We start from the raw sequence: 57,671 nt of genomic DNA, 5'->3' as shown, positions 1-57,671 counted from the left end.
TGAATGGGAGCTTGGCCGACGCGATGAGCGAAGCCGTCGAAACAGCCCGGTTGATGGACGCCGTCTATCGCCACCAGCGCCACGTCTACGACCTGACCCGCAAATACTACCTGCTCGGCCGGGATCACCTGATCGAGCAGCTGGCGCCGCCTGCGGGCGGAACGGTGCTGGAGCTCGGCTGCGGCACGGGCCGCAACCTGATTGCCGCGGCCAAACGCTATCCGCAAGCCCGGTTCTACGGTCTCGATATCTCCCGGCACATGCTGGACACCGCCGCCGGAAACATCGCAAAAGCCGGTCTCGGCAATCGGATCGACCTGATCGAGGGCGATGCCGCCGATCCGGCGGCAATCGACGCCCTCGGCGTTCAGGCCTTCGACCGCGTGTTTTATTCCTACACCCTCTCGATGATCCCCATCTGGCGCGGGGCCCTTTCCGCGGGAGCTGCACGGCTTGGCGAGGGCGGCCGGATCCACGTGGTCGATTTCGGCCAGCAGGAGAGGCTGCCCGCCTGGTTCAAAAAGCTCCTGCTTGCGTGGCTGAAGTCCTTCCATGTGACACCGCGCGCGGATCTTGAACAGGAACTGCGGGGCCTTGCCGGACGCTTGGGCGCGGACCTGCGCTTCAGGCCTCTTTACCGTGGCTATGCGGCCTATGCCGAGCTTCAGAACGCCGTGCTGCGGGAGGAAGCGTCCCTGTCGGGTGAGGGTCTGCAAGGCGAATTCCGGGAAAATCGGCTAGACTGAGACGGAACGGCACAGCACATCCTTTATCACGGTCGGTTCCGACTGTTTCTTGCTTGTCGTTCGGGTCGCGGCCCGGGATCCACACCGGCCGTTGCGGTTGGTATTAGGCTCGGCCGCAATCTCCACACGTTCGAGCCCCTGAACCAATGTCGGGCTCCAGCGTTTAGGAAGAAGTGCTGCGCGCGGCGCGGCCATGGAGCCTCGAATGACCCATGCTTTCATCAATCGTATCGCCACGGCGGTGCCTGATTACGAAGTCCATGACTATTTTCTTCAATTCGCTGCGGCGAACCTCGAAACACAGCCGAGGAAGCAAACTCTGTTTCGCAAGATGGCGGACCGGGCCGGCATCGAACACCGTTTTTCCTGCCTCGCCCCCGCTGACGACGCATCCGGTGCGGTCATCGACGAGGCGGGAATGTTCCGCCGTGGCGCTTTTCCTGGAACGTCGGCACGGATGGACATATACGAGACCGCTGCCGCCGACCTTGCGATGCGGGCGATCGACAAGCTCGACATCGGTTCGGCCAACCACGAAATCACGCACCTGATCGTTGCAAGTTGTACCGGTTTTTCGGCGCCCGGCCTCGACCTCGAGATCGTGCAGCGCGCCGGGCTGTCTGCGTCGGTCGAGCGCACGCTGGTGGGCTTCATGGGCTGCTATGCCGCGATCAGCGGCCTCAAGCTCGCCCACCACGTGATCAGGTCCGAACCGGATGCCAAGGTCCTCGTCGTCAACTGCGAACTGACTACGCTGCACCTGAAGGAGACGACCGATCTCGAGAAGCTTCTTACCTATTGTCTGTGGGGGGACGGGTGCTCCGCCGCCCTGGTAACGTCATCGGAAGAAGGCATTCGCATTGACCGGTTCAAGGCGCTGCTGGCTCCGGATGCGCGGGATCTCATGACGTGGAATGTGCGCGGGGACGGTTTCGAGATGGTACTGTCCGGACAGGTTCCGGCGAAGATCCATTCAGTGCTTGCCGGCAACATCGAGGCAATTCTGCACGGAGATACGGTCGACGATATCGACCTTTGGGCGGTGCATCCCGGTGGAAGATCGGTGCTGGACGCCGTGCAGCGCACGCTGAACCTTGGTTCCGAGGCGCTAGCGCCGTCGCGGGAAGTGTTGCGAGCATACGGGAACATGTCTTCAGCGACCGTCATGTTTGTGCTTGCGAAAATGCTGGAAACAGCGAGGGCGCGCATGAAGGGGTGCGCCATGGCTTTTGGGCCGGGCCTGACCGCTGAGACGATGACCTTCCGGATGGCATCCTGAGGAGATTGCGGGCGTGCGTACCGTCGAACCGGAATTGCTCGACGTCATGTCTCCTGACGATGAGGAGGCGATGGCATCGCGTCGCGATTTGCGGCGCATCAACGCCTTGATGTTTCACACGACCGTCTTGTCGCGGCTCCTCCGAAAGCACGTGGCGCAGCCGCCGCGCCGGCTCGTGGAAATCGGATGCGGGGATGGCCATGCAACGCTCGCCCTGGCCCGGAAGATGGCGCCGACGTGGCCGGGCGTCGCACTGTCCCTTGTCGATCGGCAACAACTGGTGGCGGCTGACGTGCGCATGCAGATTGCGAAGCTCGGCTGGACCGTAGATGTGGTCGCTGCCGATGTGTTCGACTGGTTGCGGCGCGGCGAGCAGCAGGATGTCGCTCTCGCGAACCTGTTCCTCCATCACTTCGAGGACGCGCGACTCGAGCCGATGCTGCACGATCTCGCGAAAGTGTCGCCAACCTTCGTCGCCACCGAACCCCGGCGCTCGCGGTTCGCCCTTTTGGCGGCTCGGTCATTGGGCATCATCGGCGCCAATGCGGTGACGCGTCACGACGCGCCGGCGAGCGTCCGGGCCGGTTTCAGCGGTCGGGAGTTGACACGGTTGTGGCCCGGCGGTCCGGAGCGCGTGCTCGTCGAGGGCCCTGTCGGCCCGTTCACGCACGCCTTTGCGGCAATCGGTGGGCAGGAGCCATGACACACGACGTTATCATCGTCGGCGCGGGGCCGGCCGGGTCGACTGCCGCCATCGAACTTGCCCGGCAGGGACGGTCCGTCGCGCTCGTCGAGAAGGATGAATTTCCGCGCCGCAAGGTTTGCGGAGAGTACATGTCGGCCACCAACATCCCCGTTCTCCAACGTCTGGGTGTCGCGGAAGCGTGGCGCGACCGCGCTGGTCCGGAGATACGCAAGGTTGCACTGTTTGCCGGGCAGCGCATCGTGTCGGCGCCCATGCCGGGCCGTGACGGCTTCGGCCGGGCGCTTGGCCGCGATGTCCATGACACCCTTCTGCGCGATGCTGCCGGACGCGAGGGTGTCGAACTGTATCAGCCCTGCCGGGCGGTGGCGCTTTGCCGGGTGCGAGGTCGGCATGAGCTCACCATCGACACTGGCTCCGGCGGATCGATGACGCTCAGCGCGCCGGTCGTCATTGCCGCGCACGGCTCCTGGGAGCGCAACACACTTCCGACTGGCCTGCAAAAAGGCTCCGGCACCAACGGGTTGCTGGGCTTCAAGGCGCATTTCCGCGGCGCCTCGCTTGCCCGGGACACGATGCCACTGCTTGCCTTTCCGGGGGATATGGCGGCATCGTGTGGGCCGATGCCGGACGGCTGTCCCTGTCATGCTGCATCCGGAGCGAGGCGCTTGCCGCGCTGAGACAACGGCGGAACGGCAACGCCGCCGAGGTGATCCACGCGCACCTTTTGGCAACTTGCCGCGGCGTGCGGGAGGCGCTGGCCGGAGCGATCCTGTCGGACAAGTGGCTTTCGACAGGCACGATCCGCCCGGCTGTCCGTGCACGTTATGCCGAGGACATCTTTCGCGCCGGCAATCTGGCGGGGGAGGCGCATCCGGTGATTGCCGAGGGAATATCGATGGCGATCCAGTCTGCTTCCCTGCTTGCACAGGTGCTGGACGATGTCGACATCACCGATCCGGCCGCCCTGGCCGCTGCCGGGCAACGGTATTCGGCCGCCTGGTCGCGTCACTTCAAAGCGCGCCTGCGGATGTCGCAAACGGTTGCATGGATGGCCTCGAGGCCGGAGGCATTTGGATTTGTTGCGGCAACGATAGAGGCTGTGCCGAAGCTGCTGACTTTCGGCGCAGGCTTGAGCGGCAAGGCTCAGGTGTTCAGTCCCGGCAAGTGATGCGATCGCCTTAGGGTACGGTCCCATAAAATTTAGTGCACTGGTCGCCCCAGAGCGATCCGAAGGACGCCAAAACGGCTGTGAGCGGCAGCGTCAAAGCCCTTGGCCGATGCACAAGCATCGACCTGCGGACTTTTCCTCCCCGCTCCTTGCCGTTTTGACGCCAGCGCATTCAATTTTATGAGTCCGTACCCTGGGGAGCTGAACCGTCCTGGAGGAAAAGTCTGTGGGATAATGTTTGACCGCGATCTCAATCCCCCGCCACGAAGTAATGCAGCGTCCCGTCCGGGCCGACACCGACGCGGTAGAAATTCCAGGCGCCGAACTCCTGCATTGCGGCAAAGTCCCCGGCGGTGATGATGCGGAACAGTTCGACCTTCTGATCCGGCCGCAGGTTGTCGAGCGGGTAGCGGGCGAAATAGGGCCAGACGTACATTTCCTGCGGCGTTCCGGCGTCCACATGGACGAACCCGGCATCCAGCACATCTGCGAGGATCGCCATGATCTCGAAGCCTTCGCCATCCCCCGAACTCGATTTCAGGAATTCGATCGGATCACCGGTCTCGCCGAAGGAGAGGGTCGGCGGCATTTCATTGCTTTCCAGCACCATGCGCAGCCGTTCCATGTCGCCGGAAAGCGCGGCCTCCATGAGCTGGTCATGCATGCGCGCGACCGGTTTCGGCAGGACCGCAGTGTTGTAGAGCACCTGCGGTTCGGCTGCATCGACGGCTTCCGCCGGCCGGTTTTCACTGTGTTCCGGGGAGGGGAGGTCCTCGCCGGAAAGCGGGACCGCCTGCGCCGCATTCTCCGGGTTCAGCGGAATGCGTTCCGTCTGAACGGTCTTGGCCGCAACGCCTCCCGACATCAGACCGGCGGCCAGCGCCGCCGCCACAAACGTTCGCGCCATCATGACCTTCTCCTGGTTTCGGCCCCCGTGGCCATCCCTGCGTCATTGGGCCATTCCTTAAACAATTCGTGGGAGTGTGGAAACCGGGGCGATGGGAAATTGTCGATCTTGTCATGAAACGGTGCGGCCGTTATCGAAAGCGCATTCATGTTCGGGGCCGGCTTCGGGGCGGCGGTGTTTACCATCCACATGAACACAGGATGCTCCAGCGTGCCGAAATCGGAATATTTTTCGGCAGGCCCGGCGTCCCTGTTTGCGGCAGGACCTAACGAGAAGGACCGTTTGTGACGTTTCTGGAATATGCGGTGATCGGATATTTTGTCGGTATTCTCACCTCGGCACCCGTGGGCCCGGTCAACATCATGGCCATTCAGCACGCGGTCCACAGCGGTTTCCGGCAGGCCGTGTATGTGGGGCTCGGGGCCGTGATGGCCGACTCGATCTTTGCCACGGCCGCCCTATTCGGCATTTCCGCCGTTACGAATTTCATCGAAGGCCAGTTCGACCTTATCGAGATCGTCGGCGGCGGACTGCTGATCGTCTTCGGGATCAGGATCTGGAACACCCACCCGCACCTCGACAAGGAAGGCAACGTCCGGGACCATGGTTTCCTGGGCGATGCCGCGGCGGCCTTTTTCATGGCGATCACCAATCCCGGCGCCGTATTGGCGTTTATCGCGATTTTTGGGGCGTTGGGGGACTACCGGCCAGAGCACGGCAATCATGTCGGCGCGCTGGTGATGGTGACGGGCGTGGCCGGCGGGGCGACCTCGTGGTGGATCCTGGTCTCCGCGGCGGTGTCGCATTTCAGGGCCCGGATCAACGATCGATGGCTCGACCGGGCCAACCATATTGCCGGCGTCATCCTGATCGCCTTCGGCGCACTGATTTATCTTAACCTGGCTCTGGATACGTTCGGCTGAGCCGGCCGGCCGGATGCGGCGGCACCAAGCAGGGCACCCGCCACTTACGCAAGGTTCGAGGAGATGATCCTGGAGCATTTCTCGACAATATTGCCTCACCCTGGAAAAGCATGAGAAATTGAATAACAAAGGTGAAAGGGGCCGGGCGATTTTGCCCTCTGGCGTCGTTGGTTCGCCCTTGTGGTGGGTCACACCACGGCGGGCAAATCGCCTAGCCAGAGGGCAAAATCGTCGCGGTCAAATGATCCAATATTGTCGAGAAATGCTCTAGCCTGGAATCACGAAGGCCGGACAGGCCGGCCTCAGTCATGTTTTATGGCCGCGGTTCTTATTGCAGAACGCGGTTTACCGTGTAATCGCCCTGCAGAATGCGATGCGGCAGGCCTTCGGCCAGCTTTGCAACGGCGTCTTCGCCATAGGCGGCCACAAGATCCGCGAGCGCAGTAAACATTGCCGCATGAGCAACGGCATCGGCATCAACGCCATTTGCGATAGCTTCGGCCCATGCGTCGGAAATAAAGCCGAGAGCAGCACGTCTGATGTCTTCGTCTTCGGCAAATTCCGCTTCCATTGCCGCTTCAGCGTAATCGTCGTTTATCATTCGTTCCCTTACCGGCTCTTCTCGAACGCTTGGAGGCAACTCCAAAGTGTTCCTGCCCCGAATCTTGTGACTTGATCCTAGCACGGCAAACCGCGCTGATAAGCAACCGTGAACGCAAACTTAACATCCACCCACAAATTTGATTCAAAAGGTTAACCAACCTGTAACAATTGGGTAATTTCGGCGGGAATTATCGGCCGTAGCGGCTGGTGACGTCGCTGATGATGGTCTCACCCTCGCTCAGATACTGTGCCATTGCGATACGGGCAGCATCCGTGCATTCGCGGTAAGCGACTGAGAAACCGCGATATCCCTGGTTGAACCGCTCGATGAAGCGGCGCCTCCGGTTTTCGTCCAGGGTCTCCGCGTCCAGGAAGTCCTCCATCCGGTCCCGCCAGCTCGGAGTGTCGGTCTTTCCGCAAAGGGGGCGAAGGAAATGAAGGGCGCCGAAGATCTCCGAAAGCCGCATGAGTTGCTGCTCGTAGGGCGGTTCGCCGGAGGAACTCTCCTGTGCGCTGGCACCCTGGCCCGTAAACAGAAGGCCGGTGACCACCAAAGCCGCCAGCCGATGTCCGAATATTGCCTTGCGTCCCGTCATGGCGCGATGATGCTCAAGGCCAAAGCGTGCCGCAAGCACTAAAGGTGCTGATCCCAAGAAATGGTGCCGGGTCGCCCTATCGGCGCTCCTGGGCGAGGAGACGGCGGACCCGCTCCGGCGTGCCGGGGGTGGTGAGCCGGTCCTCCAGCCGTTCGAGCGGGACCCATTCCAGGTCGGCGGCATCGTCGCCGGGCCGCGCTTCGCCGCAGCGGTAGGCACCGCAGAACACGGCCAGGATGAAATGCGCCGAAACACGGCCATCCGCGTCCCGCTGAATGGAATCGAAGGTCTCGGCGGGCATTTCGAGATGGGCCTTCGCCCCGGTTTCCTCCAAAAGCTCCCGCTCGGCGGCTTCCAGCAGCGTCTCGCCCAGTTCAACCAGCCCGCCCGGCAGGCTCCAGTGGCCCTTGTAAGGGTCCTTGCCGCGCTTGACCATCAGTACGCGGCCGTCCCTGTGACACAGGACGCTGACGCCAATGCGGGGTGCATCTGGATATAGGCGTGACATTGAGAGCCCTAACGATCGAACCGGACGACCCGTTTATGAGGGCGTCGCCTAGGGTACGGACCCATAAAATTGAATGCACTGGTCGCTCTGGGGCGGCTCGTATCCAAGGCGCGAAGATGCAGGAAACCCGGCCGGTTTTCAAGTCTTCGCAACGCAGGAGACGGTCCGCCCCAGAGCGATCCGAAGGACGCCAAAACGGCTGTGAGCGGCAGCGTCAAGGCCCTTGGCCGATGCACAAGCATCGACCCGCGGACTTTTCCTCCCCGCTCCTTGCCGTTTTGACGCCAGTGCGTTCAATTTTGTGAGTCCGTACCCTAGGCGAACAGGGCGTCGATTTCCGCCTGGGCGCCATCGCCTTCGTGCTGGGTTGCTTCGGGCTCAACATGGCCATGGATGACCGCGCCCGCAATGGAAATCAGCGGCTTGATCTCGTGCGTCGCCACTTCGGCAATCTCCACGGCGACCGTCGCGGCGTCCGGAGCCTGGCGAAGCTGCTCCTGGATCCGGCCGACCAGCGCGTTGATCTCCTTCACCTGAATTTCCAGATGATTGCGCAACTTGGCCGGTGCGGCGTGATAGGCCTGGATGGCGAGGTTCTTGTCCTTGAACGTCGAGTTCTCGAAATGGCCGACATAGTCGAGCGGTTCCCATTCCAGAACGTCCTCGGCGCAATCCGGCATGGCCGGAAGCATTTCCAGGAGCATCATGACTTCGTTGAAGTGATTGAGGTAATCGGTCGCAAGGCCGGTCTGGGCATTGATGTTTGCCTGCTCCAGCCGATCGGCTGCCAGTTCTCCGGCGCCCAAAACTGGATGCAAACATTCCATACCTGTCCCCCGATGATCAATGTGCCCGTCAGGGTACTTCGTTTTTGTTTCCAATTGCCTAATACCACCGGACAGATCGACCGGTAACGGCCTGCGGAATGGCATGTCTCGCGCCGCAATAAACAATTCGCGCGGCCTATTCCTCGAAGCGGCCCGTCTCGTCACGATCGCGGTCGTAGCGTCTGGTGAGTGGAAACGGCGGTAGCCAGGATTCGCGGCGGATGACCCAGCTTTCGTAAGTCGGCACCAGTTGGTCGGGGGCATCCAGGGATCCTAGGTGGACTTCGATCTCGTCCTCGAAGCGTGCGAAAACCGACGAGCCGCAGCGCGGACAGAAAAACCGCCCGGCATAGTCACGTGTTTCGCCCTCGATCGTCACCGCATCCTGAGGGAACACCGCAGACGCGTAGAAAAGAGCCCCATGGTGCTTGCGGCAGTCGAGACAATGGCAAAGACCGACCCGATAGGGTTGGCCTGACGCCACGACTCGGACATTACCGCACAGGCAGCCGCCGGTGAATCGGTCCATGCTGCGTCTCCTTCGAAATCAAGCGCATGGCATATTTAGAATGCGCAGCCCGATCATTGCAATTCCCCGCCACAGCGGAACCGGGCCGTTCTTCGAGGCGAACTTCCAGGCGTCCACAGGATAACGGGTCCGGCGGCGGGAACCGCTTGAGATCGAGCGCCGTCTCCGCTTTCATCGGAAGGCATCTCGCGGCGACCGATCTGGCCGCTTGTCGGGTAAGTCCAGGGCCGGCCTCAATCCCTTGACCTAAGGAACGGAGAGACAAGATGTGCGGCCGATTTGCCCTGACAACCCCGCCGGACGCAGTTCGGAAATTCTTCAGCTATGAAGACCTTCCCAATTTTCCGCCCCGCTACAATATCGCCCCGACACAGCCGATTGCCATCGTGCGCCAGGAACTGGGCGGCAGGCGACGGTTTCATCTCATCCGCTGGGGTCTGGTCCCGGGGTGGGTGAAGGATCCGGCAAGCTTCACGCTGCTGATCAACGCCAGAGCCGAGACAGCCACGGACAAACCTTCCTTCCGCTCCGCCATGCGCCACCACCGTTGCCTCATCCCGGCATCGGGATTTTACGAGTGGCGGCGCACACCCGATGGCAAGCAGCCCTTCTGGATCAGCCCGGCCGATGGCGGCGTGATGGGCTTTGCCGGCCTCTGGGACACATGGTCGGACCCCGATGGCGGCGAAATCGATACCGGAGCGATTCTCACCACCCGGTCGAACCGCATGATGTCCGGCATCCATGACCGCATGCCGGTGATCCTGAAACCCGATGTCTTCGACACCTGGCTCGATGTCGCCAACGTGGACAGGCGCGAGGCCCGCAAGTTGCTCCGGCCGGTCGAAGACGATTTCCTTGTGGCGGTCCCGGTCTCCAGCCGCGTCAACATGGTGGCCAATGACGATGCCGACCTGCTGATCCCGGTCCCGTTCGACGACAGGGAACAGAACACGGAAACGGCACCCCGTTCCGCCGCCGCCAGCCAGCTCGATCTGTTCTGACGGGCAGTTTTGCCGTGCAAAAGCCTCCGGTCCCCGGTAGAAGGCATTCGGGCAAGGACGATACGATGAGCGACAACGACAATCAGGCCCTCGACACAGACAGTTCGATGGACAACGAGGCGCTGGCGGAAGCCTATAACCGCGGCCTGAAGCTGCAGAAGGAAGGCGACTTCCAGGGTGCGGCGGAAGCCTATCGCCAGGCACTGGAGCTCGACCCGTCGGACCCGGGCGGCGTCAGCATTCGTCTTGCCGCGATCGGCGCAGAACAGTCACCGGAAAAAATGCCGGATGCCTATGTGGCGACGCTGTTCGATCAGCATGCCGATATATTCGACGAAATCCTGGTCGACGAGCTCGGCTACTGCGTGCCGCTGCTCGTCCGCGATCTGATCCAGCGCCTGGGGCTCGGCCCGTTCGAGCGCATGCTGGATCTTGGCTGCGGCACCGGGCTGACCGGCATGGCCGTGGCGGACTGCACCACGCACAGGACCGGCGTGGACCTGTCGGAGCGGATCATCGAACTTGCCTATGACCGGGACGTCTACGATGACCTTTATGTTGGTGAGGCGGTCGACTTCCTGAAGGAGTTCGAGGAAGAGGACGGCTCGCGTCCCGCTTGGGACCTGATTGCCGCAACCGACGTGCTGCCTTACCTCGGCGCCGTGGAGGCGTTCCTGGCGGGGGCGGCCGATCGCCTGAACCCCAAAGGGTGCCTTGCCTTTTCAACGGAAACCCTTGCCGAGGAAATCCTCCAGGGGCGACCCTATATGGTAGGGCCCAAGAGCCGCTTCGCGCAAGGCGAAACCTATATTCGAACCGCTCTGGACAGGGCCGGATTCGAAATCCTGGCAATGGATCCGATCACCGTCAGGCTGGAGGAGGGCGTTCCCGTTCCTGGCCATCTGGTCATGGCCCGGCTGCGCTGACGGTTGATATTACTTCAGAAAATAGAACTCGCGCCGAAGCGCCGAATTGTGCCAGGGCGACTGTGAGCCTTGCGTGGCTTCATAAACGTCGGCCTTCACACGTTTCATCATGATCTCGATTTCCAGGCCCGGCGTTTCGATATGCTTGAGAAGCGCAATCGTGAACGGGCTGTTGTCGCCATCGCCGTCAAGCGCAACTTCTCCCGGAGCCGTGGCAAAGCCGATAAGGACGTTGCCGCCGCCCGCCTCGGGCGCGGCCAGCCCGCGGCTGACAAAGGAGCTTCTGCTTGCGCCGAATGTGCGGGCGAAGCGGCGGGACAGGGGATTGTCCCGGCACGCGTCCAGCAGCGCAATGGAAAGCCGGCCGGGCGCGTTCATGTAGTTCAGGATCGTGCCGAGCTCGATCGTTTCGAAATCGGCCGCCGTGGAATCTTCAAGCTTCGCGTCGATCGGAATGAGAAGGTTCCGGCCGTCCATCTGCATGGCGTGGCCGGCGTAAAAGAACAGCGCCACGTCCGCATCCCTGGTTGCGCCCACGAAAGACCGGACACTGCCTTCCATGGCCACCTTGGACTGGTCGAGGCCGAGTATGACGGTAAAGCCGAGCCGCTCCAGCGTTTCCGTCAGGCGCGTGGCATCGTTCCTGGGATTGGGCAGAAGCGGCGCGTGTTCATAGTCGGAGTTGCCGATGACGAGCGCGACACGTTTGCCCTCGGGCAGCGTGGAAAGGTCGGGCAGGCCGGCGGTGGGGCTCGCCTGCTGATCGGAACGCGGTTCCGGGCCGATGACAGGAATGTCGGGTGCGGCGGCTTGATCGGCGCCCTGCTGCGGCGGGGCGGCGGCCAGATAACTTCCGTAGGTCCACCCGCGCATTCCGTTGGTGAGTTCGACCTCGACCCAGGCGCCCTGCTGGGTCAGCATCCTGACTTCAGTGCCTTCCAGCAACCTGGCGACTTCCGCATGACCGCCGCCGGCCCCGGAGCGGAGCGACAGGAAATCATCGCCGCTGCCGCTCAGGTCGCCGACAATCGCGGAACGTGGCGGATTGATCGTGCGCGTCGGGGTGGCGGGAGGCGCTGGATCCGCAGAGGCCTGGTCGCCGGGCGCCGAGGCGACATATTTGCTGTAGGCCCAGCCGGAACGGCCATCGGCCAGGGCCACATTCAGCCAGGAACCGTTTCGTCCAAGGATCGTCAGCGGCGTGTTTTCCCGCAGGCGGCTGATTTCCCTGTAGCCGCTGCCGGGGCCGGTGCGCAGCGAAAGGAAATTGTCGCCGCGCGGATCGAGACCCCGCACATAGGCTTGCGCCGATGGCGGCGTCCTGCCCGAGGCCCCGCCGCCATCCGTGATGACGGTCGCGGCGAAGAGGGCCTGCGAGGCACCGCCGGTGAGGCCCGTTGCCGACCAGACCACGTACTGGAAGCGCTCGCCATTGTGAAAATAACTGTCGTCGGGAACGGCGCCGCTGGAGATCAGCCGGCTCCTGTAGGCATTGCCCGCGGGCTGACCCATCCAACCGAGCGTGACCGCATACCAGCCGTTGTTCGATTGGAATACGGTTGTTTGCGGAAACCGGCCCGCATAGCCGTTCGCCACCGAAATCGCCGCGTTGACATCCGGACGGCTGGCGACCACCAGCCAACCGCTGTTCCCGCCCGGCATGACGGAGGCGCGCGCCTCGGAAACGGCGGCAACGGCGTAAAGACAGAACGCTGCCGCCAACAGGACGAAAAACCTCGGCAAAGCCACGCTGCCCGGCATACTCCGGCTCATATCGGATCCCCGCGATTGATCGATCGAGGTCAGGCCGCCCGGCCCGATAACCTCACGGCTTCGAGTATGCCACGGCTTTCCTTGCAATTCATGAAATCATGGAGACGCTCCGTCCGGATCAGCAGATGCGCAATCACGGCCGATTGAACATCTGCTGATCCGGACGGCACGGCGGCGGACGAGTTCAGTCGGCAAGTTTCATTTTCAGATGAGGCTCGCCGTTCGACGTTTTGGAAACCGACAGCCCGTCTTCGCGGATGACCGAGGTCACCCGGCTGCGGTGGGCGGAAAAGCTATCGAAACTCACCACATCGACCGGCTGGTCGAATTGAACGGTCACACGGATATGGCCCGACCGGCCCAGTTTGGACAGACCGATGATTTCTCCGGCAAACGTCTTTTGCATATAGTGACCGCAGACCCTGCTGCCGACGGCAAAGGAGGGAGCCGGAATGCTGCTGGCGGCGGCGCACGCCGTGTTCCAGTCCCGGAAACCGTATTGGGCGGACAGAAGCTCCAGAGACTGGCTGTGAGAGAGTGTCTGGCCGCTGGCCGCCAGCGCGGCACGCAGCCGCCGGGCTTGAGCCTTGAGTTCGGCAACGCCTGGAAGCGTCATGACAGTACCTTTTCAAGAAAGGCAGGCATTTAAAATGGGGCCCGCATTGCCATCAGCCTGCACATCCTTGTGAAGGTCGATCAGTACGCGAATGAGATCTTCGCGTGAGGGCATTCACCTTGGCCGGAAGCCTGCGGGCGGCCGGTTCCCTCGAACCGGGGACAGCCATAGGCGCAAGGGCAGGCGCTGTCAACGGGACAAAAAGGAAGCCGCTGAAAAGCGGCTTCAAGGCAAGGGAGGAGGTTGGATGAAACACCGGCGGTCGCCACCGCCGGGTCAGTTGAACGGAAGCGGGCGTACCCGCTGCCGCAGGGCATAGGGGCACCGAAACGGATCAGGCGTGGATGAGACGCTTGAGAAGTTCGACTTCCTGCGCGAGCGCCTTGTCCTTGCTCACCATGTCCTCGATCTTGCGCACCGCATGCAGAACCGTCGTATGATCGCGGTTGCCGAAGCGGCGGCCGATTTCCGGCAGGGAACGGCCGGTAATCACCTTGGCGATATACATCGCGATCTGCCGCGGGCGCACCAGTGTGCGGGCCCGGCAGGAGGACAAAAGGTCCGCCTTCGTGACGCTGAAGTGCTTGCAGACAACCTGCTGGATTTCTTCAACCTTGATGGACCGTGGCTCGCCGATCCGCACCAGATCGTGCAGAGTCTTCTCGGCCAAGGCCATCGTCACCGGCTGCTTGGTCAACTGGTTATGCGCAAAGAGCCGGTTCAGCGCGCCTTCCAGGTCCCGCGCGGAGGCGATGACGTAGCACGCGATATAGTCGACGACTTCATCCGGCACGGAGAAGCCCGGATGGGTCCGCCGCGCGGCCGCAATACGCTTCTTCAGGATCTCGTTGCGCAGGGCGTAGTCGGTTGACTGAATGCCGACGACTTCGCCTTTATGGATCCGGTGGCGCACATCCGGGCTCAGCGTGTCGAGATGTTCGGGAGCGCGGTCCGAGGCCATGATGATCCGCGGAGGAGATTCCATCAGCATTTCCAGCGTCTTGCTGAATTCGTCATGGGCCTGTTTGCCGTGGAGGAACTGAAGGTCGTCGATCAGCAGCAGGTCGATGGACTTCATCGCCTGGCGCAGCACGGGGAAAGCCGGCGTGCGCAGGGCAGGTACCAGGTGGTACATGAAGTATTCCGCCGAGATATAGGCAACCTGCCGGCCCGCCCTGCGGGCTTCGCTCGCGGCGGCCTGCAGCAGGTGGGTTTTGCCGATGCCGGTTGCCGAATGGATATAAAGCAGATCCAGCGCGCCCTCATGGCCAGCCGCCATCTGGCGCACCGCGGCGCAGGCCAGGCTGTTGGACGAACCTTCCGCGAAGGAATCGAAGGTCAGCTTCGGATTGAGCGCAGCACCGCTCAGGAAACCGGCGGCTGCTTCCTCGCCCATGTCCATAAGGCACGGAATTGACAACGAATTTCCGGACGAACCGAATTGCGGCGTGCTGCTGAACGGGGCAGGGCGGCCGCTGATCCGGCGCGCGGTGATTGCCTTCGGGGCATGGGCGCCATTCAGCTGACGGGGGCGCAGAGCGCCACGCACGGTCAATTCGATACGCTTGATGTCGTCGTGCTCGCGCTTCCAGAGACCGACGAGTTGTTTCTCGTAGTTGCTCTGGATCCAGTTTTTCAGGAAGCGGGTCGGCACCGACAGTCGAACTGCGTCGCCCGTGGTTTCTTCATGGTTTACCCTGCCGAACCAGTTGGAAAAGACGTCTTCGCCGAGTACGTTCCTCAGCTCTTTTTTCACGCGATCCCATTGATCCGAACCGGCTAGGTTCTGAACCTGCATAGTGGCCTCCATAGAGCTCAGGGAACGTGTGATCCGTTCCCCTCCGTGCACTGTGATGAGCCGCGAGATTGACCCCCCGCTGCCCGTTTCTTATTTCTGGTCCGAGACCTATTGCTGGTCCCTGGACCGGTTTGGCTTGTTAACGCCTATGACTGTTTATTAACCATTTGCTTACCATGTTTTCAAATAGCTAATTCTTATGAGGTCATAGACGCCTGGTATTGTAAGTTTTGTTTATACGGGCTGATCCTGATGTAAATTTTACTTATAGAATCTGCCTGATCTTGCTACCGATGCGTGTTACAAGTCCTCAGAGAGTTCTTCCTCCCTTGTTGATTCCCGCGAGCTTTTCGCTCTTCGGAGAAACTTTAGGAAAAATTTAACTTTCAGGAAATTTTTCTTCGAGTTTTCAAACGACAGGTGCAGAAATCGGAAGTTTCAGCAGGGGAAGGGGGGCGAAATTCTTGAAAATGGGAGCCATTTCTGACAGGGGCGGCAAGGCGGCGAAACTGTGGCCATTTTTTGAAATCGGTGAAAATCGCAAATCGGCGGTGCCCCTGGCCGCCTTTGCGAGCCGAATCTGGGGAAAACAATGTGGCCATATCGGGATAAATTGACCAGGTGAGGAAATTAAAACGCGGCAGGCCCGTCTTCGAAGCTTGTTTCAGATCAGCAAGCTGCCCGATTGTGAGAAAGAGATCGTTTCAATGCCACACATGTGACGAGACTTGGCCTTTGTCCCCAGCATTAGACCCATCGACATATTTGACAATTGATTGATCCCGGACAATCCTGTCGGTCCGTGACGTCCGGCTTGTTGCGGCACGGGGACGGCCGCTCTGAGATGTTCTCAAAGAAGAGAGTAGTAATACCCGGACGATCTCCAGGCCCGGTGGTTTTTTCTTTTTATGCCCTGGCCAGCGCGGACGCGGCGGGGGGCTTCAACGAGCCTCGGCCGACCGCAGGGACCAATCCGAAAGAGCTTCGGAGGCCAATGAACTGAACGGCCGCCCCCTGACTAGAGAGCGGCCGCTCACTTTGGTTATGAGCTATAACCAAGTTCCCCGGTCACAGGATCCGACCGGGGTTGAGAAGACCCTTCGGGTCGAAGGCCGCCTTGACGCGCTGCATCAGCTCCAGCTCGATCGGCTGCTTCACGTCCTTCAGGAGATCGCGCTTCAGACGGCCGATGCCGTGTTCGGCGGAGATGCTCCCGCCGAATTCGCGGACGATGCCATGGACGAGTGCATTCATCTCGTCCCACCTGGCGAGATACTCCTGCTTGTCGGCCCCGACCGGCTGGCTGACGTTGAAGTGAATATTGCCGTCGCCCATGTGGCCGAAAGGCACGGGCCGGCAGCCCGGAGCAAAGGCGTCAACCGCCGCAATGGCCCGGTCCAGGAAGTCGGGGACGGAGGCGACGGGAACGGACACGTCATGTTTGATGGAGCCGCCTTCCGGCTTCTGCACTTCCGACATGCCGTGGCGGATGTGCCAGAAGTCCTGGACCTGGGTAAGGTTCTGCGCGAATGCCGCATCCTCGACGAGGCCTTCCTCGAAGGCTTCTCCCAGGATGCTCTCCATCAGGTCGCGCACCGGGAAGGCGTCCGAACCGCTGGCAAGTTCCATCAGGACGTACCAGGCGTGTTCGCTCTCCAGGGGATCGCGCGCGCCCTCCAGATGCCGCAGGCAGAACTCGACACCGACGCGCGGCATGATTTCGAAACCGGTGAGCACCGGTCCGGCCTGGGTTTTGGCCATGGTAAAGAGCTTGAGCGCGGCATGCGGGTCCGGCAATCCGATGAACGCGGCTTCCAGTTTTTTCGGCTTGGCAAAAAGCTTCAGCGATGCGGCGGTAATAATCCCCAGGGTTCCTTCCCCGCCGATAAATAATTGTTTCAAATCATAACCGGTATTGTCCTTGCGAAGGGTCCTCAGACCGTTCCAGATCTCGCCGGTCGGCAGCACCACTTCCAGTCCCAGAACCAGGTCGCGGGTGTTGCCGTAGGCCAGCACGGCGGTGCCGCCGGCGTTGGTGGAAATGTTGCCGCCGATCTGGCAGGAGCCCTGCGCGCCGAGCGCAAGCGGGAACAGGCGGTCGACTTTTTCCGCCTCGTTTTGCAGCGTCTCAAGCACGACGCCGGCTTCCACCGTGATGGTGAAACCGGCCGGATCGACGGACCGGATCTTGTTGAGGCGGGCGAGGGACAGAACGATCTCGTCCCCGGTTTCCTGCGGGATTTGACCGCCGACGAGACCGGTGTTGCCGCCCTGCGGGACGATCTTCAGACCGTGGCTGTAAGCATAGGTCATCACCGCGCCGACTTCTTCCGTGGTGCCCGGGCGCAGCACCATCGGGGTGACGCCCTGATAGAGATCCCGCCACTCTGTCAGGTAGGGGGCCTGGTCGTCGGGGGAGGTCAATACATTGGCTGCGCCGATCAGTTCGGCGAAGCGTTCGGCATGGGGAGAGCTCTCCATAAAGCGAGGTCCTCGTGATGTTAGGCAGTGAATTTCGGGCGCCAACATAGTGGCTGATCGCGCCCCCGTCGACGCTTCATTCCGCCGCCGGGTCTCTTGAAGGACGTAACCCCTTGTGCCATAGGATGCCAGCCCGTTGGGGTGGTATTTGAATCCTTTTCGGAGATGACGATGGCGGAAACGCGCGGACTGATGAACGGCAAACGTGGCTTGATCCTGGGCGTGGCAAACAACAAATCGATTGCCTGGGGAATTGCCAAAGCGCTGGCCGACGCTGGAGCCGAACTGGCACTTACCTACCAGGGCGATGCGCTGAAAAGGCGCGTCGACCCGCTGGCGGAACAACTGGGCGCATCGGTCGTCGGACATTGCGACGTAACTGACGGCGCCTCGATCGATGCCGTCTTCAGGACGGTGGAAGAGAAATGGGGCAGCATCGATTTTCTCGTCCATGCGGTCGCCTTTTCCGACAAGTCGGAGCTGACCGGCCGGTTTGTCGACACGTCATCGGGCAACTTCGCCCGGACGATGGACATTTCCTGCTATTCCCTGACAGCGGTCACGCAGCGCGCCGAAAAGCTGATGTCCGGCGGCGGCTCCATTTTGACGCTGACCTACTACGGGGCGGAAAAGGTCATGCCGCACTACAACGTCATGGGTGTTGCCAAGGCGGCGCTGGAGACGAGCGTGAAATACCTGGCCATGGATCTGGGACCCCAGAACATCCGCGTCAATGCGATTTCCGCCGGGCCGATCAAGACGCTGGCCGCCTCAGGCATCGGTGACTTCCGCTATATCCTGAAATGGAACGAGTATAATTCGCCGCTGCGCCGCACGGTTACGATCGAGGAAGTCGGCGACAGCGCCCTTTTCCTGCTGTCCGACCTCGGCCGCGCCGTGACCGGCGAAATCCAGCACGTCGACTGCGGCTACAACATCGTCGGCATGAAGGCCGTAGACGCGCCCGATATTTCCGTCGTGAAAGATTAATCGTTGAGGGTGTGGCCGGTATCTGACCGGCCATTTTTCTTTCTGGAAGTTCCGGTATGCTTTGCCGATGATTTGCTTCGGATAAGTAGATGACGAAAGTTCAAACCCAACAGGGTCCAATCCTGCTGCCGAAGCTCCATGACCCGGAGTTGCTGATATTCGTTCGCCACGGGCAGACGGACTGGAACGCGGAAGGGCGCATGCAGGGGCAGCGGGACGTGCCTCTCAACGCGATTGGCGAGCAGCAGGCGGCCGGCAACGGCGAACGCCTGAACGCTTTCCTCGAGGGGCAGCAGATCGGCCACGAGACGCTCGACTTCGTGTCTTCGCCGCTCGGGCGGACCCGGGCGACCATGGAGTTGCTGCGAAAGGCCATGGGGCTGGATCCGTCAGTCTATCGTCTGGACGACCAGTTGAAGGAACTCACCTTCGGCGAATGGGAAGGCTTTACCCTCGAGGAATTGGCCGACGAGGAGCAGGACCGGATCCTGCGCCGCCGGGCCGACAAGTGGGGTTTCGTTCCCCCGAGTGGCGAAAGCTATGAAATGCTGGCGAAGCGGATCGGCGTCTGGCTGAAAACGGTCGAGAAGCCGTCCGTCATTGTCTCCCATGGCGGCGTCTTCCGGGTGCTGCGCGGAATGCTCGAAGGGCTTGATGTGAACGCGGTGCCCAGGCTGGACGTGCCGCAGGACAAGGTGTTTGTCTGGCGGAACGGGCGGTTCCAGGAGGTCTGATCAAGGCCGGGACCAGGCCGACTGCGGAAGATCTGATATCTTTCAGAATATTGAAACAGCCTGCGGTCTTGGGGACGCCGGCGGCCTGACGCCGCGCGAGCGGGATGCGGACAACCTCGGCCCGGTTGCCGTAGCGCCACGTATACCAACCGTCATAATCTATGACGGTTGGTATTACTGGCAACTGTGCTAGACAATGCCTTGAGTGACGGCGGAACCATCGAGGGTCGGTCGGTCGCGATCATTGTGAAATGGATACCGGCCGTGTCAGCGGATGATTTCTACAGCGAGCTGCCCAGTTTTTCCGATTTCAGCACCGTCGGTGCCCTCGACGACTATCGCCCGGTGCCAGGCGACTGGTACGTTCTGGCCGCCGACATCGTGCGCTCGAGCGATGCCATCGCCGCCGGGCGCTACAAGGAAGTCAACATGGTCGGTGCGGCGGTCATCGCCGCCGTTCTCAACCGTCTCGGCCGTGACCGGGTTCCGTTCGTCTTCGGCGGGGACGGCGCGATGCTGGTCGTGCCCGCCCATGACGTCGATGCTGGGAGGGACGCGCTGGCCGGCGTGGTCGATCTCGCGCGCCAGGTGATGGAACTGGAGCTGCGGGCGGCAGCCATTCCCGTTGCGCATCTAAGGAAACTTGGCGGCGACGTCAGGCTGCGCAAGTACCGCCTCAGCCCTGGCAACCACCTGGCGATGATCGTGGGCGACGGACTTGCCCTCGCCGACCGTATCCTGAAGGATCCGGAGGCCTCCAAACCCTTCGCTGTCCCGGTTGAGGACGTCGCCCTTCCGCCGCTGGATGGGCTGTCCTGCCGCTGGGAGCCGCTAGCTGCGCAAAACGGGCATATCGTCTCGCTGATCATTAAGCCGACCGGCCGAAGACCCATGAGCGACATCATGAGCGAAGTGGCCGGCAAACTCGGCTTCAATCCGCTGACCGACGACCGCCGGGCAAGGCTGGCGGAAAAAAGCCGTTTGCGGTTCCAGTTCCCGCCGAAGGGGCTCAAGCTGGAAGTGCTGACGGCATTCGCAGACAACCGCCTGCGCGGATGGGTCAGGACCTTGTTGGAGTGCGTCGTATTCGTGATGGCCTACACCACCGGCAAGCGCATCGGACCCCTGGACCCGAAGAAATACTTCGAGGAGATGAGCCTCAACACCGATCATCGCAAGGTCGGCGACAGCCTGCAGCTTGTGCTCGACCTGACGCTGGAGCAGCTTGCCGGGGTCGAGGATTGCCTCATGACCGCCTATGAGGCCGGCGACGTTATTTACGGACTGCACGTGTCGCATTCGGCGCTGATGACCTGTTTCGTGCAGGACATCGGCAACAGCCGCCACATTCACTTCGTGGACGGTGCCGATGGCGGGCTCTCCGTTGCCGCGTCGCAATTCAAGGAAAGACAGTCGGCCCTGCAGAAAGCGTGAACCGGCGGGATGCCGTCTCAGCCTTGGCGGGAGTCCGAGCCGCGGAGCAGGACGACCTGTTGGTCGCTTGGGTCCCTGGTGGCCCGGTCCGTTGTGGGCCCTCGCATAGGCTCCGCGTAATTCTGTTTCAGGATCAGGCCCGCGAGCTGTTCCGCCGGCACGGCCTTCGAGATCAGGAAGCCCTGGATCAGGTCGCAGCCGTTCTGCTCCAGCCAGAGCCGCTCGCCTTCCGTCTCCACCCCTTCGGCCAGGACGCTGATGTCGAGGCTCTTGGCGAGATTGATCAGGGCGCTGGTGAACTTTTGCAGATCGGGATCTTCGTCCACGCCGGAAATGAAACTGCGGTCGATCTTTACCCTGTCCACCTTCAGGTCGCGCAGGCTGGAGATGCTCGAGTGGCCGGTGCCGAAGTCGTCCAGTTCGATGAAGAAGCCGTGCTCCGACAGGCTGGCGATGTTTTCCTTGATCGGCGCCGCCGCGATTTCGTCGAGCATCACCGCTTCGAGGATTTCCAGGCTGACGTTGGATGGGGTCAGCCCCAGGGCCCGGACTTGGGTGTCCAGGGCGGCCACGGCCCTGGCGCTGCCCAGAAGATCGGTGGAAACGTTAAGGCTCAGGTGGACGGGACGCGAGCTGCCGCTGCTCAGGTCCGCGGCAAAGCGCAGTGCCTTTTCCCGTACGGTCTTGTCGATCTGTTCCATGTATCCGGCTTCCATGGCCGCCGGCAGGAACGACCCCGGATAACGGACGGTGCCATGGCCGACCCAGCGGACCAGCGCCTCCGCGCCCACGATTTCGCCCGTGCGAATGTCGACCTGCGGCTGGTACCAGGGCACGATGTCGCCTTCGTTCAAGGCCTTCAGCAGTTCCTTGGCGGTCTCGCCGTTGACTTCGAACGCGGTCCGCATTTCGTGTGTGAAGAGTTCGAATTTGCCCGGGCCGCCATGCTTGGCGGAGCGCAGCGCGAGCGCGGCATCGACGAGAATATGATCGGTGACCTTGGCACCGGGCTGCCCGATGAACAGGCCCGCATTGCATTCCACGGCCGCTCGGTGACCGTCGAGGGACCGCTCCTTGCTCAGCTCCCGAATGATCCCGGCCGCGAGTTGCTCGAACGCCGCAGCATCCGCCAGTTGCCGGCGCAGCAGCAGGAATTCGGTGCCACCGGTGCGGCAGACGAAATCGTCCGGTTCTGCAAACGCGATCAGTTCTTCGGCAACTTCCCTGAGGATCGAGTCGCCGTTGTGATCCCCGAAACGGTCGTTGATCTTCTTGAAGTGGCGCAGGTCCACGATGATGAGCCCGATCCGCTCGTCCGTACGCGAGGCCGGAAGGGAGCGGAGGGTCTTGAGAAGCGCCCGGCGGTTCGGCAGGCCGGTGAGCGGATCGTGGAAGCCGAGGCTTTCGAATTCCTTCAGCGTGCGCTCGGCGAGGGCGCGGCTCAGGGCGATAGCAACCGCAAACGCACCCAGGATGACCAGCCCGCCGGCGAGGCCGGCAAGTGTCACGGCAAACAGGGTTTCGGCGCGCTGCTGCTGCAGGTCCTTGTCGAGATAGTCGACGGCCGCCTGCCAGAGCGCGAACGTGGCCCGCACGAGTTCCGGCTGTGCGGCGATCACGGGAGCGGAAATGATCTCCGAGCCCTTGTTGGCCGTGATGACGGATGACAACAGCTTGGTGCCGGCCGATTGATAGGCGATGTTTGCCTTGCGGTACTGCATGGCCTTCTGCCGCAGGGCGTCGGCGCTCGAACCCTTGTTGAGCCCCCTGAAATGGTATGAGGTGTCCTGCGCCACGCTGTCGGCAGCAATCTTGAATTGCCCGCCTTGCACCGGGATCATCATCTTGTCCCAGACGTTGATCTGGCTGCGGGTTGCCATGTCCTGCGCATTCTGCGCCAGGATCGACGATTCAATGACGACCGACAGAAGGGACTGGTTGATCAGGTGCGGAAGCGTTGATGTTTCGTAAGAGGTGGATGAGCCGAGCTTCGCCAGTTGGGAGACCGACGATGCGACGCTCCTGGCCCGCCGCAGCGCAAGCGGAGTGTTCGGTTCTTCAAGAAAGGCATCCAGGTTTTCAACGACATCGGCCGATTTGTTCGTTTCGCTGAATTCCGCCAGCTTCTGGCGAAGGAAATACGGCGTGTCCTGAACCTTGCCCGTCAGCGCCTTGATCTGCATCAGCGGGCCAAGGGACTGCACCAGGTGCAGCCCTGTCAGGCTGCGGTCGATCGCCTTGACGTTCTCGAATTTGTTGTGAAACCAGAGCGAGGCAAACACCAGGCTGGGCGCCAGCAAAATGGTAATCAGCCCTGTCAACCAGCCCCGGATCCGCACTTCTGTGCTCCGCCCCAATTATTGTCGTTGCAACTGTAATAGCGGCAGAGCATTAAAGATTGGCAAATTATGGGATCGACTTTGTATCGCGTATTCTGCCAATGCGTATTTATACCTCATGTGTTTCCGGTCTTCGGGAGCCCGAAGTTCTTGTGCATGTATCGGCAGTTCTTGATCCTGGTGTGACGACGCAGGACGTTCGCGCCGGCGGGAAGCGTCCCAAAAACTGAGGGCTTGAGCTTCCCCGCCGTATGGCGTATCGCTCGGCCCCTGACATCTGTCCCGTAAAACCGGAAGCCATTCATGTCGCATAACAGTTTTGGTCATATGTTCCGGGTCACCACCTGGGGGAAAGCCACGGGCCGGCGATCGGCTGCGTGGTCGATGGCTGCCCGCCTCTGATCCCGCTGACGGAAGCCGACATTCAGGGCTATATGGAAAAGCGCAAGCCCGGCCAGTCCCGCTTCACCACCCAGCGGCGTGAACCGGACGAGGTGAAGATCCTCTCCGGCGTCATGGTGGACGAGGATGGGCTGCAGAAGACCACCGGAACCCCGATCTCCCTGATGGTCGAGAACACCGACCAGCGCTCGAAAGACTATTCGGAAATCAAGGACCGGTTTCGCCCGGGCCATGCCGACTTCACCTACAATGCCAAATACGGCATCCGCGATTATCGGGGCGGCGGCCGGTCCTCCGCACGCGAGACGGCCATGCGGGTGGCCGCCGGTGCCGTTGCCCGCAAGGTGCTGCAGGGCGTGACCATCCGCGGCGCACTGGTCCAGATCGGTCCGCACAAGATCGACCGCGGCAACTGGGACTGGGCAGAGGTGGGCAACAACCCGTTCTTTTCGGCGGACGCGAAGGCCGCGGAATTCTGGGCCGATTATCTGGACGGTGTCCGCAAGGCGGGCTCCTCGGTGGGCGCTGTCGTCGAAGTGGTGGCCGAAGGCATCCCCGCCGGATGGGGCGCTCCCCTCTACGGCAAGCTCGACACTGAGCTGGCCGCGGCGATGATGTCGATCAACGCCGTGAAGGGCGTCGAAATCGGCAACGGCTTCGAAGCAGCCAACCTGACCGGCGAAGAAAATGCCGATGAGATCCGCATAGACGACGTTGGCCAGCCGGTGTTCCTGACGAACAATGCCGGCGGCGTCCTGGGCGGAATTTCAAACGGTGATCCACTGGTCGTGCGTTTCGCGGTCAAGCCGACCTCCTCGATCCTGACCGAGCGCAAGTCGATCACCCGTCAGGGTGAAGAGGTGGATGTGATGACCAAGGGCCGCCACGATCCGTGCGTCGGTATCCGGGCCGTACCGGTGGGCGAAGCGATGATGGCATGCGTTCTGGCGGATCACTTTCTCCGCCACAGGGGCCAGATCGGATAAGCAGCAAGGCTGGCCGGTTACAGGTTGTTACAATTCTTCCCGCCCCGAGCCATGGATGTTGGATGTCATCCTCCTAGTTTCTGAACATGCATGTGGACCCGTGCATTTTCAGGGGAGTGACGACATGAATGAAATGAAACCGATGCGCCGGATGACGGCGAAGGATTTTCCGCAGGAACTGTTAGATCTTTACGATTACTACGCGCACGGGAAGATTACCAAACGCGAATTCCTGGATCGCGCGGGCAAATTCGCGGTCGGCGGTGTGACGGCCGCGGTACTGCTCAACCAGTTGTCGCCCAATTACGCATTCGCCCAACAGGTCCCCCCGGAAGATCCGGCAATCGAAACGCAGCGGATCACCTATCCCTCGCCGAATGGCCACGGCGAGGTGAACGGTTATCTGGTCAGGCCGGCCGGCGCGACGGGCAAGCTGCCCGCGGTTCTGGTCATCCACGAGAATCGCGGCCTCAATCCTTACATCGAAGATGTCGCCCGCCGCATGGGCAAGGCCGGGTTCATGGCGCTCGCGCCGGACGGACTGACCTCCGTCGGCGGGTATCCGGGCAATGACGACGAGGGCCGCGAACTGCAGCGCACCGTCGACAGCACGAAGCTGATGAACGACTTCTTCGCCGGCTTCGAATACCTGCTGAACCACGACGACAGCACGGGTAAGGTCGGTGCGGTCGGCTTCTGCTATGGCGGCGGCGTGGTGAATGCAATTGCAGTCGCCTATCCGGAACTTTCCGCCGGCGTGCCCTTCTATGGCCGCCAGCCGGATCCGGCCGACGTTTCCCGGATCGAGGCGCCGCTGATGATCCAATACGCCGAGCTGGACGAGCGCATCAACGAAGGCTGGCCGGCATTCGAGGAAGCGCTCAAGGCCAATGACAAGGAATACGTGATGCACATGTATCCGGGCGTGAACCACGGCTTCCACAACGACACGACGCCACGCTACGACGCGGAAGCGGCAAAGCTCGCCGAACAGCGCACGATCGCGTTCTTCAACGAACACCTGACCTAGTGTATGGGGCCACACCTAGAAAAGAGCCCGCGAAAATACAAAGCCTCCCGCGATCTGGCGGGAGGCTTATCCGTGTTTCATACCAACCGTCATTGATTATGACCCATCTGACCGAGTTTTCGGACCGTCCGGCGAGGAGCGCTTCGCAGGGCGATGCGGGGCATCGGCCAAGAAGCGCAACGACGTCCGGGCGTTTCGAAAACTCGGCCTTCGGTGGACCATATCGGCCCGCCGGACGTCGTTGCATCGCTTGCCCGACCGGACGGTCGCGCTGCGCGATGCGCCTCGCCGGCAAACCGGATATGGTCCATCAGATGAGTCATAATCAGTGACGGTTGGTATCAGGCCTTGGGCAGGAACGACAGCCTCAAATGTCGAGGATCTCCGTCTCGTCGATCTTGATGTCGAAGCCTTCCAGACCGACGTAGTGGCGTTCGCGGGAGGCCAGCAGGCGGATCGAGGTGACTCCCAGGTCCTTGAGGATCTGCGCCCCAAGCCCGACCTCCCGCCATTGTTCCTGTCTCGCCCGTGCGGAGCTGTGCTCCTCGGTATCGGCGGCTTCGAAATCGGTTCGTGTGCGCCTGGACTGGCGCGCGACACCGACGGAGCCCTCACGCAGGTAGACGATGATGCCGCGGCCGCGCTCGGCAAAATGCTTCATGGTGTGGTCGAGCGGCTGCGCCTGACCGAAGACATCGTCGAGAACGGATTCCAGTTGCAGCCGCACCGGCACGCTGCGGCCGTCGAGAATATCGCCATAGACGATGGCAACGTGATGCATCGGGTCGTAGGGCGTGGAATAGGTCATGGCATAGGCGGGACCCGCAATCGTCTCGACCGGCTGTTCGTTGACCCGTTCCACCATGCGCTCGGTGCGTTGGCGCCAGGCGATCAGGTCGGAGACCGAAACCATCTTGAGATCGTGCTCGGCCGCGAACTCCGCCACCTGCTGCCCGCGCTTCACCGTACCCTCGTCGTTGACCAGCTCGCTGATGACGCCGACCTGTTCAAGCCCCGCGAGACGGCAGAGATCGACGGCCGCTTCCGTATGGCCGGAGCGCATCATCACGCCGCCTTCCTTGGCGACCAGGGGGAAGATGTGACCCGGGCGAACGAAATCTTCCGCGGCGACATTCGGATTGGCGAGCGCCCGCACCGTGGAACAGCGCTCCTCCGCGGAAATGCCCGTCGTCAGCCCCTGGCGGTAGTCCACGGAAATGGTGAAGGCGGTGGCCAGCGGAGCGTCGTTTTCCGCCACCATCGGGTCGAGGCGCAGGCGCCGCGCATGGGCGACCGTCATCGGCGCGCAGATGATCCCGGAGGTGTGGCGCACCATGAAGGCCATTTGCTCGGGCGTGATCTTTGAGGCGGCGACGATCAGGTCGCCTTCGTTCTCGCGGTCGTCATCGTCGGTCACGACCACCATTTCACCACGTTCGAATGCGCGGATTGCTTCTGCGACACGGGCCTGGGACACGGGATGCTCCTTGGTTGTCGATAGTCCGAGAAAATCGTTGGGCGTGACGGCGCCATTGGTGGCAATGGCGATCTTGCGGGCCATGTCCCGCGACACCCAGACGTTCGGATCGTTGCACAGGGCCGTCACAGAGGCAGGAGACAGATTGGCGCGGCGCGCAAAGGCGCTGCGGTTCTCTCCCGTCTGCAAAAGCCATTGGTCCAGTCTCATGCGCCCGGATATACGCGTATTCGCCTTCAGCCTCAAGAGAAAGACGAAAAAATTTCAGCAATACTGAAAGGTCAGCCGGCTTTCACGTATTCCGCCACGCGGGACACGAAGGCTGGCGTCATCCAGCGCTGCTCCAGCCCCTGGGCCGCACAAAGGCCCGTCAGGTCCTCGCCGAGATAAGAGGTAAAGTACGGCTCATGGAAAAGCTGCGGGAAGACCGACAGCAGACCGTCATAATCCGGCACGTCGCCCGTCTGCAGGCTGTCGACGAACAGAAACGAGCCACCCGGCTTCAGCACGCGGGCAACCTCCGCGATCACCTTCTTGCGAACCTTCGGCGGCAGTTCGTGGAACAGGAAGGCGCAGGACACCACATCGAGCGCGTTGTCGGCAAAGGGCAGGTTCTCCGCCATGGCGGTGACATAGCTGGCGCGGCGGGATTTCGTCCGGTCGCGGGCGACCTTGAGATAGGGTTCCGACAGATCGAGCCCGGTTCCGGCGAGGCGCGGGAAGGCGGCGAGCGCGTTGCGCAGCAGCCCGCCCGTGCCGCAGGCGATGTCGACATAGGCGAGCCTGCGCTGGTCCCTGGCCTTGACGATCCGGGCAAAGGGTACTAGGGCCCGCCGGCGCATGGCAGCCGTCGCGCCGGAGAACAGCACGTCAACCTGGAAATCGTAGAGCCTGGCGCTTTCCTCCGACAGCCAGCCATCGGTCTGGAAATGGAAATTCTGGCGGTAGTAGCGGGGCAGGGCGCCGGCAAAGCCGTCAGTCCGTTCGCTGACTTCCTGATGCGCCGCCTCCGCCCGCCGGCGGGCGACCTGCGGCACGTCCCTGAAAAAGGCCCGGCTGGTGGCCAGCAGTTCGCGCGGCGTCATCGTGCCATCCGAGGGCATCGGGTAGAGCCCTTCCTCGATGGCTGCAAGATCGTCGGCGAACAGTTGCACGATATCGGCAAGCATGCGCCGCTGGCTGGGAACGGGCCCGTCCGGAACGATCCTGGGCGTTTCAGTCAACTCCTTCTGCAGCCGTCGGTTCATGCGCCGCATGGCTTGCGAATGCAGCGTATAGAGGGCAACCCGGCTGCCCTGGTAAAGGGCGTAGCGCGTGCGCCGGGCAAGGCTCGCGAGCGGCGGACGCCTGCGGGGCCCCCGCGTGGGGCCGGTATTGTCATCCACCGCGCTCATGGCTCACTCCCTCTTCAAGACTGCCACCACCTCAATATGGGGCGAAAAGGCGAACTGGTCCACGGGCGTGACGCTTTGCAGCACGTAGCCGCCGTCGATCAGGATCCTGAGATCCCGGGCGAGCGTTGCCGGATTGCAGGAGACGGCGACGACGGTCTTGACCTTCGAGACTGCCAGTTGCTCCGCCTGCGCCTGCGCACCGGCCCGCGGCGGGTCGAAGACCACGGCGTCATACGGCTCCAGTTCGCCGCGCACGAGCGGCCGGCGGAACAGGTCCCGCCGTTCGAAGGTGACCTTTTTCAGCCCCTGGGCCCTGCGCAGAGCCTTGTCGAAAGCGGCAACTGCGCCCGCATCGCCTTCAACGGCGTGAACATTGGCAATCGCGCCCAGACGAAGCGCAAAGGTGCCGGCGCCCGAGAAGAGGTCTGCCACGGTCTTCGCCTTGCCGACACCGGCAAGGACGAGCCGGGAGAGCGCTTCCTCGGCGGCAAGCGTTGCCTGAACGAAACCGCCGGGCGCGGGAACGATCCCGATGCCGTTCATGTCGAGCATGGGCGGGCGGACTTCCAGGAGCACTTCGCCATTGACCGACAGGCGGGCGAACCCCAACTCGACGATTTTGCGGGACAGGGCAGGGATCCTGCTCTCATAGCCCTTGTCGGCCTTGTCGAAGGCTACGTCCAGACCGGCGGTGGTTGCCAGCACCGCGATGCGCAACTCGCCCTTCTTCGGCAGGATTTCCGCCGCCAGGCTCTTGAGACCCTGCAGGGCGCTGACGATGGAAGGATCGAGAACCGGGCACTCGGCGATGTCGACCAGCCGGTGGCTGGCCTTTTCATGATAGCCGAGCACGGTGTGACGCCCGGCGCGCGTCGCCGTCAGAACCGCCCGGCGGCGGCCGCCCTCGGTGGCGGGCACCGTTTCGGAAACCGGAAAGTCGATCCCCCGGTCGCCCAGGGCCTTGGCGACGAGGCCATGCTTCCAGGCAAGATATGGCTTTTCGGCCAGATGTTGCAGGGAGCAGCCGCCGCAACGCTCATAATGCCCGCAGATCGGCTCGATCCTGTCCGGCGAACGGGTCTCGATGATGGGATTGCGGGCGCGTCCTTCCGCAATTCCGGCCCGGACGGTCTCGCCGGGCAGGGCGCCGGACACATAGACAGGGCCGCTTTCGGTCAGCGCGATGCCGTCGCCGCGGTGGCCGAGTTCTGAAATCGTAATCTCTCTCTCACTCATTGCCGAGCGATAGCGCCAACGCGCCGCAGGAGCAAGCTTTTGCAGAGCGCCTGGCGCGGTTTATGCCGAGGTGATCATCTTGACGCCGGCAAAGGCGAAGAACGTGCCCAGAACCGCCTGGATGGAGCGTCTTGCCCGTGCGTAGGCCCTCAGCATGACGCTGGTGGAAAAGAGCAGGGCGTAGGACATGTTGACCAGGAACGACAGGGTCGTCGTGCCTGAGACCAGCACGACGCCGAGCCACCAGGGCGCGTTGTTCTGAATTCCGAGCGAAACAATGGCGATCCAGCTGAAAATCGCCTTCGGATTCGTGAGCATCACCAGATAGCCGCGCAGGATCAGCTGACGGGGTTTCAGGGAGGCCGGGGCGACCCGCGCGGCCAGCTCCTGCCGCGTCGTGGCGGAGCGGAAGGCCTTGCACGCCATCCAGAGCAGGTAACAGCCGCCGAAGATCTTGATGAGGAACAGCAGGTAGCCGAATTTCGCCATTACCACGGAAAGCCCGGCGACGGTCAAGGTGCCCCAGGTGATCGATCCGAGGACGATGCCCACGGCAAAGCACACGCCCGCCTTCCGACCGGAATGCATCGATGTTCCCATCAGGGCGAGAACACCGGGCCCGGGGCTCATGACGGCAAGCAGAAAAGCGGAATAGACCAGAAGCAGGCCGGGAACGTAGGGAGCAATCGTTTCCATGTGTCACTCGGAAGATAGCGCGGAAGCGTCGCAAATTACCAGAAACGGGGCGCTTGGTGAGCTGAATTTCAGCCGGTCTTCTTCCCGTAAAGCAGCCACTCCGCGTTGCCGTCACCGCCTTTGACCGGCGAGGGGACGAACTCGCCGACCTGCCAGTCCGGAACAGCACCGAGCCAGGCCTGCAGATCATTTGCGGTCTCTGCGGCAATGGCCGGATCGACCAGTCCCCCCTTGCCGATCCGGTCCTTGCCGGCCTCGAACTGGGGCTTTACCAGAAACACGCCCTCCGCCCCCGGAGCGGCGATTTCAAGTGCCGGCGGCAGGGCCAGTTTCAGCGAGATGAAACTGACGTCGGAGACCAGCAGGTCAGGCCGGTCGCCGCCAAGGTGTTCCGTGGTGAGATCGCGTGCATTGAGGCCGTCCTGCGCCACGACCCCGGGATGACGCCGCAGGCTTTCATGCAGCTGATCGTGGCCCACGTCGATGGCATGCACCCTGGCCGCGCCCCGTTCCAGAAGAACCTGGGTGAAGCCGCCGGTGGAAGCGCCGATATCCAGGCAGATCCGGCCGGACGGGTCGACGGCAAATCGGGAAAGCCCTTCGATCAGCTTCAGCGCGGCGCGCGAGACATAGCCGGAGGCCGGATCTGCCACGCTGACGGACGCATCCGCACCGACCTTCTGGGACGGCTTGGTGCACACGGCGCCCTCCAGCTTGACCGTGCCGCGCAAGACGGCGTCCCGGGCCCGGGCCCGGCTGGGAAACAGACCGGTGTCGACAAGATGCTGGTCAAGGCGCTGTCTGGACATGTGCGGGCGGGATCAGAAGCAGCCGGCGATTGCGGAAATCAGCCGGTCGGCAAACACCCGTTCGCCTGAATAGAGCCACAACAGAACCGACAGCGCGACGAGAACCGTCGCGCCGGCAGTCAGTCCCAAGTAAAGCGGCATTCGCATTCGGGCGGCTTGCTCCGGAACAGGCTCAGGAGGAAGCCGGCGCGGTGTCGATCAGACGGCGCAGCTTCTTCAGAGCGGTTTCTTGGGCTTCTCCGTAAGCGATGGTGCCGACGAACTTGTTGTCGGCATTCATCAGGTAGATCGCGGCCGAATGGTCCATGGTGTAGTCGCCATCGTCAAGCGGTACCTTCTTGGAGTACACGCGATAGGCCTTGAGCATGGCGTCCACCTGCTCCCTGGAACCGGTGAGCGGCGTAATGCGCTCGTCGAAGGCATGCACATAGTCGCGCATGACCTCAGGAGTGTCCCGCTCCGGATCCACCGTGACAAAGGCGTAGTTCAGCTTTTCGGCATCTTTGCCAAGCGCTTCCATCCAGCCCTGCAGTTCGGACAAGGTGGTGGGGCAGACATCCGGGCAGTATGTGAAGCCGAAGAACATGACGCTCGGCTTGCCTGCAAAGGTCTTGTCGCTGACCGTTTCGCCGGAGCCGTTGACGAGTTCGAACGGTCCGCCGATGGTTGCGAGCGGCTCGATCAGGGCACCGGAATTCCTGTTTCCGGTGGTCTGCTGATAGATCAGCGCTCCGGAGACGACGGCAAGGGCGGCAACTGCCGCCCAGGCCGCGTACCGGAAGAGTTTCAGACCGGACATGGGTTCCATCCTCTTCTGGGGATCGATCTTTGCAGTCGATCGCTTTCAAAACGCTTCAGTTCTTGCCGTGGCCCATATGGTCACCGCCACTGGATTTGGCGCCCATCTTCTCAACAGCGAGCTCGAGAGCCACATCGCCGGCCTTTTCGAACGTCAGGACGACCGGCACGCGCGCGCCTTCCTCGAAAGGATGGTTCAGGCCCATGAACATGATGTGCAGGCCACCCGGCTGCAAGGCTACCGTTTCGCCGGCGGGAATTTCAATGCCGCCTTCCAGTTCGCGCATGGTCATCACGCCGTCATTGACCGTCATCTGATGCAGTTCCGCCTTTGCAGCGGCATCCGAGCTGACGGCAATCAGCCGGTCGGCCTCGCTGCCCGTGTTGACGATCTCGACGAACCCGCCGCCGGACTTGGCGCGGGGCGGGGTGGCCCGGGTCCACGGATGGTTCAGTGTCAGGTCGCCCGCCTTGTAGTCGTGTGCAAAGGCGGAAAGGGACGCAATCGTGAGTGCTGCCGCGGCAGCAACGGATTTCCAGAGCTTCATGTGATGTCCTTGATATCTGAGTTTTGAAACGGATGTCAGATCAAGGAGCGGGGAGGGGCGCGGATTGCGGCGGTTTGCCGGGCATGTGCGCGAACCGCGACTTGAGCAGCAGTCGCATTCGCGGTGCCGGCGAGGGAAACCTGCAGGGACTGAACCGGAGAATTTCCGGCATGACAGGAGGGCAGCGAGCATCCGTGTGAACAGACCGGGCCGCATTGGCACGTCATCGGATCATGCGCACCAGGCAGGCTCTCGGTTCGGTCCGAAGACTGGCAGAGGCTCGTCAGGCCGGAAGCCGCGGCGACTTCCGGAGAAAGGGCGGTCGCCAGAATGACGAGGCAGAGCTGCAGCGCGAATGCAAGCGTCGTCAGAGCGACCAGCGGGTGGCGCTCCTGCCGGAACAACTGCATGGGTGTGACGCGCGAGTTCATGTAACCGCTATAGGCCGGTTGTGGTCTTGTGTCGATAGGGACGAAACGGCGCAGGCCCGCAACGGCGGGAACCAGGGTACGGACTGTCGTTTGCCTAGTGACCGGGTTTCGTTTCGTCCTCGGGAGATTTCCCAGTCTCGGACGTCTCGTCACTCGCCGCGTCGGCAGTCGGAGTGGTTTCAGACGCGCCATCCTTCTCCCCGTCCTCATGGGAGAAATTATAGATATCGTGTTCGTAGGCGGGGAAATCTTCCGGCGAGATGACATATTCCTCCGCATCCGCGTCCAGCGGTTCGGCGGAAATAACGGAACCGACCTGCGCGGTCGATGCATACCCGAATTCCGTCTTTTCTTCCGCGGTCAGTGCCTTGCGGGTGAAGACGCGCGTCAGGATGAAGGCAACCATCACCACGTTGGCCGCAACGATCATGATGTAGAGACCGGACGGGCCGGTTTTGCTCATGATCGCCGAAGCGATCAGCGGTCCGGCGATCGAGCCGATGCCGAAGGACAGCAGCATGCCGGACGAGGTCTCGACGAATGCCTCCGAAGGCGCATGGTCGAAGGCGTGGGCGACCGCAATCGCGTAAAGCGGCTGACAGGCCATCCCGACGAGAACTGCGCACAGGATGGCCAGCCGGAAGTCGGTCGGTGAAAAGGCGACGATCGCCAGCGACACCGCGGCCGTCGCGGCCCCGAGACCCGAAAGGACCAGGCGCCGGTCGACCATATCGGAGAGCCGCCCGACGGGCCACTGGGCAATGAGACCTCCGCCGATGATGGCAGCGGCATAAAACGCGGCCTGCTTGGTCGACAGACCTATTTGCGATCCGTAAAGCGGCGACAGCGTCAGCAGCGCGCCCTGTGAACTGCCGACAAACAGAGCGCCGACAAAAGCCGCGGGTGAATTCCTGTAAAGCTGTGCGGGACGGAAGCGCACCAGCGTAATCGGCGCGGGCTGCGTCGACGTGGTGAGGGAAACCGGCATCACCGCCAGACTGACCATGAGCGAAGCAACGGCAAAGGGGACGAAGGAGGAAATATTTACCGTTGCAACGGAAATCTGTCCCATCATCAGCGCGGCGAACAGGATCACGATGTAAACGGACATGATGGTGCCGCGGTTTTGGTTGCTGGCACTCTCGTTCAGCCAGCTTTCGACGATCATGTAGAACCCGGCCAGGCTGAAACCGGAGATCACGCGGATCAGCATCCATGCGTATGGATCGACGAAGACCGGATGCAGGATCGCGGCTGCGGACATCAGGGACACAAGCGCGGCAAAGGCACGGATGTGGCCGGCGCGCATGATCACCAGCGGCGCGCCCAGGCAGCCGAGCACCATGCCGAAGAAGTAAGCGGAGGACACCGCGCCGATTTCGAAATCGGTGAAGTAAAAACGGTCTGCAGCCAGTGGCAGCAGCGTGGTCTGCAGCCCGTGCCCGAAAATGAGCAGGGCGACCGACAACAGCAGGGCGGACACGGAGAGAAGCGTCTGGACCATGGCTGCCTCCTGACAACGACCACTAAAACAAAGGCGCCGGTTTCAACCGGCGCGCACAAATACCTGCTTCACGTCTTCCCGTCAGCCATTTCAGGTCAGGCTGTCCGTGTCAATCGCGTTTCTCGGCGCTCCCCCGGCCAAGCCGGGAGGAGCGGCGACGCTACATCTTCACGCCCGTTGCGGGGCGCTCATGGTTTGGCTGCCGAGCGCGGTGAAGACCGCCTTCATGATGCCGTCCCGGTCGAGGCCCGCTTTTGCATACATGGCGTCCGGCTTGCCATGGTCCAGGAAAATATCCGGCAGGGTCAGCGTCCGGACCTTCAGACCGTTATCCAGCAGGCCTTCCCCGGCAAGGCACGTCAGGACGTGGCTGCCGAAGCCCCCGGCAGCGCCTTCCTCGATCGTCACCAGCACTTCGTGTTCCCGGGCAAGGCGCCGGATCAGGTCCATGTCCAGCGGCTTGGCGAAACGGGCATCCGCGACGGTGGTCGGTAGGCCGGCCGCGTCAAGTTCGTCCGCCGCCTTCATGCATTCGCTCATCCTGCCGCCGAAATTCAACAAGGCGACCTTGGTGCCCTCCCGGCGGATGACGCCCTTGCCGATCTCCAGGATGCTGCCGCGTTCGGGCATGTCCAGCCCGACGCCTTCGCCGCGCGGATAGCGGAAGGAGATCGGGCCTTCGTCATAGGCAACGGCGGTCGCCACCATGTGGCGGAGCTCGACTTCATCGGACGCCGCCATGACCACGAAGCCCGGCAGGCAGGAGAGGAAGGCCGTATCGAACGCGCCTGCATGCGTCGGTCCGTCGGCACCGACAAGGCCTGCACGGTCGATGGGAAAGCGCACCGGCAGCCCCTGGATCGCCACGTCGTGAATCACCTGGTCGTAGGCCCGCTGCAGGAAGGTGGAATAGATTGCGGCGAAGGGTTTGAACCCTTCCGTGGCGAGGCCCGCCGCGAAGGTCACCGCATGCTGCTCCGCAATCCCGACGTCGAAGGTGCGTTCGGGAAAGGCTTCGCCGAAAAGATCGAGCCCGGTTCCGTCCGGCATGGCCGCGGTAATCGCGACAATCTTGTCATCGGCTTCCGCTTCCCTGATCAGGGACGTGGCAAAGACGTTGGTGTAGCTCGGCGCATTGGCCTTGGGCTTGGACTGCTTGCCGGTGACCACATCGAACTTGGCGACACCATGATACTTGTCCTTCGCCCCTTCCGCGGGACCGTAGCCCTTGCCCTTCTGGGTGACGGCATGGATCAGCACGGGCCCGTGATGGGTGTCGCGGACATTCTTCAGGACCGGCAGGAGATGTTCCAGGTTATGGCCGTCCACCGGGCCGACGTAGTAGAAGCCGAGTTCCTCGAACAGCGTGCCGCCGGTCCAGAAGCCGCGTGCGTATTCCTCCGCCCGGGCAGCCTTCTCGAAGAGATGCTTCGGCAGGTTCTTGACGATGCTTTTCGCCGCGCCGCGCAGGGACTGATAGGTCGGGCCGGACACCAATTTGGCCAGATATGCCGACATCGCCCCGACCGGCGGCGCGATGGACATGTCGTTGTCGTTGAGGATGACGATCAGCCGGGAGCCGAGATGGCCGGCGTTGTTCATGGCCTCATAGGCCATGCCCGCGGACATGGCGCCGTCGCCGATAACGGCGATCACGTTGTTGTCGCCGTCCTTGAGGTCCCGGCCCGCGGCCATGCCGAGCCCCGCGGAAATCGAGGTGGACGAATGTGCGGCTCCGAAAGGATCGTAGATGCTTTCCGCGCGCTTGGTGAAGCCGGACAGGCCTTCCCCCTGGCGCAGCGTGCGGATGCGGTCCCGGCGTTCGGTCAGGATCTTGTGCGGATAGCACTGATGGCCGACGTCCCAGATGAGCCTGTCTGCAGGGGTGTTGAACACGTAGTGGAGCGCGACAGTCAGTTCCACGACCCCGAGCCCGGCCCCCAGATGCCCGCCGGTAATCGATACGGCGTCGATGGTTTCGGTACGCAATTCATCTGCGAGTTGCTGGAGATCTGCTTCGTCCAGCCCGCGCAAATCGGCTGGCGACCTTACAGTGTCGAGGAGTGGTGTGTGCGGTTTGGAAGTCACTCTGTCGATGGCTCCGGGAATTGAGACTTGGCGGGCAGGCATACACCAACCGTATATAGGGCGCAAATCCGGTTACCGAAATGTTCGGCCATGGTCCGGGTTTATTCGTAAGCCGTGACCTGTTGGGTCTTCAGCATGGTTCATTTTGACAGTTTGAATTTGCATAACATGTGCAACTCGCCATCATTTCCGGCTCAGTCACCCCAATGGGTGATGCATCTTTTTGCAAATTGTCCTAAGGGAAGCTTGTGTGGTCGATGGGGCCACGTGCACAGTGATCAACTGAGGGGCCGTGTTTGCGGCCCCATTTTTATGGGGCCATACCCTAAGTCTAGAAAAGTCCCGCAAGCCTGTGAACCAGGCCTGCGAGCTGAAGCTGGGTATGCACCCCGGTTTTCTCGTAGATCCGCCGCAGATGTGTTTTTGCGGTGTTCCGCGTAATGCCGAGCTGGGCCGCAGTGACATTCATCGAGCCGGACAGGGTCAGATGTCGGGCGAGATGGGCCTCGGATTGGGAGAGGTCGTAGTGGTGCTGGAGAACGGCCTCCACCTCGTCGGGCAGGTCTGCCGGTTCGCACACCCGGATGAGGACATAGGTCGTTTCCCGGCTGCTGGTCTCGGCGGCGGGGACAACGGCTTCTATGGAGACCCGACTAAGGGCGCCGTTCTGGTCACCGATATAGACCGAGTGGCCGTTTGGCGCCGCGGCGGCATGCCGCACGTTCGTCTCCGCCAGCAGCATCTGCAGGCCGCTTTCGATCTGTTTGTTGATGAAAACCAGTTTTGCACCGCGCGGCGCGGCCACGCCCAGCCCGACAAGCGCCTCCAGGCCGGTGGGCGTATGTACCAGTATGTCCCTGTCGGCGTTGATGAGTATTGCCGGGTTGTCAAACGTGGACAGAAAAAGGCTGTGGCTCTCTATGCGGGCGCGCTCCTTCTCGAGCTGAAAATAGGTATGGAGGCCCCGGGTGAGTGCATTGACGATCGTCTTGAACGTTTCATTGTCAATTGCGCTGTCGACCATGCCCGGCGCGTACCCGGTAAACACGCAGGCAAACAGCACCGTGGACCTGTCGGTTCTCCAGACCGGCGAAACCAGCCCCTGAGATTTCCTGAGAAGCTCGAGTTGATCCGGCTCTGTTGGATCTGTTTTGCCGGCGTCAAAATTGTCCGGCGCCGCACGCGGCTCATGTGGACCGTCTGTCGGCGGACCCGGCGCGGCCTTGCCGTAGCGATAACCGAGGGGGGCTTCGGAGAGAAGAAACTGCAGTGTGTTCCTGTCGCCTCCCGTTTCGAGTTGTCGAAGCAACGTACCGAGAAGCAGTGCCGGCTGATATCCGCCGAAATTGGAGGTGGGTCGGCCGCTGAAGTCGAATTCGGCCAGGAACGACCTGCAGTCAAGCCGGGTGTCAATGAATTCGAGCACCTGGGACCAGTCGCCAGGTTGCGGCGAGCACTCTAGAACGCGCGTAAGTAGATTTACTTCGTCTGTTTTTCCAAGTGCAGGCATCACATTAAATTTTCAATCAATTATTACATTATTTCCTCTTGGCTAGAGAAATATTCTAAGCAATTCATCGGCGTTGAAGCAATAAAAATTCTTTCGGAATTCAGTTTTGGGGCTTTCGGTGGTGCCGGGAGGGCAGGAAGCGGTCGGCATGACCTGCGCTCATCCGAGTTCGGGACGGGCATGCCATCGGCCGGTTAGACTTCCGGATGGCCGTTTGAATCTGATGTCTGCAGCTTGTTGCGGTCACCTGACCAGTGTCGAGTGAACCGGTCGCCGGTTGGTCCAAACGGGCCGACATGGGAGCGGCGGGGTCGGGATCAGTGCTTCGTGCGGCCATGGGCCGCGAGCGGCAGTCCATTCAAATGACTCGGTTCAACTCAGAGAACCGGTTCAGTTTTCGGCCGACTCCAGAGGCTCCGTGCCGCGTGCTTCACCGTTCTGGCCGAGCTGGATTTTTTCAACCTTCGCTTCGGCGGATTTCAGCAATGTGTCGCAGTGTTTGCGCAGGGCGTCGCCGCGTTCATACATCTCGATGCTTCGTTCAAGCGGCACGTTGCCCTGCTCCAGCTCGCGCACGATGGTCTCCAACTGCTTGAGCGCCTCTTCGAAGGAAAGGCCGGAAATGTCTTTTGCAGCATCGCTCATCGGTGCGGTCCCTGTAGTGAACTGATCTTGACTGGAAACTTGCGGGCCGGGCGGCTCAGGTCAAGGTTTCATTTCATATTCGCGCCAATGATCCCCGTGGTTTTGGCGCGGCTTGCATGCCGTCGGCCGACGCCGCCGGTCAGCCGGTCATCAGTGTCATGACATGCGCGGCAACGGAACGGGCAAGGCCTTCAAGGTCATAACCGCCTTCCAGTACCGAGACCACGCGGCCGTTGGCGTGCTTGTCGGCGACATCCATCAGCGCGCGCGTCGCCCAGGCAAAATCGGCTTCCACAAGGTTCAGGCCGCCCAACGGGTCGCGTGCATGGGCATCGAACCCGGCCGAGATGATCACAAGTTCGGGTGCGAATTTTTCCAGCCGGGGCAGGATGACGGCTTCGAAGGCTTCCTTGAAGCCGGCCCCGTCCTCGCCCGGTGCAAGCGGGGCGTTGACGATCGTGTTGGCCTCTCCCGTTTCGGAGGCGGCCCCGGAGCCGGGATACAGCGGCATCTGGTGCGTGGAGCAATACATGACGTTGGGGTCGTCCCAGAAGATGTCCTGCGTGCCGTTGCCGTGATGGACGTCGAAATCGATGATCGCAACGTGCCCCATCCCGTGAACCGCCTGGGCATAGCGGGCGGCGATGGCGGCGTTGTTGAAGAAACAGAATCCCATCGCCCGGTCTTTTTCCGCATGATGGCCCGGAGGGCGGGACGCGGAAAAGGCGTTGTTGACCGTCTTCGTCAGCACTTCGTCCACGGCGCGGCAGGCCCCTCCCACCCCCTGAGCGCGGCTTCCCAGGTTCCCGGAGACATGGTCGTGTCGGCGTCGACCCTGGCAATACCCTCCTCCGGTGCCAGGCGGTGCAACTGATCGATGTAGCTCATGGGATGCGCCCGAGCGATGTCTTCCACAGCCCCCATCGGGGCGGTGTCGCGTGCCAGGGGCTGGAATTTTTCGTGTTCCAGGATCCGGTCGATGGCGCGGATCCGGTCCGGGCGCTCCGGATGACCGACAGGCGTGAGATGATCGAGATAAGCGGAATGGTGAAGGATGAGCGTGGACACTGGGAGCGTTTCCGGACGACTGTTGTTATGGCTGAGCAGCAACAGTCTGGTCGGGCGCCGAAGCGTCTGTCAATTGAAGATAGGTATAGGTGGAGGCGGCTTTTGGGCAAAAAAGGGGGCCGGCATGTTCGTGCCGGCCCTTGCAAAGGTGCGAGCACCGCAATGCCCGAGGGGAGGTCCGCTGCATCTCAATTCTGATTCTCAAGTTACGTGATTCTCAGAAGGAAAAGCGAGCTTTTTACCGTAATCCCTTGCACAGGTGGTGTTGATAAGTCTGTTCGCACGCTGAGCTTACCACCGATTACCGTATCCATTGCTTGGCAATCACCATGCTGCAGTGCACGCACTCTTTGATTCCCTCGGTGGAATCTTGGGGTTGTTTTGGATTAACTTAAGGTGATCGCGATCGAATTTGTTAAGTAGCATCTAGGCGCGAGGCATTGATTTCTAAAGACTTTGTTAAGGCACTGAATTTTTCATCAGATTCCGGTGCCGGTCCACCTGTGCGCGAGTGCGGCGGAAATCGTCTCCACATCAAACGCGCGGGGCCGCGGCGCGGCGCAATCGGTCGTTGATCGCCTCGCCAAGTCCAAAGCTGGGGATAAACTGCACCCGGATGGTCTTGACGCCGCTGGCATCGAGCGCCCGCATGGCCTGAAAGAGGTTGGCCGCCGCTTCGGTCAGGTCTCCGCTGGGGCTCAGATTGATCTCGGCACGAGCCTGTCCGGCACCGGGAAGCGGATCCGGGCCGAAGGACAGCAGCCCATCGTCGGGGCTGGCATGTGAAGCGTTCAGGATCATCGACGCGTTGGGCGCATAGTGTGACGACAGCATGCCCGGCGCTGTGGGGGCATCCGGCGCCATGCGGGCATCAGCTCCGCTCAGCGGCGCGCCAAGGACCTTCTCGATCGCCTCGCGGGACAGTCCGCCCGGCCGCAGCAGCCGGGTCGTCCCGTCGATGCAGCCGACAATGGTGGATTCGATCCCGACCGGACACGGTCCTGCGTCGATGACGAAGCTCAGGGACGGACCGAGATCGGCGATCACGTCCTCCGCTCGTGTGGGGCTGATCTTTCCGGAGCGGTTGGCGCTGGGGGCGGCAAGTGGCCGGTTAATCCGTTCGGACAGGTAGCGCATCACCGGCCCGTCGGGTACGCGTAAGGCAACTGTCTGAAGTCCGGCCGTGGCGAGGTCCGAGATCGGCGAGGTTTCCTTTTTGGGCACCACAAGCGTCAGCGGGCCGGGCCAGAAGGCCTCCGCAAGGGCCAGTGCCTGGCCGTCGAAGTTTCCGTGTTCCCTGGCCGCCTCGAGCGAGGCCACATGGGAAATCAGCGGATTGAATTGCGGCCGCCCCTTGGCCTTGAAGATCTTTGCACAGGCGGTCCCGTTGGTCGCATCCGCAGTCAGCCCGTATACCGTCTCCGTCGGCACGGCGACCAGATCACCGTTCAGCAGCGCAGCGCAGACCGCCTGCGCTTCGGGCGCGGCCTGCCAGTCTGCGGTGTTCAAGTCGATGGTCCAGCGCTGCATTGCTGCGGATCTCTTCGGCCTGCAGCTGTCGTTTCGGAGAAAAAGACGCCCACCTGCCGCTGCGATACGGGTTGACGTTAACGTCAACAGGGCTATTGTCCTGTCAACCGCTGTTGCATGCGCCTTTTGCGGACAAGCTCTGCCGCCGTCAAGCTTTGAACAGCGAAAACGTCAATCGCCAGCCGCCCAGGGCTGGCCGGTCTTGGGAGGACCTGCATGTACCGAGCCCCGGTCGATGAGATTGCCTTCACCCTGAAACATGTCTGCGGACTTGATGATTTGCAGAAAAGCGCAAGCCATCAGGACCTTGCCGACGATCTTGTCGACGCCATCCTGAGCGAAGCGGGACGGTTCGCCGCCGAAGAGATCGCACCACTCAACGCGGTTGCCGATCAACACGGCACGCCGCTTGCCGATGGCAAAGTCACGACGCCTCCGGGCTGGCGCGAGCTTTACCGTGCCTGGATCGAGGGCGGTTGGAACGGTCTGACGGCAAGCCCCGAGGCCGGCGGGCAGGGGCTGCCGATGATGCTGTCCGCGGCCGCCCTGGAAATGTGGAATTCCGGCTCCATGGCATTTGCCATCGGCCCGACCCTGACCATGGGGGCGGTCGATGCCCTGGAAAAGCATGCCTCGCCGGATATCAAGGCGAAGTATCTGGAAAAGCTGGTGTCGGGCGAATGGATGGGAACCATGAACCTGACCGAGCCCCAGGCCGGCTCGGACCTCAACGCCCTGAAGGCCAGGGCCGAGCGCAACGAAGACGGTACCTACCGTATCTTCGGCCAGAAGATCTTCATCACCTATGGCGAACACGACCTGACCGACAACATCATCCACATGGTGCTGGCACGCCTGCCGGATGCGCCGGCGGGCACGAAGGGGATCTCGCTGTTCCTGGTGCCGAAATTCCTGGTCAATGACAACGGCTCCCTCGGCAAGCGCAACGACGTCCGTGCCGCAGGTGTGGAGCACAAGATGGGCATTCACGGCTCGCCGACCTGCACCATGGTCTATGGCGATGAAGGCGGTGCGACCGGTTGGCTGATCGGCGAGGAAAACCGCGGTCTCGCCTGCATGTTCACGATGATGAACAACGCGCGGCTGGCGGTCGGCATCCAGGGTCTCGGCGTTGCCGAGCGCGCCTATCAGCATGCTTTGAACTATGCGGTCGAGCGCAGGCAGGGAAAAGCACCGGGCGACAAGGGCGAGGGCATGAGCCCGATCGCCCGCCACCCGGACATCAAGCGCATGCTGCTGGCGATGAAGGCGAGAACCCAGGTCGCCCGGGCGATCTGCTACGCCTGCGCCCACGCCATCGACATGGCCAATGTCGCCGAGGATGACACGGCCAGAAGGTTCTGGAGCGAACGGGCCAGCCTGCTGACGCCGATCGCCAAGGCCATTCCCACCGATTTCGGCGTCGAGGTCGCTTCGCTCGGCATTCAGATCCATGGCGGCATGGGTTTCATCGAGGAGACCGGTGCGGCGCAGTTCCTGCGCGATGCCCGTATCGCTCCGATCTACGAGGGCACCAACGGCATCCAGTCGATCGATCTGGTCATGCGCAAACTACCGATGTCGGACGGAGCGCATGTCAAGGGTTTCATTGCCGAACTCAGGGCCATCGCCGACGAAGTCAAGGCCTCCAACAGGCCGGAATTCGGCGCAACCGCGGAACGTCTGGCCGCAAGTCTTCGGGATCTCGAGGAGGCGACCGACTACATGCTCACCGCGCAGGCGGAAGGCCGGATTGCGGATGCCTTGTCCGGCGCGACGCCCTATCTGCGCGTTGCCGGCCTTGCCCTCGGCGGGGCGCTGCTTGCCAAGGGCGCGTTGCGCTCCGCCGGCGAACCGGCAGCCCGTCTTGCGGACCGCACCCTGCTTGCGCGGAATTTCTGCGAGACGACGCTGGGGGAAACCGCCGGCCTGAAATCGGACATTCTGCTCTCCGCCCAATCCATCCAGGCGTTCGACGCCGAAGCACAGGCCTCGTAATGATCCTGAAATCCAAGGACGACGGCGTCCAGATCCTGCGTCTGGACCGGCCGGAGAAGAAGAACGCCCTGACCGGCGCCATGTACAGCGACCTTGCCGAAGCGCTCGAAACCGGCAACACCGACGACGGCATACGCTGCCATCTGATCTGCGGCTTGCCGGAAGTCTTCACCGCAGGCAACGATATCGGCGATTTCCTGCAGTATGCGGGCAAGTCCGGGATGGATGACATGCCGGTGGTGCGCTTCCTGCGCGCTCTGGTGCGCAATGAAAAGCCGCTTGTCGCCGCCGTCGACGGCCTCGCGATCGGCGTCGGCACGACACTGCTGATGCACTGCGACATGGTATTCGCCAGCCCGCGTTCCCTATTCCGTTCACCCTTCGTGGACCTCGGCCTGGTGCCGGAAGCCGGCTCGAGCCTGCTCGGCCCGCAACTCATGGGCCATGCCCGCGCCTTCGAACTGCTCTGCCTCGGCAATGCGTTTTCGGCGCAAAAGGCGGCCGAGGCGGGTCTCGTCAACGAGGTGGTCGAAGGCGATGTCGATGCTGCGGGCCTCGAATGCGCAAAGGAAATCGCCGCAAAGCCGCCCGAAGCCATGGCCCTGTCGCGAAAGCTGCTGCGCGGTGACACCGGCAAGCTGTCCGAACGGGTCGAGGAGGAAATCCGCATATTCGCCACACGGCTGACCTCGCCGGAAACCATCGCGGCCTTTCAGGCCTTCATGACGAAGAAGAAGACGTAGCAGCGCGTTGGACGGTTTGCCGCTGCCGGGAGCAACGACCTCCCGACAGTGGAAGACGAGCCGATTGAAGGCAACGCACGCCCCATGGAAACACACGCCCGCCGGGCGGACCTCTGGAGGAGAAGCAACATGTCCCTGAAGGGCAAGACCCTGTTCATCACCGGCGCCTCGCGCGGCATCGGCAAGTCCATTGCCCTGCGGGCGGCAAGGGATGGCGCAAATATCGCCGTGGCCGCCAAGACGGCCGAGCCGCATCCCAAGCTGGAAGGCACCATCTACACCGCCGCCGAGGAGATCGAGGCGGCGGGCGGCAAGGCGCTGCCGGTCCTTCTGGACGTGCGCGACGAGGACGCCGTCCGGGAAGCCATCGACAAGACGGCTGCGCATTTCGGCGGGCTGGATATCCTGGTGAACAACGCCAGCGCCATTCAGCTGACGCCGCTTCAGCAGACGGACATGAAACGCTTCGATCTGATGCACCAGGTCAACACGCGCGGCACCCTGGCCTGTTGCAAACATGCGATCGGGCATCTGGCAAAGGCGGACAATCCGCACATCCTCATGCTGTCGCCGCCGCTTGACATGCAGGAGAAGTGGTTCGCGCCGTTCACGCCCTATTCCATCGCCAAATACGGCATGAGCCTTGCGGTTCTCGGCCTCGCCGGCGAATTGCGATCCAAGGGCATCGCCGTGAACGCGCTTTGGCCGCGCACGACCATTGCGACGGCGGCGATCAAGAACATCATCGGCGGCGACAAGATGATGCAGCAGAGCCGCACGCCGGACATCCTTGCGGATGCCGCCTATGAGATCTTCACCTCGCCGGCAAGGGACTTCACCGGCCGGTTCGTAATCGACGACACGTTCCTGGCGAGCCGCGGCGTCACCGATTTCGACCGGTACCGGGTCGACCCGAGCCTCGCTCTGGCCCCGGATTTCTTCGTGCCAGACGACAGCGAGGCACCCTGCGACATGGGGCCGGTGAAAGCGGACTGACAAGCCTGAAAACCGGAATGACTGGGGGGCGACCGTTCCGGGCGCGCAAGGGGCGCGGCCTGGAGCGCGGGGTTGCGGGGCAGACCTGTTCGACACGCGGCTTTGCTGGTCAGGTCAAATTTACACTGCTACAACTCCCGATATTGAAGGATCTATCTTCCGAGGAGGGTTTCAGATGGAAGGTGCAATGGACCAGGCCAGTGTCTACACGCCCCTGGTGATCAACGCTATCAAGGCCGTCATCGTCCTGATGATCGGCTGGTTTTTGGCCGCCTTCCTTTCGGAACTGGCCAGAAAGCGGATCGTCGCTCACCCGCGCATAGACCAAACGATCGGCGGCTTTGCCGCCTCTATCGTGCGGTGGGTCGTGTTGCTGATCACGGTCATCGCCGTCCTGCAGCTGTTCGGCATCCAGGCCACCAGTCTGGTCGCCATCCTCGGTGCAGCTACTCTGGCCATCGGCCTGGCCCTGCAGGGCACATTGGGAGATATTGCAGCCGGTGTCATGCTGGTCGTCTTCCGGCCCTACCGGGTCGGCCAGTATGTCGATATCGGCGGCACGGCAGGCACCGTGAAGGAACTCAACATATTCACGACCGAACTCGCGACACCGGATAACGTCCAGATCATCATGCCGAACGGCAAGGCCTGGGGGTCGATCGTGACGAACTATTCGACCCATGCCACGCGGCGCCTCGATCTCACCTTCGGCATCGATTACGGCGACGACGCCGACAAGGCCATGCAGATCGTCCTGGATGCCGCAAATGCGGACGAGCGCGTACACAAGGACCCGGAGCCATGGGTCCGCGTGATCAATCTCGGGGACAGTTCAGTGGATCTGGGCGTCCGGCTGTGGTGCAATGCCGCCGACTATTTCGAGCTGAAATGCCACATGCTCAAGACGATCAAGGAAGCTTTCGACGCGGGCGGAATTTCCATTCCCTATCCGCATGCGGTGGAAATCCAGAAAGCCGGATAGACCGGAATAACCATGCCGACGAGGGAGGCCGCATCAGCCCGATGCGGTCTCCTCGCTTGTTTTGGGACCTGGCTCGTCAATTTCTTCTGCGTCCGGGGAGGCTTCTTCAGGCTCTGCCCCTTCTGCCTCTGTCCCTTCAGGTTCGTCCGAGCTCTCGGCCGGCTTACCGTCTTCGGCCGTTGCGGCCGCTTCTTCTTCGGCCTCTGCCGAATCGGTGTCTAGTCCTGTCTCTCCAACGCCTGGATCGGCATCCCCCGCAGCGTCGGCCGGGCTCTCTGCCTCGGGATAGTGGCTCTCGGCCTTGCTGTCCTCCCGGTCGCCGGTCTCCGCGATATGTTTGGCTGAATGTCCGGAGATGTCATCAGCGCGCGGGCCAAACACAGACACGACCGGATCTTCCATGTCGAAGCTGTCCTGATCGGCGTTCATCAGCTGCCGGTTCTGCGCGAGCGCTGCCACGTGGTCGCGCAAGTCCTGATGCTGGTCCATCAGGGCCCGGAAGTCCTGCGCCCTGAGGCTCAAGAGGTGGCAATAGCCGAGCGCATACACATCCGCGCTGCGGCGCCCGCCGGTCATCAGCGCGATTTCGCCAAAGACGTCGCCGCGGCCAAGGCGGATATCATGTGTGCGCGCGCGCACTTCCACGGCACCGGAGGCGATGAAATATGCCGCATCGCCCCGGTCGCCCCTGCGGATCAGGCACTCGCCGGGGGTTGCGAATTGCGGCCGCATCATCCGGCGGATGGCTTTCTGCTGCTTGCGCGGCAGGTCCGCGAACAGCGGATGCGCGCTGACGAGTTCGCGCGTCTTGAGACCCAGGTCGAGTTTCGGGCGCGTGTGGCAGGCCTTGCGTGTCCGTTCCACGTCGCGCAACAGATCCCGATGGAGTTCCGTGCCGATCAGCATCTTGTGCTTGGCATCGTCAAAGGCGGTTTCCTCCAGCCGAACGCCGGTCTTGCGCAGAAACTGGGTTTCCAGCGCATCGGCGTAGTCGGGATACTGAAGCCGCAGGGCGTCGATCGCCTGAATGGTTTCGTCCTGGCGGATGCTGAGCGTGTCCTGGAGGATGTCCGCGACGCGATCGCCGAGAAGCGGCCGGATACGCAGGTTGTTGAAGTCGATCAGCTCGTCGGCCAGGATCCGGTAGACGAGCAGGAACTCGAAACGGTCGGCAAGCCGGATCGCAAGCGGGAGGGCGATCCGCAGCCGCCGTTGCAGCATTTGCGCGATGCGGAAGCCTAGCCCGAATTTCAGCGGCTGGCGCACCGCCTTGTTGTAGCCCGAGCGGCCTTCGCTGCGGGTCAGGTCCCCGGTGCGGCCCGTGAGCGTGAGAAAACGGGAGACGGATCGGCCCGAGATCGTCTTTTCGTGGAAATGCTCCAGAACCAGCTGCTGCTCCCGGTCGGCGAGGGCGATCAGGCCGATGCGGACACGGTCCCAGTCCTTCAGTTCCTCAAGCTTGTTGGTTTCCGCCGCGGCGCCGGCCGCCCTTTCCTCGTAGTCCTTCAGCACCTGGGCCGTGACCCGCGGGCTGATGTGATAGTCCCTGGCGGCCGTCTCGACTTCCTGGCGGACATCCGACAGGGCCAGGGCGAGAAACTGCGATCTGAGGGCCTCGTCGCGGGTGTTCAGGCGGTCCAGGCCGAGAAACCGTATCAGCGGTTTCAGGCTGGTGCCGTAAACCAGCAGCGTGAACAGGACGAAGCCGGTTGCCAGCTTGGTGATGAACCCTGAAATCTCGTCGGACAGGAGACCGTGTTCCGACACGCTGAGCGCCAGCGTCAGGGTGACGGCGCCGCGCATGCCACCCCACAGCATCACGATCTTGAAGCGGTCATTGACCTCCTGGCCAACGCCGAAGGTGGTCAGGAACGGCAATAGCCCGAAAATCACCACGGCCCTGGCCGCCAGCGCCGCGAGGATGACGACGAGCAGCAGCACGATGTCGATCGGCGTGAAGCCTTCGACGAACCTCGGAATGAGGATTGCCGACAGTAGAAAGATGAGGGACGCGGCCCAGAAGGATATCTGCTCCCAGACCGAATGCAGGAACTGCCAGCTTTCGGGCTGGATGCGGGCGGGGCCGTAAAGATTGAAGACGGTTCCCGCGCACACCACGGCGACCACGGCCGAGACGTCTGCAAACTGATCGCTGAGCACATATGTGGCATAGGGCAGGGCAAGGCTGAGTGTGACCTGGGCAAGCGGCAGGTCGCGCATCACCGGCAACAGGCTGACGGCCAGGCGTGCCAGCAAGGTGCCGACGATGACGCCGCCCGCAAAGGAGCGGAGGAACGCAAGCGCGCCCTGGCCCGCGGTCAGCGACTGCTCGCCGGTGAGAATATCCAGCAGGATCACGAACAGAACGATCGCCGCGGCGTCGTTCAGCAGGCTTTCCCCTTCAACGATCCGTCCCAGCCGGGCTGGCGCGCCGATGTCCCTGAAAATGGCAACGACCGCGACCGGGTCCGTAGTTGCCACGATCGCGCCCAGCAGAAGACAGACGACCAGCGACATTCCCGAAAGCGGCGAAAGCGCGAAGCCGATAAAGGCCGTCGCCACGAAGACCGCGACCACCGCCATGAGCAGGATGGGTGCGAGATCCTCGAAGATCCGCCGGATTTCGAGCGTCAGGGCGGTCTGGAACAGCAGGATCGGCAGGAAGATGTACAGGATCATCTCCGAATCCAGCGGCGGATTGACGAAGACGTTGGCGATGGTGTTGAAGACGTCGGTTCGCGGCGTGTAGAGCAGATAGGTTGCCAGAATGCCGATCATTGTGCCCACCATGGCCAGCAGAACGCTGGGGGCGATGCCGAGCCTGCGCGCGAGCGGTTGCAACAGCGATATCGTAATCAGCAACAGCGCAAAAGCGCCTGTTATCAATGGTGTTTCCATAAAAGCACTGTGCTCCGCGATTGCGGCAATTTCAAATGTTCGTCCGACGGGACCAGCCTTCTGCCTCCGGATCGGCCGGAGGTGAACCGGCAAGCCTCGGCTCTCCACAAGGAAGCCCTGCCCGCGGACGGCGTTTCGGGCTCAGGCGGCGGTAAGTCGCGCCCCGGTGGCTCCGGACGCAGTCGGGCGCAGACCCGGGACCGGAAAGCCGAGGGATATCAGTTTATTCCTCACAAAACATGAAGGCCTCGGCATTCCTGCCTGTCAGCTGCGGCCCGCCGCGCGTTGGAACTATCTGCCGAAGGCCTTGCGCAAGGGCCATGTCAGGATCCTTACCCAGTCAGCGACAACGATCCACAGGAGCGCCGGGACGGCCATTGCCGCGGCAAACGGCACGAAGGCCAGAAGCTTGACGATGCGCAGGGCCACAGAGCCCGGTTCGTTCTGGCCGGATTTCGTGAACAGCGTGTTCCACAGCCGGCTCCACCATCGCCACAGATACCAGCTGAGGAACACTGCCAGTGCGGCGAGGGCCGTGAACGCGATCAGCGAGACGTTGGAAATCCAGGGAATCCAGCGGCCCTCGACCTCTTCCGTGTGGTACGGATCCTCGTGATTGCTGTTCACCGAATGCACACCGGCCCGGATACCTGCATCGAGCAACCAGCCGGCGGCGGAGTAATCGTCGGCAGCCGCAGATGGCGCCGTCTGCCTGGGGGCGTGGCTTGTTGCGGTCACCAGCCGGTAATTGCGCTCGTCGGCAGCGTGGATCAGGGTGGTGGTGTTCGGGGGTGACAAGGCCGCCATCAGATCCGCCTGTGTCATGGCGGCCTGCGCGTCCGCAAGGCGTCTTTCGATGGCCGTCCTGGAGAACCAGCTCTTGCCCGGTTGAACCGGCGTGGTGCTTTCCACGATCATCAGGTTGACGCGCTGGCGTTCGGCAGCGCCGTGAAACGTCTCCACATCGATGTTGCGGATTGTCCCGCCGTCACGCACCACAAGCTGCGCCTGACCGGTCTCGGGCGAGCGCACAATCCGGCCGGACACCACAAGCGTCCGGTTCTTGAATTTCGCCAGGCTTGATTCCAGGATGTCGGCGTTCAGGTCGACGATCAAACCGTCCGGCGCCGCCCCTTGAGCGGCTGCGCTGTCGAAGCGGGCAAGCTTCAGGTTCGACCTGTTGACCGGGCGCGACAGGAACCTGATGTTGCCGCCCAGTGCCCGCCGGCTCGCCGGATTGATCAGCACATCCGGCCCGAGTTCGACCGCAAGGCGCGAGCGGGCTCCGGAGCCGACGGGTTTGAGAGGATAGGACCTGCCGTTCGGACGGATCATGACCGGCCTGGCATTGGCCGGAAGCGCGTGCAGCTGATCGCGCAGTTTGAAGAAATCCGTTTCCCTGATGGCTATCTGAAAACTCCCACCGCCTTGCCTCCTGGCGGGAGTCTTGTCGCCCGCCAGCGGCCGGTGGGTGGCGTGGGCCGCATCCTCCAGCCCCTGGCCGATATCGTCCAGCGAGGCGATGGGCAGGCTCTTGCCGTCGGACGTCACGAGCTGCCACGCGTTGCCTTCGCCCGGCAGGAGCGCCACGCCGGTGCCCTCTGCCGCGTGCGGCAGTTTCCGGGCGAGCGACACCCCTTCATCCACAAGTCCCGCCGCGCCATCCACGTGTTTGCCCGCCGAGCCCGCGGCATCACCGGCCTCGCGTGCAAGGCGCGAAAGAAGTCCCGCGTCGGCCGGGGCGCCCGTCAGCAGGCCGGCAACCGCAATCGCCAGCACCAGGCGCTGAAGCTTTTGAAATCGGCACATGTTGCGATCCATCAAAGGCTAAAGAATATTTTGGCCGTTATCGCACAGCCGGAATGATCCGTTGGAAACTGACAATGGAAACCGACTTGAGGTCAGCGGCGGCACGAAGTCAAGATCAGCGCGCCGCGCCGTTCCCCGGACATCACCGGCCCGCCTTCCTCTCCGACAGCCAGATACCGATCATGACGAGGGCAAGCGCCGTGCCGTGATGCCATTCGAACGGCTCGCCGAGGATCGAAACGGCCAGGCCTGCCGCAAAGATGGGCACAAGATTGATGAAGACGCCGGCCCGGGCCGGGCCGATCAGTTCCACCCCGCGCATGAAGAAGATCTGCGACAGGAAGGAGGGGAAGAGCGCGATATAGAGCACCACGAGCCAGCCCTTTGCCGTCGGCCATTGTGCCGTGCCGGTCGCCATTTCGAAAAACAGCCCGGGAAGGGAGGCGATGGCGGAAATGCCCGCGAGTGTGGCAAAGAAGGCGAGGCCGGAGACCTGCGGCCGGTTGCGCAGGGCAAGCGTATAACCGGAATAGAGTACGCAGGCAATCAGCATCACGCCATCGCCCGGGTTCACCGCGAGCGCGAGCAGCTTCTGCAGGTCTCCCTGGGCGGCAATCAGCGTCACTCCGACCAGCGTCAGGAGAATGCCCATGACCTGAAGCAGCCGGATCCTGGTGCCGAAAGCGAACACCGATCCGATCAGCACCAGGATCGGCATCGAACCCTGAATGATGCCGAGATTGACGGCCGTGGTCTGTGTCGCGGCGATATAGAACAGCGAGTTGAAGGCGACGAAGCCGAAAGCGGCCATCAGCACCATCCGCAGCAGTTGCGGGCGCATGAGGGGCCAGTCGGTTCGGATGCGCGGCCAGACCATCGGCACCATGATGCCCGCCACGATCGCCCAACGCAGGAACACCACCACCATGGGCGACACCTCGCCCACGGCAAGGCGCCCGGCCACCGTGTTGCCGCCCCAGAAGAGAGTGGTGAGACCGAGCATCAAAATGGCATTGCCGTAAGTCAGGCCGCCAAAACGTGTGACAAATGCAAGCATGAAGACCTTTCCGCGGAACGCGGTGCTGACAGTTCAGGATACGGGTCCACGAAATTGAACGCACCGGCACGGCTGGAGCGGCAGCGTCAAGGGCCTTGAGCGATGCACCTGCATCGACCGGCGCATTCAATTTCATGGGGCCGTACCCCAGGGGTAATGGATCGTCCGACCGGCCGAAAGGGCTATCTTTGGCGAAACGGTTGGCCGCAGTCGTGTAAGGCCCTAATTTATCGCCGGAAACGCGTTGCATTATTTCCAAAATGGAAAAAGTCATGGGAAGGGCGCCCCTGTTGACGGCTGCTTGCAATGCCAGCAAAAGACCGGGCAAAGTGTGATCAATGCATGCGCCTTCCGTAAGACATGCGCCTCAGTGGAGACCAAGTATGACCGGCCGTATCGATGCCCACGGATTGAAAGTCGAAAAGGCTCTTTTTGACTTCGTCAACGAGAAGGCTTTGCCGGAGACCGGGGTCGATCAGGATCATTTCTGGAAGAGCCTCTCCGCCATGATCCATGACCTGGCGCCCAAAAACCGGGAACTCCTGGAAACGCGCGATGCCTTGCAGACGACGATCGATGCCTGGCACCGGGCCAATCCGGGCACGCCGGACATGGACACCTACAAGGCGTTCCTGAGCGACATCGGCTACCTCGTTCCCGAACAGGGCGATTTTGAAGTCGGGACGACGGACATCGATCCGGAGATCGGTCAGGTCGCCGGTCCTCAGCTTGTCGTGCCCGTCATGAATGCGCGTTACGCGCTCAATGCCGCAAATGCCCGCTGGGGATCGCTCTATGACGCCCTCTACGGCACCGACGCCATGGGCTCCAGGCCGGAACCGGGCGGTTTCGACGCGGTTCGCGGCGCCGAGGTCATCGCCTATGCCCGCAAGGTACTGGACGAGGCGGTGCCGCTGGCATCGGGAAGCTGGTCGCAGGTGACGGGCTTTGGCGTCCAGGACGAAGCGCTGGAGGTGACGACGGAAAGCGGCACGGCGGCTCTTGCCGACCCAGGTCAGTTCGCGGGCTACTCCGGAGATCCCGTGGCGCCTTACAAGGTGCTTCTGGAGAAGAACGGCCTGCATCTGGAGATCAACATCGACGCCAAGCACCCGATCGGCAAGACCGACAAGGCGCATATCTCGGACATCGTTCTGGAATCGGCCATGTCCACGATCATGGACTGCGAGGACTCCGTTGCCGCCGTCGATGCGCAGGACAAGGTCACCGTCTATTCCAACTGGCTCGGCCTGATGAAGGGCGAATTGGAGGAGACCTTCGAAAAGGGCGGCGAGACGATCACCCGCCGCATGCACGGCGACCGGCACTACAGCGCGCCGGACGGCAGCGCCCTGACGCTGCACGGACGCTCGCTCCTGCTCATCCGCAATGTCGGCCATCTGATGACCATCGATGCGGTGCTCGACAAGCACGGCAACGAAGTGCCGGAGGGTCTGCTCGACGGCATGATCACGTCCCTGATCGCCCTGCACGACATCGGCCCGAACGGCCGGCGGATGAACAGCCGGGCCGGTTCGGTCTATATCGTCAAGCCGAAAATGCACGGCCCTGAAGAAGTGGCCTTTGCGTCCGAGATCTTCGAGCGCGTGGAAGACGCCCTCGGACTTGCCCGCAACACCTTGAAGATGGGCATCATGGACGAGGAACGCCGGACCACGGTCAACCTGAAGGAATGCATCCGGCAGGCGAAGAACAGGGTGTTCTTCATCAATACCGGTTTCCTGGACCGTACCGGCGACGAGATGCACACGTCCATGGAAGCCGGTCCGATGATCCGCAAGGCCGACATGAAATCGGCGGCCTGGATCGGCGCGTACGAGGACAATAACGTGGATGTGGGGCTGGCCTGCGGCCTGCCGGGCCATGCCCAGATCGGCAAGGGCATGTGGGCCATGCCGGACCTGATGAACGCCATGCTGGAGCAGAAGATCGGCCATCCGATGGCCGGCGCCAACACGGCCTGGGTGCCGTCTCCGACCGCCGCGACCCTGCATGCCCTGCATTACCACAAGGTGTCCGTGCCTGCGCGACAGGCTGAGCTGCAGAGCCGCGAACCGGCAAAGCTGGACGACATACTTTCCATCCCGGTTGCCGAGCGGCCGAACTGGACGCCGGAAGACATCCAGGCCGAACTCGACAACAACGCGCAGGGCATCCTCGGCTATGTGGTCCGCTGGGTGGAGCAGGGCATCGGTTGTTCCAAGGTGCCGGACATCAACAATATCGGCCTGATGGAAGACCGCGCCACCTTGCGCATTTCGTCTCAGCATATCGCCAACTGGCTGCATCACGGCGTCGTCACCAGCGACCAGGTGATCGAGACGATGAAACGCATGGCGGCCGTGGTCGACCGGCAGAATGCCGGCGATCCGGCATACCGGCCGATGGCCCTGGACTTCGACAATTCCGTCGCCTTCCAGGCGGCCTGCGAACTGGTGCTCGAGGGCACAAAGCAGCCGAACGGCTACACCGAACCGGTCCTCCATCGCCGGCGCATCGAGTTCAAGGCAAGGTCCGCGGCATAAGCGGCGCCGGCCGGACGTTGCAACGGGACGGTCATTCGGCCGTCCCGTGACGCATTGCTCGTGCTCCAATCCTGACTTTGCGTGGCCCGGCAGCCAGGCTGGGGCCGTCTCCTTACTCGGACGAGAACCTGAACTCGAACAGCCGTTCGATCGGGTCGGACGGCTTGGGATCGTCATAGCGGTTGAGGTCCAGCAGACCCGCCTGCAGCGCATCCTGGGCGTTCAGGCCTGCCTGTATCCTGTCGTATACCTGCCAGAAATCGGCATGGGTCCTGCGGATTGCATAGCGGTCCACGACCTGGACAAAGGCGTCCTGACCGCGGATATGGCCGATGGCCTCGACGAACCCGGTGAGGTCCTCCGGGGAGACCCGGAAAACGAGGTTGGGATAGCTGCTGAACTGACCCGGAACGATCGTAAGCCGGTCTCTCACCGGCTCGCGGCGCAGGTCTTCGTTGAAGATGAACGCCACGTTGCTGTGGGCCTGGTCGTGAACGATCGTGAAGATTTCCTGCTCGTCCCCTTCGCCAACCAGCAGCACCGCGATGTCCGGAAGAAACTTGGCAAAGGGCGCAGGGGCGACCGTCAGGGGACGGAGCTGTCCGGCGCTCGTGTTCGGGTCGGCACAGCCGCCTTTTGAACAGCGGTTGAGTGGATCGGTGACGGGCCAGAGCACCGGTCCGGTTTCAAGCAGCCGTGTCAGGAATTCGGTTTTCGGCTGGTTCGTGGCATAGGAAATCCCGGTCGGCGACTTGGTGTCGAGCGCGCTTTCCTTCCATAGATCGATCAGACTGACGAGCGCCCCGCGGTACCAGCTTGCATGCATCGGCTCGCGCGTCCCGGGCGGCAGGAAGGACAGGAAAATCCGCTCGCCCTCCCGGCGCAGGCTGTCCATGTAGAGCCGAGTCGTCACCTGATGCTCGACATTGCCGAAGACATCGAAGCCTGCGACCAGGTTGTAGTAGATGCGTTCGAACAGCGGATAGTCGATCACCCAGGCGGTTTCCGGAACGGAGCCGACATAGCCGGTGACGACGGATGCGGACGAGAAATTGCGGAAGACGGTCAGCCTTGCATCCTTCCGCGTGCCGTCGCCATCCCAGATATCGGCATATCCGGGACCGCCGGTCGCCGCGGCCTGCTGCGCGTAGCGCTCCTGGCGGAAGGTCTGGTATCTGACCGGGCCGAGCAGCAGAAAGCTCTTGAAGCGGTCGGTGAGCTTGCCGGCGGATCGGGCCACCGGCAGTTCAAGAATTGGGATCGCCTCTTCAAGAAAGCTCGGGTCGTTGACGGAAAGATCGGCATCGGGAGCAAGAAACGACACCCAGAACCGGTCCTCAATGACATTCACCGCCACCTGGCCGTAACAGACAGGGCCGCGAATGAACGAGCGCACGAAATAGAGCGCATCGTCCAGCAGGAACTGGTAGCGGCTGCGTGGCGGCAGGGCGCTGAAGGTGGACAGCGGATTGCCGCCGGCGGCGATGGAGTAGGCGGGAAGTGCGTCGAGGCCCCACGCGCTCGTCAGGAAGAGATCCCGGTAGCGGTCCAGCCTCTTCGGCCCGATCTCGTAAACGATATGCTCCTTGTGGAGGATGGTGTCCTCAATCAGGGCCAGCCGGTAGGAGAAGTCCTCGCCCGGATCGTCAAACGGCCGCCGGGTCGCAATCTCGTCAGGCTCGTCATCGGGCCCGGACCGGGAGCGGACAAGCCGGAAAAACCGGTGCGGCCCGTCACCTTCCAGATGCAGGTGCGCCAGGAACAGGTGCTCGTAAATATAGCGCGAAACGAGTTGCGCCTTGAGGTCTTGTGTGTTGAAGAATGCTTCGATCTCGCGGATCCGGCCGCGGACCTCATCGGGCAGTTCCGTGGCTGCGGCCTTGGCGGAGGCGCCATCGGCAGCCCAGGAGAGGAGGTGCCGGTAGTCTTCGTCCGGAAGCGGGGCCATCGCGAAGGGCATGCCGCCATCGGGATGACGGTGGAGATAGTCGTCAAGTTCGGACGGCGCTGGACAACTGTTCTTGCGCAGTGTCGTGATCTCGACGGAGGGCGGCAGCGCTGCGCCCAGCTTGAAACGGCTCTCGCGTCCGGCCCTCAGCAGTTGTTCGAGAACGGACGGCGAGGAGCCGCCTTGGGTAACGGGGAAGAACCCCTTCCGCCGCCACTCCGGAACGGTCTTGGCGTCAATGCCGAGCCGGGTCGTCGGAGCATCTTCCAGTCTTGAGGAATCGTAGACGCGGGCCTTGCTCGCTCCGCGCCGCCACCCCTCCGGCGACGACAGTTTCAACTGGCAGGGCGCGTCGTAGCAGCCATGGCAGACCACGCAGCGCTTGTTCAGGACATCCTGGATCGGCGGACCGGACGGGGCGGATGCGTTTTGAGCGGATGCGCCGGCCGTCGCGACAAGAAGCGGCACCGCCATCGCCAGGGCGACAAGCACAGCGCGGCAACCCATCGTGACAGGATGTGTCCGCCGCGCTGGAACGCCGTTCCCCATGCGGGTATCACCCTTCGTTCTGATCCGTCCGCTTTATCCGCTCCGGATCGTCCGGCCCCTTGTAGGAGAAGAGATAGGCCCAGCCGGCATAGGCCGTGATGGCCAGCATGATGTAGACCCAGGTCGTATTGCCTGCATAGTATTCCACGCCGGTCCAAGCGGCGCAAAAGACGACAAGCACAATGCGCCGCCAGAGCGGATCGAACCAGGGGTGTTCTACGGGACCAAACACGGGGTTTCCTTCCTTTTTCCGTACCGGGACGATGCAGGCGAGCTGCCGTTGGGGAAGCTGCAAGATCCTGCAGAATCAGGCAAAACCCGGCTTACAGGTTTCGATTTCACCTTGAAACTGAATTCTGAACAAGGGATGTTGGCCTGCCTTTCAAGGCCGCAACCCAGCGCACATTCAAAAGGAGCCGGAAATCGGAGATGGCGCTCGACCTCCTGACGGCAAATGATACGCCCGGCATGCATGCCCCGTCCTACTATGCGGCGACCGCGAACTGGCAGACTTCCTATCCGGCGCTCGACGGCACCCGAAGCTGTGACGTGTGTATCGTCGGCGGCGGCTATACCGGCCTGTCCGCAGCACTCCATCTGGCTGAGGATGGCGTGAATGTCGTTCTGCTGGAAGCCAACAGGCTGGGATGGGGGGCCTCGGGCCGCAATGGCGGCCAGGTCGGGTCGGGTCAGCGCGTGGACCAGACAGTGCTGGAGGCGCGGCACGGCAAGGCCCATGCGAAGTTGCTCTGGGATCTTGGCGAAGAGTCAAAGGCGCTCGTGAAGGGCCTGATCGCGCGTCATGAGATCGCCTGCGACTATACGCCGGGCATCTTGCACGTCGATCACCGCAAGAGTTTCGTGGAAGACAGCCGCGACTATGTCGAACATCTGCGCCTCGTCTACGGCTACGAGGACATCCGCTTCATCGACGGCGACGAGATCGGCGATCAGGTCGGCAGTCCGCGCTATTTCGGCGGTTCCCTTGACCTGGGCGCTGGCCATCTCCACCCGCTCAATTTTGCGCTCGGGCTGGGCAGGGCGGCCGAAAAGGCCGGCGCCACGCTGTTCGAGGAAACCAGGGTCACCGGAATTGAGGGCAAGGG

49 protein-coding genes and 2 pseudogenes (2 of these 51 cut by a window edge) are annotated in these 57,671 nt (G+C 62.3%); 20 read left to right on the top strand and 31 right to left on the bottom strand.

Annotation, left to right across the window (positions count from 1 at the left end):
* From ON753_RS26820 to ON753_RS15385, 6 genes are all read left to right on the top strand, one after another.
* Positions 1 to 3: the end of a DUF3419 family protein gene (locus ON753_RS26820; protein ID WP_418067950.1), read on the top strand. It extends 375 nt beyond the left edge of the window; 3 of the gene's 378 nt are visible here — the last part of the coding sequence; its start codon lies beyond the left edge, outside the window; the stop codon is at positions 1 to 3.
* Positions 4 to 23: 20 nt separating this feature from the next.
* On the top strand, positions 24 to 746 hold the full coding sequence (locus ON753_RS15405; protein ID WP_265963506.1) for a class I SAM-dependent methyltransferase: 723 nt from the start codon (positions 24 to 26) through the stop codon (positions 744 to 746).
* 205 nt (positions 747 to 951) lie between these two features.
* Positions 952 to 2,025, top strand: coding sequence for a type III polyketide synthase (locus ON753_RS15400; RefSeq protein ID WP_265963505.1), 1,074 nt, complete (start codon positions 952 to 954; stop codon positions 2,023 to 2,025).
* Between the two features lie 13 nt (positions 2,026 to 2,038).
* The gene (locus tag ON753_RS15395) at positions 2,039 to 2,728 is read left to right on the top strand and encodes a methyltransferase domain-containing protein (RefSeq protein WP_265963504.1); all 690 of its coding nucleotides are present in this window, start codon (positions 2,039 to 2,041) and stop codon (positions 2,726 to 2,728) included.
* Entirely contained in the window at positions 2,725 to 3,408 is a 684-nt protein-coding gene (locus tag ON753_RS15390) for an NAD(P)/FAD-dependent oxidoreductase (RefSeq protein WP_265963503.1), read from the top strand. The genes ON753_RS15395 and ON753_RS15390 overlap by 4 nt, the downstream gene beginning before the upstream one ends.
* Positions 3,342 to 3,899: an NAD(P)/FAD-dependent oxidoreductase gene (locus ON753_RS15385; RefSeq protein ID WP_265967290.1), complete on the top strand. Its 558-nt coding sequence runs from the start codon at positions 3,342 to 3,344 to the stop codon at positions 3,897 to 3,899. Before ON753_RS15390 ends, ON753_RS15385 begins: the two co-directional genes overlap by 67 nt.
* 250 nt (positions 3,900 to 4,149) lie before the next feature.
* Here the strand turns inward: ON753_RS15385 and ON753_RS15380 are convergent, their stop codons facing one another.
* The gene (locus tag ON753_RS15380; protein ID WP_265963502.1) at positions 4,150 to 4,806 is read right to left on the bottom strand and encodes a hypothetical protein; all 657 of its coding nucleotides are present in this window, start codon (positions 4,804 to 4,806) and stop codon (positions 4,150 to 4,152) included.
* Between the two features lie 284 nt (positions 4,807 to 5,090).
* On the opposite strand from ON753_RS15380, the gene ON753_RS15375 reads away from it, so the two are divergent.
* Entirely contained in the window at positions 5,091 to 5,729 is a 639-nt protein-coding gene (locus tag ON753_RS15375; protein WP_265963501.1) for a LysE family translocator, read from the top strand.
* Positions 5,730 to 6,057: 328 nt separating this feature from the next.
* Here ON753_RS15375 and ON753_RS15370 read toward each other — a convergent pair whose 3' ends face one another.
* The 5 genes from ON753_RS15370 to ON753_RS15350 all read right to left on the bottom strand — a co-directional run bounded on the left by ON753_RS15370 (position 6,058) and on the right by ON753_RS15350 (position 8,792).
* Positions 6,058 to 6,330, bottom strand: coding sequence for a hypothetical protein (locus ON753_RS15370; RefSeq protein WP_265963500.1), 273 nt, complete (start codon positions 6,328 to 6,330; stop codon positions 6,058 to 6,060).
* Between the two features lie 190 nt (positions 6,331 to 6,520).
* A complete protein-coding gene (locus ON753_RS15365) occupies positions 6,521 to 6,928 on the bottom strand; it encodes a TIGR02301 family protein (protein ID WP_265963499.1) in 408 nt (135 codons plus the stop codon).
* A 76-nt stretch (positions 6,929 to 7,004) separates the two neighbouring features.
* Complete coding sequence (locus tag ON753_RS15360; protein WP_265963498.1) at positions 7,005 to 7,436, bottom strand: NUDIX hydrolase; 432 nt, start codon at positions 7,434 to 7,436, stop codon at positions 7,005 to 7,007.
* A gap of 314 nt (positions 7,437 to 7,750) precedes the next feature.
* Positions 7,751 to 8,254: a hypothetical protein gene (locus ON753_RS15355; RefSeq protein ID WP_265963497.1), complete on the bottom strand. Its 504-nt coding sequence runs from the start codon at positions 8,252 to 8,254 to the stop codon at positions 7,751 to 7,753.
* Between the two features lie 145 nt (positions 8,255 to 8,399).
* Positions 8,400 to 8,792, bottom strand: coding sequence for a GFA family protein (locus ON753_RS15350; protein WP_265963496.1), 393 nt, complete (start codon positions 8,790 to 8,792; stop codon positions 8,400 to 8,402).
* Between the two features lie 266 nt (positions 8,793 to 9,058).
* On the opposite strand from ON753_RS15350, the gene ON753_RS15345 reads away from it, so the two are divergent.
* Complete coding sequence (locus ON753_RS15345) at positions 9,059 to 9,796, top strand: SOS response-associated peptidase (RefSeq protein ID WP_265963495.1); 738 nt, start codon at positions 9,059 to 9,061, stop codon at positions 9,794 to 9,796.
* Between the two features lie 65 nt (positions 9,797 to 9,861).
* Positions 9,862 to 10,722: a methyltransferase gene (locus tag ON753_RS15340; protein WP_265963494.1), complete on the top strand. Its 861-nt coding sequence runs from the start codon at positions 9,862 to 9,864 to the stop codon at positions 10,720 to 10,722.
* A gap of 9 nt (positions 10,723 to 10,731) precedes the next feature.
* Here ON753_RS15340 and ON753_RS15335 read toward each other — a convergent pair whose 3' ends face one another.
* The 4 genes from ON753_RS15335 to ON753_RS15320 all read right to left on the bottom strand — a co-directional run bounded on the left by ON753_RS15335 (position 10,732) and on the right by ON753_RS15320 (position 17,390).
* Positions 10,732 to 12,495 carry a caspase family protein gene (locus tag ON753_RS15335; protein WP_265963493.1) on the bottom strand — a complete coding sequence of 588 codons (1,764 nt, stop codon included), beginning with the start codon at positions 12,493 to 12,495 and terminating at the stop codon, positions 10,732 to 10,734.
* Positions 12,496 to 12,679: 184 nt separating this feature from the next.
* A complete protein-coding gene (locus ON753_RS15330) occupies positions 12,680 to 13,111 on the bottom strand; it encodes a glyoxalase superfamily protein (protein ID WP_265963492.1) in 432 nt (143 codons plus the stop codon).
* A gap of 334 nt (positions 13,112 to 13,445) precedes the next feature.
* Entirely contained in the window at positions 13,446 to 14,909 is a 1,464-nt protein-coding gene (dnaA, locus tag ON753_RS15325) for a chromosomal replication initiator protein DnaA (protein ID WP_265963491.1), read from the bottom strand.
* Positions 14,910 to 15,977: 1,068 nt separating this feature from the next.
* A complete protein-coding gene (locus tag ON753_RS15320; protein WP_265963490.1) occupies positions 15,978 to 17,390 on the bottom strand; it encodes an FAD-binding oxidoreductase in 1,413 nt (470 codons plus the stop codon).
* Positions 17,391 to 17,561: 171 nt separating this feature from the next.
* On the opposite strand from ON753_RS15320, the gene fabI reads away from it, so the two are divergent.
* The 3 genes from fabI (at position 17,562) to ON753_RS15305 (ending at position 20,548) form a co-directional block, all read left to right on the top strand.
* The gene (gene fabI, locus ON753_RS15315; RefSeq protein ID WP_265963489.1) at positions 17,562 to 18,380 is read left to right on the top strand and encodes an enoyl-ACP reductase FabI; all 819 of its coding nucleotides are present in this window, start codon (positions 17,562 to 17,564) and stop codon (positions 18,378 to 18,380) included.
* An 89-nt stretch (positions 18,381 to 18,469) separates the two neighbouring features.
* On the top strand, positions 18,470 to 19,114 hold the full coding sequence (locus tag ON753_RS15310) for a histidine phosphatase family protein (RefSeq protein ID WP_265963488.1): 645 nt from the start codon (positions 18,470 to 18,472) through the stop codon (positions 19,112 to 19,114).
* A gap of 264 nt (positions 19,115 to 19,378) precedes the next feature.
* On the top strand, positions 19,379 to 20,548 hold the full coding sequence (locus ON753_RS15305) for a DUF3095 family protein (protein ID WP_265963487.1): 1,170 nt from the start codon (positions 19,379 to 19,381) through the stop codon (positions 20,546 to 20,548).
* A 17-nt stretch (positions 20,549 to 20,565) separates the two neighbouring features.
* On the opposite strand, the gene ON753_RS15300 is transcribed toward ON753_RS15305, so the two are convergent.
* Positions 20,566 to 22,869, bottom strand: a complete 2,304-nt coding sequence (locus ON753_RS15300; protein WP_265963486.1) for a putative bifunctional diguanylate cyclase/phosphodiesterase — start codon at positions 22,867 to 22,869, stop codon at positions 20,566 to 20,568.
* A gap of 321 nt (positions 22,870 to 23,190) precedes the next feature.
* Here ON753_RS15300 and aroC point away from each other — a divergent pair.
* A pseudogene (gene aroC, locus ON753_RS15295) lies at positions 23,191 to 24,275 on the top strand (chorismate synthase).
* A 142-nt stretch (positions 24,276 to 24,417) separates the two neighbouring features.
* Positions 24,418 to 25,305, top strand: coding sequence for a YghX family hydrolase (gene yghX, locus ON753_RS15290; RefSeq protein ID WP_265967169.1), 888 nt, complete (start codon positions 24,418 to 24,420; stop codon positions 25,303 to 25,305).
* Between the two features lie 367 nt (positions 25,306 to 25,672).
* On the opposite strand, the gene ribB is transcribed toward yghX, so the two are convergent.
* The 15 genes and pseudogenes from ribB to ON753_RS15215 form a co-directional block, all read right to left on the bottom strand.
* Positions 25,673 to 26,992 carry a 3,4-dihydroxy-2-butanone-4-phosphate synthase gene (gene ribB / locus ON753_RS15285; protein ID WP_265963485.1) on the bottom strand — a complete coding sequence of 440 codons (1,320 nt, stop codon included), beginning with the start codon at positions 26,990 to 26,992 and terminating at the stop codon, positions 25,673 to 25,675.
* 71 nt (positions 26,993 to 27,063) lie between these two features.
* A complete protein-coding gene (locus ON753_RS15280) occupies positions 27,064 to 28,176 on the bottom strand; it encodes a class I SAM-dependent methyltransferase (RefSeq protein ID WP_265963484.1) in 1,113 nt (370 codons plus the stop codon).
* Positions 28,177 to 28,179: 3 nt separating this feature from the next.
* Positions 28,180 to 29,412: a class I SAM-dependent RNA methyltransferase gene (locus ON753_RS15275; RefSeq protein ID WP_265963483.1), complete on the bottom strand. Its 1,233-nt coding sequence runs from the start codon at positions 29,410 to 29,412 to the stop codon at positions 28,180 to 28,182.
* Positions 29,413 to 29,472: 60 nt separating this feature from the next.
* Positions 29,473 to 30,108 carry a LysE family translocator gene (locus tag ON753_RS15270; RefSeq protein ID WP_265963482.1) on the bottom strand — a complete coding sequence of 212 codons (636 nt, stop codon included), beginning with the start codon at positions 30,106 to 30,108 and terminating at the stop codon, positions 29,473 to 29,475.
* A 68-nt stretch (positions 30,109 to 30,176) separates the two neighbouring features.
* Positions 30,177 to 30,917 carry a TlyA family RNA methyltransferase gene (locus tag ON753_RS15265; protein ID WP_265963481.1) on the bottom strand — a complete coding sequence of 247 codons (741 nt, stop codon included), beginning with the start codon at positions 30,915 to 30,917 and terminating at the stop codon, positions 30,177 to 30,179.
* A 12-nt stretch (positions 30,918 to 30,929) separates the two neighbouring features.
* Positions 30,930 to 31,058 (bottom strand): hypothetical protein, encoded by a 129-nt coding sequence (locus ON753_RS15260; protein WP_265963480.1) that lies wholly within the window; start codon positions 31,056 to 31,058, stop codon positions 30,930 to 30,932.
* Positions 31,059 to 31,089: 31 nt separating this feature from the next.
* On the bottom strand, positions 31,090 to 31,716 hold the full coding sequence (locus ON753_RS15255) for an SCO family protein (protein ID WP_265963479.1): 627 nt from the start codon (positions 31,714 to 31,716) through the stop codon (positions 31,090 to 31,092).
* A gap of 55 nt (positions 31,717 to 31,771) precedes the next feature.
* Positions 31,772 to 32,263 (bottom strand): copper chaperone PCu(A)C, encoded by a 492-nt coding sequence (locus ON753_RS15250; protein ID WP_265963478.1) that lies wholly within the window; start codon positions 32,261 to 32,263, stop codon positions 31,772 to 31,774.
* 35 nt (positions 32,264 to 32,298) lie between these two features.
* Complete coding sequence (locus ON753_RS15245; RefSeq protein WP_265963477.1) at positions 32,299 to 32,694, bottom strand: hypothetical protein; 396 nt, start codon at positions 32,692 to 32,694, stop codon at positions 32,299 to 32,301.
* A gap of 94 nt (positions 32,695 to 32,788) precedes the next feature.
* Positions 32,789 to 34,198, bottom strand: a complete 1,410-nt coding sequence (locus ON753_RS15240) for an MFS transporter (RefSeq protein WP_265963476.1) — start codon at positions 34,196 to 34,198, stop codon at positions 32,789 to 32,791.
* 168 nt (positions 34,199 to 34,366) lie between these two features.
* On the bottom strand, positions 34,367 to 36,328 hold the full coding sequence (gene dxs, locus ON753_RS15235) for a 1-deoxy-D-xylulose-5-phosphate synthase (protein WP_265963475.1): 1,962 nt from the start codon (positions 36,326 to 36,328) through the stop codon (positions 34,367 to 34,369).
* 289 nt (positions 36,329 to 36,617) lie between these two features.
* Complete coding sequence (locus ON753_RS15230) at positions 36,618 to 37,712, bottom strand: helix-turn-helix transcriptional regulator (protein WP_265963474.1); 1,095 nt, start codon at positions 37,710 to 37,712, stop codon at positions 36,618 to 36,620.
* 474 nt (positions 37,713 to 38,186) lie between these two features.
* Positions 38,187 to 38,441: an exodeoxyribonuclease VII small subunit gene (locus tag ON753_RS15225; protein WP_265963473.1), complete on the bottom strand. Its 255-nt coding sequence runs from the start codon at positions 38,439 to 38,441 to the stop codon at positions 38,187 to 38,189.
* 139 nt (positions 38,442 to 38,580) lie between these two features.
* Positions 38,581 to 39,509: pseudogene (locus ON753_RS15220) on the bottom strand (histone deacetylase family protein).
* A 534-nt stretch (positions 39,510 to 40,043) separates the two neighbouring features.
* Positions 40,044 to 41,039, bottom strand: a complete 996-nt coding sequence (locus ON753_RS15215) for an L-threonylcarbamoyladenylate synthase (RefSeq protein ID WP_265963472.1) — start codon at positions 41,037 to 41,039, stop codon at positions 40,044 to 40,046.
* A 216-nt stretch (positions 41,040 to 41,255) separates the two neighbouring features.
* Between ON753_RS15215 and ON753_RS15210 the strand changes: the two genes are divergently transcribed.
* From ON753_RS15210 to ON753_RS15195, 4 genes are all read left to right on the top strand, one after another.
* A complete protein-coding gene (locus ON753_RS15210; RefSeq protein ID WP_265963471.1) occupies positions 41,256 to 43,037 on the top strand; it encodes an acyl-CoA dehydrogenase in 1,782 nt (593 codons plus the stop codon).
* Complete coding sequence (locus ON753_RS15205; protein WP_265963470.1) at positions 43,037 to 43,780, top strand: crotonase/enoyl-CoA hydratase family protein; 744 nt, start codon at positions 43,037 to 43,039, stop codon at positions 43,778 to 43,780. Before ON753_RS15210 ends, ON753_RS15205 begins: the two co-directional genes overlap by 1 nt.
* A gap of 129 nt (positions 43,781 to 43,909) precedes the next feature.
* Positions 43,910 to 44,776, top strand: coding sequence for an SDR family oxidoreductase (locus ON753_RS15200; RefSeq protein ID WP_265963469.1), 867 nt, complete (start codon positions 43,910 to 43,912; stop codon positions 44,774 to 44,776).
* Between the two features lie 187 nt (positions 44,777 to 44,963).
* Entirely contained in the window at positions 44,964 to 45,758 is a 795-nt protein-coding gene (locus ON753_RS15195; protein WP_265963468.1) for a mechanosensitive ion channel family protein, read from the top strand.
* A 33-nt stretch (positions 45,759 to 45,791) separates the two neighbouring features.
* On the opposite strand, the gene ON753_RS15190 is transcribed toward ON753_RS15195, so the two are convergent.
* The 3 genes from ON753_RS15190 to ON753_RS15180 all read right to left on the bottom strand — a co-directional run bounded on the left by ON753_RS15190 (position 45,792) and on the right by ON753_RS15180 (position 51,522).
* Positions 45,792 to 48,644, bottom strand: a complete 2,853-nt coding sequence (locus ON753_RS15190; RefSeq protein WP_265963467.1) for a cation:proton antiporter domain-containing protein — start codon at positions 48,642 to 48,644, stop codon at positions 45,792 to 45,794.
* A 303-nt stretch (positions 48,645 to 48,947) separates the two neighbouring features.
* The gene (locus ON753_RS15185) at positions 48,948 to 50,465 is read right to left on the bottom strand and encodes a hypothetical protein (RefSeq protein WP_265963466.1); all 1,518 of its coding nucleotides are present in this window, start codon (positions 50,463 to 50,465) and stop codon (positions 48,948 to 48,950) included.
* 142 nt (positions 50,466 to 50,607) lie between these two features.
* Complete coding sequence (locus ON753_RS15180; protein ID WP_265963465.1) at positions 50,608 to 51,522, bottom strand: DMT family transporter; 915 nt, start codon at positions 51,520 to 51,522, stop codon at positions 50,608 to 50,610.
* Between the two features lie 383 nt (positions 51,523 to 51,905).
* Between ON753_RS15180 and ON753_RS15175 the strand changes: the two genes are divergently transcribed.
* On the top strand, positions 51,906 to 54,068 hold the full coding sequence (locus tag ON753_RS15175; protein WP_265963464.1) for a malate synthase G: 2,163 nt from the start codon (positions 51,906 to 51,908) through the stop codon (positions 54,066 to 54,068).
* A gap of 112 nt (positions 54,069 to 54,180) precedes the next feature.
* On the opposite strand, the gene ON753_RS15170 is transcribed toward ON753_RS15175, so the two are convergent.
* Both ON753_RS15170 and ON753_RS15165 read right to left on the bottom strand, forming a co-directional pair.
* Positions 54,181 to 56,523: a fatty acid cis/trans isomerase gene (locus ON753_RS15170; RefSeq protein WP_265963463.1), complete on the bottom strand. Its 2,343-nt coding sequence runs from the start codon at positions 56,521 to 56,523 to the stop codon at positions 54,181 to 54,183.
* A gap of 49 nt (positions 56,524 to 56,572) precedes the next feature.
* Positions 56,573 to 56,797 (bottom strand): hypothetical protein, encoded by a 225-nt coding sequence (locus ON753_RS15165; RefSeq protein ID WP_265963462.1) that lies wholly within the window; start codon positions 56,795 to 56,797, stop codon positions 56,573 to 56,575.
* A gap of 197 nt (positions 56,798 to 56,994) precedes the next feature.
* Between ON753_RS15165 and ON753_RS15160 the strand changes: the two genes are divergently transcribed.
* Positions 56,995 to 57,671, top strand: the 5' portion of a protein-coding gene (locus tag ON753_RS15160) for an NAD(P)/FAD-dependent oxidoreductase (protein ID WP_265963461.1). The gene runs 643 nt beyond the window's last position; 677 of the gene's 1,320 nt are visible here — the first part of the coding sequence; its start codon is at positions 56,995 to 56,997; its stop codon lies beyond the right edge, outside the window.

Origin of the sequence: Roseibium salinum (assembly GCF_026240905.1) — a bacterium.
GTDB classification, from domain to species: Bacteria; Pseudomonadota; Alphaproteobacteria; order Rhizobiales; family Stappiaceae; genus Roseibium; species Roseibium salinum.
The sequence above is the reverse complement of the archived record's forward strand: the minus strand, read 5'-3'. Positions and strand labels throughout refer to the sequence as shown.

Excerpts from the sequence above, each read along its gene's own strand:
- ON753_RS15400 (WP_265963505.1), top strand. The coding sequence starts at position 952 with ATGACCCATGCTTTCATCAATCGTATCGCCACGGCGGTGCCTGATTAC.
- ON753_RS15370 (WP_265963500.1), bottom strand. The coding sequence starts at position 6,330 with ATGATAAACGACGATTACGCTGAAGCGGCAATGGAAGCGGAATTTGCC.
- ON753_RS15250 (WP_265963478.1), bottom strand. The coding sequence starts at position 32,263 with ATGAAGCTCTGGAAATCCGTTGCTGCCGCGGCAGCACTCACGATTGCG.
- ON753_RS15390 (WP_265963503.1), top strand. The coding sequence starts at position 2,725 with ATGACACACGACGTTATCATCGTCGGCGCGGGGCCGGCCGGGTCGACT.
- ON753_RS15205 (WP_265963470.1), top strand. The coding sequence starts at position 43,037 with ATGATCCTGAAATCCAAGGACGACGGCGTCCAGATCCTGCGTCTGGAC.
- ON753_RS15185 (WP_265963466.1), bottom strand. The coding sequence starts at position 50,465 with ATGTGCCGATTTCAAAAGCTTCAGCGCCTGGTGCTGGCGATTGCGGTT.
- ON753_RS15255 (WP_265963479.1), bottom strand. The coding sequence starts at position 31,716 with ATGTCCGGTCTGAAACTCTTCCGGTACGCGGCCTGGGCGGCAGTTGCC.
- ON753_RS15330 (WP_265963492.1), bottom strand. The coding sequence starts at position 13,111 with ATGACGCTTCCAGGCGTTGCCGAACTCAAGGCTCAAGCCCGGCGGCTG.
- ON753_RS15225 (WP_265963473.1), bottom strand. The coding sequence starts at position 38,441 with ATGAGCGATGCTGCAAAAGACATTTCCGGCCTTTCCTTCGAAGAGGCG.
- yghX (WP_265967169.1), top strand. The coding sequence starts at position 24,418 with ATGCGCCGGATGACGGCGAAGGATTTTCCGCAGGAACTGTTAGATCTT.
- ON753_RS15310 (WP_265963488.1), top strand. The coding sequence starts at position 18,470 with ATGACGAAAGTTCAAACCCAACAGGGTCCAATCCTGCTGCCGAAGCTC.
- ON753_RS15210 (WP_265963471.1), top strand. The coding sequence starts at position 41,256 with ATGTACCGAGCCCCGGTCGATGAGATTGCCTTCACCCTGAAACATGTC.
- ON753_RS15280 (WP_265963484.1), bottom strand. The coding sequence starts at position 28,176 with ATGAGCGCGGTGGATGACAATACCGGCCCCACGCGGGGGCCCCGCAGG.
- fabI (WP_265963489.1), top strand. The coding sequence starts at position 17,562 with ATGGCGGAAACGCGCGGACTGATGAACGGCAAACGTGGCTTGATCCTG.
- dnaA (WP_265963491.1), bottom strand. The coding sequence starts at position 14,909 with ATGCAGGTTCAGAACCTAGCCGGTTCGGATCAATGGGATCGCGTGAAA.
- ON753_RS15340 (WP_265963494.1), top strand. The coding sequence starts at position 9,862 with ATGAGCGACAACGACAATCAGGCCCTCGACACAGACAGTTCGATGGAC.
- ON753_RS15365 (WP_265963499.1), bottom strand. The coding sequence starts at position 6,928 with ATGACGGGACGCAAGGCAATATTCGGACATCGGCTGGCGGCTTTGGTG.
- ON753_RS15195 (WP_265963468.1), top strand. The coding sequence starts at position 44,964 with ATGGACCAGGCCAGTGTCTACACGCCCCTGGTGATCAACGCTATCAAG.
- ON753_RS15200 (WP_265963469.1), top strand. The coding sequence starts at position 43,910 with ATGTCCCTGAAGGGCAAGACCCTGTTCATCACCGGCGCCTCGCGCGGC.
- dxs (WP_265963475.1), bottom strand. The coding sequence starts at position 36,328 with ATGCCTGCCCGCCAAGTCTCAATTCCCGGAGCCATCGACAGAGTGACT.
- ON753_RS15215 (WP_265963472.1), bottom strand. The coding sequence starts at position 41,039 with ATGCAGCGCTGGACCATCGACTTGAACACCGCAGACTGGCAGGCCGCG.
- ON753_RS15245 (WP_265963477.1), bottom strand. The coding sequence starts at position 32,694 with ATGAACTCGCGCGTCACACCCATGCAGTTGTTCCGGCAGGAGCGCCAC.
- ON753_RS15380 (WP_265963502.1), bottom strand. The coding sequence starts at position 4,806 with ATGGCGCGAACGTTTGTGGCGGCGGCGCTGGCCGCCGGTCTGATGTCG.
- ON753_RS15360 (WP_265963498.1), bottom strand. The coding sequence starts at position 7,436 with ATGTCACGCCTATATCCAGATGCACCCCGCATTGGCGTCAGCGTCCTG.
- ON753_RS15270 (WP_265963482.1), bottom strand. The coding sequence starts at position 30,108 with ATGGAAACGATTGCTCCCTACGTTCCCGGCCTGCTTCTGGTCTATTCC.
- ON753_RS15275 (WP_265963483.1), bottom strand. The coding sequence starts at position 29,412 with ATGAGTGAGAGAGAGATTACGATTTCAGAACTCGGCCACCGCGGCGAC.
- ON753_RS15335 (WP_265963493.1), bottom strand. The coding sequence starts at position 12,495 with ATGAGCCGGAGTATGCCGGGCAGCGTGGCTTTGCCGAGGTTTTTCGTC.
- ON753_RS15240 (WP_265963476.1), bottom strand. The coding sequence starts at position 34,198 with ATGGTCCAGACGCTTCTCTCCGTGTCCGCCCTGCTGTTGTCGGTCGCC.
- ON753_RS15320 (WP_265963490.1), bottom strand. The coding sequence starts at position 17,390 with ATGGAGAGCTCTCCCCATGCCGAACGCTTCGCCGAACTGATCGGCGCA.
- ribB (WP_265963485.1), bottom strand. The coding sequence starts at position 26,992 with ATGAGACTGGACCAATGGCTTTTGCAGACGGGAGAGAACCGCAGCGCC.
- ON753_RS15405 (WP_265963506.1), top strand. The coding sequence starts at position 24 with ATGAGCGAAGCCGTCGAAACAGCCCGGTTGATGGACGCCGTCTATCGC.
- ON753_RS15265 (WP_265963481.1), bottom strand. The coding sequence starts at position 30,917 with ATGTCCAGACAGCGCCTTGACCAGCATCTTGTCGACACCGGTCTGTTT.
- ON753_RS15345 (WP_265963495.1), top strand. The coding sequence starts at position 9,059 with ATGTGCGGCCGATTTGCCCTGACAACCCCGCCGGACGCAGTTCGGAAA.
- ON753_RS15350 (WP_265963496.1), bottom strand. The coding sequence starts at position 8,792 with ATGGACCGATTCACCGGCGGCTGCCTGTGCGGTAATGTCCGAGTCGTG.
- ON753_RS15170 (WP_265963463.1), bottom strand. The coding sequence starts at position 56,523 with ATGGGTTGCCGCGCTGTGCTTGTCGCCCTGGCGATGGCGGTGCCGCTT.
- ON753_RS15180 (WP_265963465.1), bottom strand. The coding sequence starts at position 51,522 with ATGCTTGCATTTGTCACACGTTTTGGCGGCCTGACTTACGGCAATGCC.
- ON753_RS15175 (WP_265963464.1), top strand. The coding sequence starts at position 51,906 with ATGACCGGCCGTATCGATGCCCACGGATTGAAAGTCGAAAAGGCTCTT.
- ON753_RS15260 (WP_265963480.1), bottom strand. The coding sequence starts at position 31,058 with ATGCCGCTTTACTTGGGACTGACTGCCGGCGCGACGGTTCTCGTCGCG.